Source organism: Bradyrhizobium liaoningense (assembly GCF_018130785.1).
GTDB lineage: Bacteria > Pseudomonadota > Alphaproteobacteria > Rhizobiales > Xanthobacteraceae > Bradyrhizobium > Bradyrhizobium liaoningense_A.
Genome location: NZ_JAFCJT010000006.1, coordinates 170,572 through 227,874, shown reverse-complemented (window position 1 = coordinate 227,874; position 57,303 = coordinate 170,572). Strand labels below are relative to the sequence as shown.

At 64.2% G+C, this 57,303-nt stretch carries 50 protein-coding genes and 1 pseudogene (2 of these 51 cut by a window edge); 29 read left to right on the top strand and 22 right to left on the bottom strand.

Annotation, left to right across the window (positions count from 1 at the left end; all coding sequences use genetic code 11):
• The 5 genes in view from JQ627_RS16965 to JQ627_RS16945 are tightly spaced (at most 36 nt apart) and all read right to left on the bottom strand, a layout consistent with a single transcriptional unit that may run on beyond the window.
• A protein-coding gene (locus tag JQ627_RS16965) for a glyoxylate/hydroxypyruvate reductase A (protein ID WP_212485303.1) crosses the window boundary here: on the bottom strand, positions 1–637 show its 5' portion. It extends 290 nt beyond the left edge of the window; the window shows 637 of its 927 coding nt (coding positions 1–637); it begins with the start codon at positions 635–637; the stop codon falls past the left edge of the window.
• 13 nt (positions 638–650) lie between these two features.
• On the bottom strand, positions 651–1,979 hold the full coding sequence (locus JQ627_RS16960) for an FAD-binding oxidoreductase (RefSeq protein ID WP_212485302.1): 1,329 nt from the start codon (positions 1,977–1,979) through the stop codon (positions 651–653).
• 36 nt (positions 1,980–2,015) lie between these two features.
• Positions 2,016–2,891 carry an ABC transporter permease gene (locus JQ627_RS16955; protein ID WP_212485301.1) on the bottom strand — a complete coding sequence of 292 codons (876 nt, stop codon included), beginning with the start codon at positions 2,889–2,891 and terminating at the stop codon, positions 2,016–2,018.
• 2 nt (positions 2,892–2,893) lie between these two features.
• Positions 2,894–3,844: an ABC transporter permease gene (locus JQ627_RS16950; RefSeq protein ID WP_212485300.1), complete on the bottom strand. Its 951-nt coding sequence runs from the start codon at positions 3,842–3,844 to the stop codon at positions 2,894–2,896.
• Between the two features lie 27 nt (positions 3,845–3,871).
• Positions 3,872–5,560 carry a peptide ABC transporter substrate-binding protein gene (locus JQ627_RS16945; RefSeq protein ID WP_212485299.1) on the bottom strand — a complete coding sequence of 563 codons (1,689 nt, stop codon included), beginning with the start codon at positions 5,558–5,560 and terminating at the stop codon, positions 3,872–3,874.
• A 217-nt stretch (positions 5,561–5,777) separates the two neighbouring features.
• Between JQ627_RS16945 and JQ627_RS16940 the strand changes: the two genes are divergently transcribed.
• Complete coding sequence (locus JQ627_RS16940; protein WP_212485298.1) at positions 5,778–6,410, top strand: cupin domain-containing protein; 633 nt, start codon at positions 5,778–5,780, stop codon at positions 6,408–6,410.
• Between the two features lie 132 nt (positions 6,411–6,542).
• Entirely contained in the window at positions 6,543–8,399 is a 1,857-nt protein-coding gene (locus JQ627_RS16935) for an ATP-binding protein (RefSeq protein ID WP_212485297.1), read from the top strand.
• Between the two features lie 11 nt (positions 8,400–8,410).
• Here JQ627_RS16935 and JQ627_RS16930 read toward each other — a convergent pair whose 3' ends face one another.
• Positions 8,411–9,436, bottom strand: a complete 1,026-nt coding sequence (locus JQ627_RS16930; protein WP_212485296.1) for an AraC family transcriptional regulator — start codon at positions 9,434–9,436, stop codon at positions 8,411–8,413.
• Positions 9,437–9,617: 181 nt separating this feature from the next.
• Here JQ627_RS16930 and JQ627_RS16925 point away from each other — a divergent pair, with 181 nt between their 5' ends.
• The 4 genes from JQ627_RS16925 (at position 9,618) to JQ627_RS16910 (ending at position 13,917) form a co-directional block, all read left to right on the top strand.
• Positions 9,618–10,067, top strand: a complete 450-nt coding sequence (locus JQ627_RS16925) for a cupin domain-containing protein (protein WP_212485295.1) — start codon at positions 9,618–9,620, stop codon at positions 10,065–10,067.
• 104 nt (positions 10,068–10,171) lie between these two features.
• A complete protein-coding gene (locus tag JQ627_RS16920) occupies positions 10,172–11,665 on the top strand; it encodes an NAD(P)/FAD-dependent oxidoreductase (protein WP_212485294.1) in 1,494 nt (497 codons plus the stop codon).
• A gap of 102 nt (positions 11,666–11,767) precedes the next feature.
• Entirely contained in the window at positions 11,768–12,841 is a 1,074-nt protein-coding gene (locus JQ627_RS16915) for a hypothetical protein (RefSeq protein WP_212485293.1), read from the top strand.
• A 92-nt stretch (positions 12,842–12,933) separates the two neighbouring features.
• The gene (locus tag JQ627_RS16910) at positions 12,934–13,917 is read left to right on the top strand and encodes an NAD-dependent epimerase/dehydratase family protein (protein WP_212485292.1); all 984 of its coding nucleotides are present in this window, start codon (positions 12,934–12,936) and stop codon (positions 13,915–13,917) included.
• Between the two features lie 85 nt (positions 13,918–14,002).
• Here the strand turns inward: JQ627_RS16910 and JQ627_RS16905 are convergent.
• Positions 14,003–14,329 (bottom strand): annotated as a pseudogene (locus JQ627_RS16905) (cytochrome-c peroxidase); the annotation flags it as partial.
• Between the two features lie 16 nt (positions 14,330–14,345).
• Positions 14,346–15,137 (bottom strand): ABC transporter substrate-binding protein, encoded by a 792-nt coding sequence (locus JQ627_RS16900; protein ID WP_212485291.1) that lies wholly within the window; start codon positions 15,135–15,137, stop codon positions 14,346–14,348.
• A gap of 242 nt (positions 15,138–15,379) precedes the next feature.
• On the opposite strand from JQ627_RS16900, the gene JQ627_RS16895 reads away from it, so the two are divergent.
• Positions 15,380–16,573, top strand: coding sequence for an efflux RND transporter periplasmic adaptor subunit (locus JQ627_RS16895; protein WP_212485290.1), 1,194 nt, complete (start codon positions 15,380–15,382; stop codon positions 16,571–16,573).
• 13 nt (positions 16,574–16,586) lie between these two features.
• Complete coding sequence (locus JQ627_RS16890) at positions 16,587–19,745, top strand: efflux RND transporter permease subunit (protein ID WP_212485289.1); 3,159 nt, start codon at positions 16,587–16,589, stop codon at positions 19,743–19,745.
• 56 nt (positions 19,746–19,801) lie between these two features.
• On the opposite strand, the gene JQ627_RS16885 is transcribed toward JQ627_RS16890, so the two are convergent.
• Positions 19,802–22,069 (bottom strand): cation:proton antiporter, encoded by a 2,268-nt coding sequence (locus JQ627_RS16885; RefSeq protein WP_212485288.1) that lies wholly within the window; start codon positions 22,067–22,069, stop codon positions 19,802–19,804.
• 378 nt (positions 22,070–22,447) lie between these two features.
• Entirely contained in the window at positions 22,448–23,620 is a 1,173-nt protein-coding gene (locus JQ627_RS16880; protein ID WP_212485287.1) for an MFS transporter, read from the bottom strand.
• Between the two features lie 62 nt (positions 23,621–23,682).
• Between JQ627_RS16880 and JQ627_RS16875 the strand changes: the two genes are divergently transcribed.
• From JQ627_RS16875 to JQ627_RS16865, 3 genes are all read left to right on the top strand, one after another.
• The gene (locus JQ627_RS16875; RefSeq protein ID WP_212485286.1) at positions 23,683–24,483 is read left to right on the top strand and encodes a helix-turn-helix transcriptional regulator; all 801 of its coding nucleotides are present in this window, start codon (positions 23,683–23,685) and stop codon (positions 24,481–24,483) included.
• A gap of 336 nt (positions 24,484–24,819) precedes the next feature.
• Complete coding sequence (locus JQ627_RS16870) at positions 24,820–26,172, top strand: malonyl-CoA decarboxylase (RefSeq protein ID WP_212485285.1); 1,353 nt, start codon at positions 24,820–24,822, stop codon at positions 26,170–26,172.
• Positions 26,173–26,392: 220 nt separating this feature from the next.
• Positions 26,393–27,841 carry an MmgE/PrpD family protein gene (locus tag JQ627_RS16865; protein WP_212485284.1) on the top strand — a complete coding sequence of 483 codons (1,449 nt, stop codon included), beginning with the start codon at positions 26,393–26,395 and terminating at the stop codon, positions 27,839–27,841.
• Positions 27,842–28,189: 348 nt separating this feature from the next.
• Here the strand turns inward: JQ627_RS16865 and JQ627_RS16860 are convergent, their stop codons facing one another.
• The 5 genes from JQ627_RS16860 to JQ627_RS16840 all read right to left on the bottom strand — a co-directional run bounded on the left by JQ627_RS16860 (position 28,190) and on the right by JQ627_RS16840 (position 31,419).
• Positions 28,190–28,477 (bottom strand): GIY-YIG nuclease family protein, encoded by a 288-nt coding sequence (locus JQ627_RS16860; protein WP_212485283.1) that lies wholly within the window; start codon positions 28,475–28,477, stop codon positions 28,190–28,192.
• A gap of 344 nt (positions 28,478–28,821) precedes the next feature.
• Positions 28,822–29,079: a DUF3297 family protein gene (locus JQ627_RS16855; RefSeq protein WP_212485282.1), complete on the bottom strand. Its 258-nt coding sequence runs from the start codon at positions 29,077–29,079 to the stop codon at positions 28,822–28,824.
• Positions 29,076–29,552 carry a glutathione peroxidase gene (locus tag JQ627_RS16850; RefSeq protein WP_212485281.1) on the bottom strand — a complete coding sequence of 159 codons (477 nt, stop codon included), beginning with the start codon at positions 29,550–29,552 and terminating at the stop codon, positions 29,076–29,078. The genes JQ627_RS16855 and JQ627_RS16850 overlap by 4 nt, the downstream gene beginning before the upstream one ends.
• 2 nt (positions 29,553–29,554) lie before the next feature.
• Positions 29,555–30,955, bottom strand: a complete 1,401-nt coding sequence (locus JQ627_RS16845) for an amidase family protein (protein WP_212485280.1) — start codon at positions 30,953–30,955, stop codon at positions 29,555–29,557.
• 206 nt (positions 30,956–31,161) lie between these two features.
• On the bottom strand, positions 31,162–31,419 hold the full coding sequence (locus tag JQ627_RS16840; protein WP_212485279.1) for a DUF6894 family protein: 258 nt from the start codon (positions 31,417–31,419) through the stop codon (positions 31,162–31,164).
• Between the two features lie 247 nt (positions 31,420–31,666).
• On the opposite strand from JQ627_RS16840, the gene pqqA reads away from it, so the two are divergent.
• From pqqA to JQ627_RS16790, 10 genes are all read left to right on the top strand, one after another.
• A complete protein-coding gene (gene pqqA, locus JQ627_RS16835) occupies positions 31,667–31,747 on the top strand; it encodes a pyrroloquinoline quinone precursor peptide PqqA (protein WP_007595659.1) in 81 nt (26 codons plus the stop codon).
• Positions 31,748–31,876: 129 nt separating this feature from the next.
• A complete protein-coding gene (pqqB, locus tag JQ627_RS16830; RefSeq protein WP_212485278.1) occupies positions 31,877–32,806 on the top strand; it encodes a pyrroloquinoline quinone biosynthesis protein PqqB in 930 nt (309 codons plus the stop codon).
• A gap of 20 nt (positions 32,807–32,826) precedes the next feature.
• Complete coding sequence (gene pqqC, locus JQ627_RS16825) at positions 32,827–33,582, top strand: pyrroloquinoline-quinone synthase PqqC (protein WP_249143149.1); 756 nt, start codon at positions 32,827–32,829, stop codon at positions 33,580–33,582.
• Positions 33,583–33,593: 11 nt separating this feature from the next.
• On the top strand, positions 33,594–33,905 hold the full coding sequence (gene pqqD / locus JQ627_RS16820; RefSeq protein WP_014492816.1) for a pyrroloquinoline quinone biosynthesis peptide chaperone PqqD: 312 nt from the start codon (positions 33,594–33,596) through the stop codon (positions 33,903–33,905).
• Positions 33,902–35,101 (top strand): pyrroloquinoline quinone biosynthesis protein PqqE, encoded by a 1,200-nt coding sequence (gene pqqE, locus JQ627_RS16815; RefSeq protein WP_212485276.1) that lies wholly within the window; start codon positions 33,902–33,904, stop codon positions 35,099–35,101. Before pqqD ends, pqqE begins: the two co-directional genes overlap by 4 nt.
• On the top strand, positions 35,091–36,077 hold the full coding sequence (pip, locus tag JQ627_RS16810; RefSeq protein WP_212485275.1) for a prolyl aminopeptidase: 987 nt from the start codon (positions 35,091–35,093) through the stop codon (positions 36,075–36,077). The genes pqqE and pip overlap by 11 nt, the downstream gene beginning before the upstream one ends.
• Before the next feature lie 147 nt (positions 36,078–36,224).
• Entirely contained in the window at positions 36,225–36,902 is a 678-nt protein-coding gene (locus JQ627_RS16805; protein WP_212485274.1) for a DUF4286 family protein, read from the top strand.
• 237 nt (positions 36,903–37,139) lie between these two features.
• Positions 37,140–38,939, top strand: coding sequence for an FAD-dependent oxidoreductase (locus tag JQ627_RS16800; protein ID WP_212485273.1), 1,800 nt, complete (start codon positions 37,140–37,142; stop codon positions 38,937–38,939).
• Positions 38,909–40,756 (top strand): 2-oxoacid:acceptor oxidoreductase subunit alpha, encoded by a 1,848-nt coding sequence (locus JQ627_RS16795; protein WP_212485272.1) that lies wholly within the window; start codon positions 38,909–38,911, stop codon positions 40,754–40,756. Before JQ627_RS16800 ends, JQ627_RS16795 begins: the two co-directional genes overlap by 31 nt.
• A gap of 166 nt (positions 40,757–40,922) precedes the next feature.
• Positions 40,923–41,978, top strand: a complete 1,056-nt coding sequence (locus JQ627_RS16790; RefSeq protein WP_212485271.1) for a 2-oxoacid:ferredoxin oxidoreductase subunit beta — start codon at positions 40,923–40,925, stop codon at positions 41,976–41,978.
• Here the strand turns inward: JQ627_RS16790 and JQ627_RS16785 are convergent, their stop codons facing one another.
• The 3 genes from JQ627_RS16785 to JQ627_RS16775 all read right to left on the bottom strand — a co-directional run bounded on the left by JQ627_RS16785 (position 41,979) and on the right by JQ627_RS16775 (position 44,827).
• Positions 41,979–42,425 (bottom strand): DUF4399 domain-containing protein, encoded by a 447-nt coding sequence (locus JQ627_RS16785; protein ID WP_212485270.1) that lies wholly within the window; start codon positions 42,423–42,425, stop codon positions 41,979–41,981.
• A gap of 17 nt (positions 42,426–42,442) precedes the next feature.
• On the bottom strand, positions 42,443–43,984 hold the full coding sequence (locus JQ627_RS16780; RefSeq protein ID WP_212485269.1) for an SUMF1/EgtB/PvdO family nonheme iron enzyme: 1,542 nt from the start codon (positions 43,982–43,984) through the stop codon (positions 42,443–42,445).
• A 258-nt stretch (positions 43,985–44,242) separates the two neighbouring features.
• Positions 44,243–44,827 (bottom strand): STM3941 family protein, encoded by a 585-nt coding sequence (locus JQ627_RS16775; protein WP_212485268.1) that lies wholly within the window; start codon positions 44,825–44,827, stop codon positions 44,243–44,245.
• A gap of 208 nt (positions 44,828–45,035) precedes the next feature.
• Here JQ627_RS16775 and JQ627_RS16770 point away from each other — a divergent pair, with 208 nt between their 5' ends.
• The 6 genes from JQ627_RS16770 (at position 45,036) to JQ627_RS16745 (ending at position 47,704) form a co-directional block, all read left to right on the top strand.
• Positions 45,036–45,656, top strand: coding sequence for a hypothetical protein (locus JQ627_RS16770; protein ID WP_212485267.1), 621 nt, complete (start codon positions 45,036–45,038; stop codon positions 45,654–45,656).
• Positions 45,657–45,695: 39 nt separating this feature from the next.
• Positions 45,696–46,145 carry a DsrE family protein gene (locus tag JQ627_RS16765; RefSeq protein ID WP_212485266.1) on the top strand — a complete coding sequence of 150 codons (450 nt, stop codon included), beginning with the start codon at positions 45,696–45,698 and terminating at the stop codon, positions 46,143–46,145.
• 99 nt (positions 46,146–46,244) lie between these two features.
• A complete protein-coding gene (locus JQ627_RS16760; protein WP_212485265.1) occupies positions 46,245–46,568 on the top strand; it encodes a helix-turn-helix transcriptional regulator in 324 nt (107 codons plus the stop codon).
• Positions 46,565–46,996 carry an SRPBCC domain-containing protein gene (locus JQ627_RS16755; protein WP_212485264.1) on the top strand — a complete coding sequence of 144 codons (432 nt, stop codon included), beginning with the start codon at positions 46,565–46,567 and terminating at the stop codon, positions 46,994–46,996. The genes JQ627_RS16760 and JQ627_RS16755 overlap by 4 nt, the downstream gene beginning before the upstream one ends.
• A 44-nt stretch (positions 46,997–47,040) precedes the next feature.
• Positions 47,041–47,259 (top strand): hypothetical protein, encoded by a 219-nt coding sequence (locus tag JQ627_RS16750; protein ID WP_071910157.1) that lies wholly within the window; start codon positions 47,041–47,043, stop codon positions 47,257–47,259.
• A gap of 4 nt (positions 47,260–47,263) precedes the next feature.
• Positions 47,264–47,704: a DUF1801 domain-containing protein gene (locus JQ627_RS16745; RefSeq protein WP_212485263.1), complete on the top strand. Its 441-nt coding sequence runs from the start codon at positions 47,264–47,266 to the stop codon at positions 47,702–47,704.
• Positions 47,705–47,825: 121 nt separating this feature from the next.
• On the opposite strand, the gene JQ627_RS16740 is transcribed toward JQ627_RS16745, so the two are convergent.
• The 4 genes from JQ627_RS16740 to JQ627_RS16725 form a co-directional block, all read right to left on the bottom strand.
• A complete protein-coding gene (locus JQ627_RS16740; RefSeq protein WP_212485262.1) occupies positions 47,826–49,361 on the bottom strand; it encodes a SpoVR family protein in 1,536 nt (511 codons plus the stop codon).
• Entirely contained in the window at positions 49,358–50,635 is a 1,278-nt protein-coding gene (locus tag JQ627_RS16735) for a YeaH/YhbH family protein (protein WP_212485383.1), read from the bottom strand. The genes JQ627_RS16740 and JQ627_RS16735 overlap by 4 nt, the downstream gene beginning before the upstream one ends.
• Before the next feature lie 19 nt (positions 50,636–50,654).
• Positions 50,655–52,598, bottom strand: a complete 1,944-nt coding sequence (locus tag JQ627_RS16730) for a PrkA family serine protein kinase (protein WP_212485261.1) — start codon at positions 52,596–52,598, stop codon at positions 50,655–50,657.
• A 299-nt stretch (positions 52,599–52,897) separates the two neighbouring features.
• Positions 52,898–53,530 carry an STM3941 family protein gene (locus JQ627_RS16725; RefSeq protein WP_212485260.1) on the bottom strand — a complete coding sequence of 211 codons (633 nt, stop codon included), beginning with the start codon at positions 53,528–53,530 and terminating at the stop codon, positions 52,898–52,900.
• Positions 53,531–53,860: 330 nt separating this feature from the next.
• On the opposite strand from JQ627_RS16725, the gene JQ627_RS16720 reads away from it, so the two are divergent.
• Together JQ627_RS16720 and gnd are read left to right on the top strand one after the other, a co-directional pair.
• The gene (locus JQ627_RS16720) at positions 53,861–56,710 is read left to right on the top strand and encodes a bifunctional transaldolase/phosoglucose isomerase (protein WP_212485259.1); all 2,850 of its coding nucleotides are present in this window, start codon (positions 53,861–53,863) and stop codon (positions 56,708–56,710) included.
• A 12-nt stretch (positions 56,711–56,722) separates the two neighbouring features.
• On the top strand, positions 56,723–57,303 hold the 5' portion of the coding sequence (gene gnd, locus JQ627_RS16715; protein WP_212485258.1) for a phosphogluconate dehydrogenase (NAD(+)-dependent, decarboxylating). 418 nt of this gene lie beyond the right edge of the window; 581 of the gene's 999 nt are visible here — the first part of the coding sequence; the start codon lies at positions 56,723–56,725; the stop codon falls past the right edge of the window.

The window sequence follows — 57,303 nt, the reverse complement described above, 5'->3', positions numbered from 1 at the left end:
GCAGGCGCGCGAACAAATCGGCGTTGAGAATGCCGCGGGTCTCCTCGGTCAACGGCAGCAGGCAGACGAGAATGTCGGCCTGCGCCAGAAACTCCGGCAAGGCGTCAGCGCCCGCATAGCAGGTAGCGCCCTCGATCTCGCGCGGCGAACGATTCCAGCCGAGCAACGGAAAGCCGAACGCCCTGAGGCGATCGAGCACGGCCTGGCCGAGCTGGCCGAGCCCCATCACGCCGACGCGCCGACGCTTGGCCGGCGTGATCCGGATCTCGCGCCAGACCTGCTCCTTCTGCTGATTGATGAAGTGCAGGAGATCGCGATGCAGGCCAAGCACAGCCATGGTGACGTATTCCACCATGGTTTCGGCGATGCCGGGCTCGAGCATACGGACCAGCGGAATGTGCGCCGGGACCTTGGTGGTATCGAACTGATCGACGCCAGCGCCAACCGAGAAGACCAGCTCAAGATTGGGGAAGGTCGTCGCGATGTCGTCAGGCGGCACCCAGGCCACGAGATAGCGCACGTCCGCGGGGTTACCGATGTCGGGCCAGAGCCGGAACGGCACATCGGGCGCGCGTTCCGCGAAGAAGCGCACCCACTCCGCACCGCGCACCATGTTGGCCTTGTAGAGAACGCTCATGCCGCCACAGCTCTCAGAACGGGCTGACCGGCGCGAGCCGCCGGCCGTCGATCATGCGTTTGTGGCTGTAGGCCACCGGATCGACCAGCGGCGTCGCGCCGGTGACGATGTCGGCGGCGAGCTTGCCTGCGGCAGGCCCGATGCCAAATCCATGACCGGAGAAGCCGGTCGCGAGGAAGAAGCCCGGCAGCGCGTCCACCGGCGAGATCACTGGGATCGTGTCGGGCGTGCAGTCGATCGTGCCGCCCCAGGCTTCCGCGATCTCGATATCCTTCAATTCGGGGTTCGACTTGATCAGCGAAGCGAGCGCCGCATTGACCAGCGACATGTCCGGTTCGGGATCGCGCACGCGCTCGGTCTCGAACGGCGATGGCTTGTCAAAACTCCAGCTCGTGCCGCGCACGATCTGGTCGAAGAACGACTTGCCGAATGACAATTTCAGCCCGTTCTTGCGATGCAGATAGGTCGGCCAGAAGGTGCGCGCGTAGCGAAACAGGTCTGGCGACAGCTCGACCGTGCCCCGGTTGCGCAGTGCGAGTGTAAAGCCGCCGTCGAGGCGGCGGCGGATGCAGTAGAAGTCGGTGCCGAGGGCGCCGGATGTGATCTCCGGTCCCGGCGTGGTTCGGCATGCGGTGGCGTTGACGAGGCCGATCGGCAGCTCGATGCCGTGACGGCGGCAGAACAGCGACGACCACGCTCCGCCCGACAGCAGCACGGACTGGGTGCGAATGGTGCCCTTCTCGGTGACGACGGCGCTGACTCGTCCGCCGGTCGTCTCCAGCCCGCGTGCAGCGCAGCCCTGATGGATGGTGACGCCGTGCTTGCGTGCAGCGGTGCCCAGCGCGGGCACGGCCATCGACGGCTCGGCGCGCCCGTCGCTCGGCGTGTGCAGGCCGCCGACCCATTTCTCGGAATTGCCGGGCAGGCGCTCGGCGACTTCCGCCGGCGTCAGGACGGTCGAGTGGACCTGCATCTCGCGCGCAGTTGCGGCCCATCGCTCCCAACTGGCCAGCTCGTCCTTGCTTTTGGTCAGGAACAGCACGCCGGTGCGGCGGAAGCCGGCATCAACACCTGCGTCGTTCTGCATATCCTCCCACAGCCGCAGCGCTTCGCGGGCCAGCGGGATCTCCTCACGGGCGCGGCCCTGCTGGCGGCACCAGCCCCAATTGCGGCTCGACTGCTCGCCGCCGACATGGCCTTTCTCGACGAGGGCAACCGAGAGGCCCTTCTTCGCGAGATGATAGGCCGCCGAGACGCCGATCACACCGCCGCCGATGACGACGACATCCGCCTGCGCCGGCAGGCGTTCGTCGCTGTTTATACGGGTGAGCGGCGGGGACATGGGACACTCCTGGAGGTCAGTTCGATCGAGATCTTGTCATGGGATGTTCAGGCGCGGATCGAGCGCGTCGCGCAGGCCATCGCCGAGGAAGTTGAAGCTCGTGACTGCCAGCGTGATGGCGACGCCCGGCGCGATCGCAAGCCACGGCGCGCTGGTGAGATAGATCTGCGCGTTGTTGAGCATGTTGCCCCAGCTCGCAGCCGGCGGCTGGATGCCGTAGCCGAGATAGCTGACATAGGATTCGAGCAGGATCGCCTTGGCGACGTTCAGCGTCGCGGCCACCACGATCGGCGCGATCGCGTTGGGCACGAGCTCGCGGAACATGATCCGCAGGTTCGACGAGCCGAAGGCGAGCGCGGCGACCGCGAACTCGCGCTCCCGCAGCGAGCGCACCTGGGCTTCGACGACGCGGGCCACGGCCATCCACGCGGTGGCCGCGATCAGGATGGTGGTGGTGACGAGACCGGGCTCGGTGAGCGCAGCGAGCGCGAGCAGCAGGAAGATGGTCGGAAAACACAGCACGGCATCGACCAGCCGCATCAGCACCGCGCCGACCACGCCGCCATAGAAGCCAGCGAAAGCACCGACGACGACACCGACCGCCATCGCGATCACCATCGCGACGATGCCGATCGAAAGCGAGACGCGCCCGCCCATCATCAGTCGCGCCAGCACGTCGCGGCCGAGCTCGTCGGTGCCGAGGATGTGTGCGCCGGACAGAGGCGGCGCGAACCGCTTCATGATGTCGATATAGGTGTCGTCGAACGGCAGCAGATAAGGACCGAACGCCGAACCGAGGACGAGCACCAGAATGATGACAGCACCGGCGAGCGCAAGCCGGTGCCGGCGAAAGCGCCGCCATGCGGCCTGGCCGGGCGCGAGCTGAACGGTCGAGAGAGTCGCAGCCGTCATCCCTAGCCCACCCGGATGCGCGGATCGACGACGGCATAGAGGATGTCGGCGAGCAGCGAGCCGATCAACACCATCGTCGCCGAGAACATCAGGATGCCCATCACCACGGGATAGTCGCGGTAGCCGATGGAATCCAGGAACAGCCGGCCCATGCCGGGCCAGGTGAACACCGTCTCGGCGACCAGCGCACCGCCGAGCAGCGTCGGAAACTGGAGGCCGGCCACCGTGATCATCGGCAGCAGCGCGTTGCGCAGCGCGTGCACCGTGAGAATGCGCCATTCCGGCATGCCCTTGGCGCGCGCGGTGCGGATGTAATCCTGGCTGATCACCTCGAGCATGGAGGAGCGCATGAAGCGGCCCCACATCGCGGTCTCGACCAGCGCCAGCACCAGCGCCGGTGCGATCAGATGATGCAGCAGGTCGAGGAAGGAGCCGTCGCCGATGGTCTGGCGGTTGCCGGCCGGCAGCCAGCCGAGCTTGACGGAGAATACGTAGATGGCGACGAGGCCGAACCAGAAGGTCGGGATCGACAGCGCGATCATGGCGCCGACGGTGGCGAGCGAGTCGAACAGCGAGTATCGCCGGAGCGCGCCGAGTATGCCGATCCAACCGCCGAGCAGCACTGCGATGATGGTCGCCGTCGTCATCAGCTCCAGCGTCGCGCCGAGATGCGAGGAGATCACCGACAGCACCGCTTCGCCGTCGCGATAGGACTTGCCCCAGTCGCCCTTCAACATGCGGCCGAACCAGTCGAGATACTGGATCGGCAGCGGACGATCGAGGCCGAGCTGCCTGGTGACGCGGTCGAGATCCTCCTGCGTCATCTGCGCGGAGGCCGCGAATTGCGACAGCGGGCCGCCGGGCGCCAGATGCAGCAGGGCGAAGCCGATCGCGGAGACGATCACCAGCAGCATGACCGCCTGCGCCAGACGGTTGACGACGTAACGGGCCATCTCAGGCGATCCAGCGAGCCTGAGGCATCAGGCCCAGTACCATTCGCGGATGTTCCAGCAATTGATCGAGGTGTTGATGTTGGGGCGGAAGCCTTGCAGCCCTTCCTTCACGCCCTCGGCGATAAAACCCTGGAACAGCGGCAGGATGGCGAGGTCGTTGCGGATCAGCTTTTGCAGATCGCCATAGGTCGTCTTGCGCTGGGCGAGATCGAACTGTTTGGCGCCTTCGGCGAGCAGGCGATCGGCCTCGGCGCTGTTGTACTGGTAGGTGTTGTAGCCGCGGCCGCCCTTGGCGGGAATCGCACCGGAGCCGAAGCGCGGCGTGACGTCAGGGTCGCTGCCGAGCATGAAGTTCACGGACACCAGCACCGAATTGAATTTCGACTGCTGCCAGAAATCGCCCCAGATCACGGCGGCGGGCATGTTGTTGACGCGCATCGCCGCGCCGATCGCGCGCCAGTCCTGGATCAGGAGCTGCTGGGTCTGTTCGCGCACCGCATTGCCTGACGTCGTCGAGTTGGTGAATTCGAGCTTGACCCCACCCTTCTCGCGAATGCCGCCGGAGCCGCGCGTCCACCCGGCCGCGTCGAGCAGCGCGTTGGCCTTGGCTGGATCGTATTTGTGCTGCGGCAGGCCCTGCTGGAACGACCACGCCTGTTGCGGCACAAAGCTTTCAGTCTGCGTCGGCAGGCCGTAGTTCAGCGCATCGATGATCGCCTGCTTGTTGATGGCAAGGTAAAGCGCCTCACGCACCGTGCGATCGGCAAAGGGCCCGAATTCCAGGTTGGGCGCGACGTGTTCCACCGAGGACGTCGCCGAGACGAAGATCTTTCGCCCCTTCAGCGTCTTCGCCTCCTGCACGAAGTTCGGCAAGATGCCTTGCAGGCCGGTGTAGTCGACCTGCCCCGTGCGGAACTGGGTGTAGAGCACGGTGAGATCAGGAATGTATTTGAAGACCACGCGTTCGACGTAAGGTCCCTTGCCGTGATAGCCGACGTGGGCATTCAATTGAATGTGGTCGCCGGGCACGCGCTCGCCCCAGCGGAACGGCCCGGTGCCGACAGGCGCATTGTGGAACGGCGAGGCGTTCGGATCCGACAGCTTCTCCAGGATGTGCTTCGGCACGATGAAGGTGAGCGACAGGATCGACATGTAGGGCGAATAGGGAGCCTCCATCCGCCAGTGGATCTCGTCGGGCGCGACGACCTTGATGTCCTTGACGAGGTTGTGGCCAACGCGGTTGCGGACGCGGAAATCGGGATTGTTGATCAGCTCAAGCGAGAACTTGACGTCCTCGGCCGTGAACGGCGTGCCGTCGTGCCATTTCACGTCGCTGCGCAGCTTGATCTTCCAGGTCAGGCCATCGGCCGACAGGCCGCCATTCTCGACGGTCGGGACTTCGCGCGCGAGATCAGGGACGAACTTGCCGTCGGGTTCGATGAACCACAGCGGCGAGAACACCTGCCACCAGATGCCCTGGTCGACCTCGATCCCCGGCATCAACGGATGGAAGACGGTCGGCTCCTGCGACAGCGCCGCGATCACCTGCCCGCGCGGCTTGTCCGGCGGATTGGTCGGGCGTTCCGTTTGCGCGAACGCGTTGCCTGCAAGGGTCCATCCCGCCGCGGCGCCCGCGCCGAGCTGGAAGAATTGTCGGCGATTCGGAATGCCAACATGCAGTCCGCCCACGCCGAACTTGCCGGTGTCATCTGCCATGACCAGTCTCCGTTCCCGCACGCGGCACCTCTCCCGCGCCCCGAGACCCCGGCAAAGGGACAGGAGTGGGCTTTAGTGCTTCTAAATTTTTCAGTCAAAATTTCATCATGACTAAATACAGCTGTCAATCACATTGCTAGGATGCGCGACCTTTTCACTCCGACTGAAGCTCAGGTCCGATGCGGTCCGGGGCTGAGATGATGCATGGGAGAGCGACATGGATGGTCGCAGCGAGACGAACGGTCCGAAGGACGCCCCGGCGATCGAGGCCGACGATGCGGTCGACCAGCGGCTCGGCGAAACCGTGCGGCTGCTGCGTCAGCGCGCCGGCCTCTCGATCCAGGACGTCGCCAACAAGACCGGGCTCTCCAACGGCATGATCAGCCAGCTCGAACGCGCGCGCGCCATGCCGTCGATCCGCACGCTCCGCCTGCTCAGCATCGCGCTCGACGTTCCCATCTCCTACTTCTTCGAGACCAGCGATCCCGCCGACGTGCAGCGCTACATCGTGCGCAAGAACAGCCGGCGCCTGCTGCGGCTCACTGCCAGCGGCGTCGTCAAGGAAGCGCTGACGCCGGCAGACAATGGCCAGCTCGAACTCTATGAGCTGACGCTCAACCCCGGCGCCTCGTCCGGCACCGACTTCTTGCAGCACACCGGCGAGAAGGCCGGTTACATCCTGTCCGGCAGCCTGCGGCTGTGGCTCGACCACCAGGCTCATCTGCTCGAGGCCGGCGACAGTTTCCGTTTTCCAAGCGTCGTGCCGCACATGTTCGACAACCCGACCCAGCAGGCTGCGCGTGTGATCTGGGTCACGACGCTGCGCCAGACCGATTCGCCGGCAGGTTGAAGAGAGGAAAGCTATCACACATCCGGAAATTGCCCCTCGACGCGGGCGCACGGAGTCTGTAGCTCACGTGGAGCCGGAGCAAGCTACAGAACGGACACGAGGCTCCGCGATTGACGTCGTTGGTGTGAGACCATGAAACTCAGGCCGCTTCTGACACTCGCGATGGCCGCGCAGGTCATCGTGACCGCCGCGGCCCTCCTCGCCTCCTATGCCGTGACCGGAACCGGGTTCGGCTTTGCTCAGATCGTCGCTTTGCTGGCAAGCGGCCTCGTTGTGGTACTGCTCGCGCGTCTGTGCACGCGCGCGATCGAAACGATGCAGGAAAAACGCGCCGCCGCGCAACTGGCCGAGCAGGCGCAAGCCAGCGCACAGATGACCCAGGCCATCATCAAGACCGCGCTCGACGCCTTCGTTCAGACCGATGCGAACGGCATCGTCCTGGAGTGGAGTGTTCAGGCCGAAGCCCTGACCGGATGGACGCGCAAGGAGGCGCTCGGCGCCGACGTCGTCAACCTCCTCATCGCCGAGCCGCTCCGCGACGGTTTCAGGCAACGCATGATGCGGCTTTTGCCCGAGCTGTCGAATACGCCGATCGGGATCCGGTTCGAGGCGACCCTGCTGCACCGGAACGGTGACCAGATCCTGATCGAAGCGTCGAGCACCACGCTCCAGCTCGGCGGACGCACCGTCATCAACAACTTCGTCAAGGACGTTACCCAGAAGCGCGCCGCCGAGGAGCAGCTGATCCAGGCGCAGAAGATGGAAGCGGTCGGCCAGCTCACCGGCGGCATCGCACACGAATTCAACAACATGCTCACCGTGATCACGGGCACGATCGAGATCCTCGCCGACGCCGTGAAGGACAACCCGCCGCTTGCGACCATCACCAAGCTGATCAGCGAAGCGGCTGATCGCGGCGCCGCGCTGACGTCGAGCCTGTTGTCCTTTGCCCGCAAGCAGGCGCTCCAGCCGGCCGAGATCGACGTCAACGAACTGCTCGAAGAGGTCGCAAAGCTGCTGCTGGCGACCTTCGACAAGAAGATCGAGATCGCAACCAGGCTCGACCGCAACGTCTGGCTGGCTTTCGCCGACCGCGGCCAGCTGAGCTCGGCGCTGCTCAATCTCGCGATCAACGCCCGCGACGCGATGCTGGACGGCGGCAAGCTCGCGCTGACGACGCGCAACGTGGTGTTCGGCGTGCGCGAGGCCGTGGCCGTGGGCGCCGGCTATGCCGGCGACTATGTCGAGATCGAGATCGCCGACACCGGCGCGGGTATTCCGCAAGCCATTCTCGAACGCATCTTCGATCCGTTCTTCTCGACCAAGGAGGTCGGCAAGGGCACCGGGCTCGGTCTCAGCATGGTGTTCGGTTTCGTCAAGCAGTCCGGCGGCGGCATCAAGGTCACTTCCGAAGAAGGCCGCGGCACGATTTTCACGATCTACCTGCCGAAGGCCGAGACCAGTACGCTTCGGCCGACGGGTTACGACGAACGCAAGATCGTGGGCGGGACGGAAACCATCCTTTGCGTCGAGGACGATCGCGACGTCCGCCAATATGTCACGGTCCAGCTCGAAAGCCTCGGCTACAAGGTCATCCCCGCCGTCAACGCGGCCGACGCGCTCGCCATCGTGGCCCAGGGCACGCCGTTCGATCTGCTGTTCACCGATATCGTGATGGCCGGCGCCTTGAATGGACGCGAGCTCGCCGACGAGATGGTGGCCGCGCGGCCTTCGTTACGGGTGCTGTTCACGTCGGGCTATGCCTACGACGCCCCGCATGGGCCGGGACACGCCACCATGGGCGCGCCGCTTCTGGCAAAACCCTACCGCAAGGCCGAGCTGGCGCGGATGCTGCGCCGCTCTCTCGACACCGCGGTCGATGCCGCGGGCGATCCGATCCCGACGCCCTATTCGGTGCAGGCGGATGTCGAGGGCTTTTTGCGCAGGCAGGGGTCTGAAGACAACGGCACGACGCGGTCGAGAGAATAGATGTCTTCCGCCTAGCTCAACCGTCGCCGCAGCGTTGCCGACGGCGTCTCGCCGAACTTTTCACGGTAGGCACCAGCCATGCGGCCGAGATGGGTGAAGCCGAGATCGAAGGCGATCTCGGTGATGGAGACATCCGGCGAAGCCTGCGCGAGCCGGGCGTGCAGACCAGCGAGGCGCATGTCGAGCAGCATCTCCGAGATCGATACACCGAAGTGGCGGCGGAAGCCGAGCTGGAGCGCGCGGACGCCGATCCCGGACGCGCAGGCGAGCTGCGCGAGGTCGAGCGGCTCACCGGCATTTTCCGCAAGATGGTCCCGCGCGGCGCGGAGCGCACGCGGCAGACGCTCGGCTTGCCCCGAGAACCTCCTGATGGCTTCCGACAGGTCATGCCGCTGGCCGTTGAGGAGATGATCGAGCAGCACCTCGCGCCAATCGGCCATCGCGACCGATGAAAGCCTGCCGGACGGCCCGAGACGCTCGGCGAGCAGCATCAGCTCGGCAAGGCTGGTCCGCAACGACTGCCCCGCCGGTGCGTCCAGGTCGATCGCGGCATCGAACTCGACTTTGCCGGCCGCCCTGCCCGACAGCGACGCAGCGCGTTGCTCGACCATGCGACGGTCGAGCAGCAGGATCGCTTGCGCACAGTCGCTCCACATCATCCGGGTCGGGATGGTCGGCGACAGCAGCGACGCCGTCCGGCCCGGCGCGGCGTCGATTTCGCTGACTCCGGCACGAATGCGGGCAGTGCCGGTGAGCGGGACCTGCACCAGGAAGAAGCGCTCGAGGCAGCCGGGATCGATACTCACCGACCCGCCATAGGCGACATAATTGATGGAAAAGCCGTCGAACGCCGCGCAATTGTGCCGGGCGGAGAAGCCGGGCCCGCGCGGCCGTACCGGCTTGAGATCGTGCGGGCAGAAGATACGTCCGATCTGCTCGGCCGCCTCGTCGACGTCATCCGTGGTGACGCGGGCGAAGTCCGCAAGCCGCTCGGCCTGGGACGCCCTTGCGTTCATTTCCTGCACGGCTGCGGACATCGTCGACCACGCTTCGCGTCACGGAATTGCTTTAAGCCTATAATAGCTCCCCCAACCCGAAAAGGGCGACGCCTGCAAAATCGTGCTGCAGGGCAACAGCGAGGTCCGGATTCGTTTAGCGGATAGACAGGCGGCGGGTTGCTGGCGGAAGCTCTGTCGCCGGATTCATGAGGAGGCGAGCATGACTGCACTCGAAAAGGGCATTACCGCAAACGGCACGGGCTATGGCGGCAAGACCTGGAACATCCTGGGTCAGGTCTATTTTCCCAAGGCCGTCACCGACTCCACCTTCGCGTTCGAGACCAACAGCGATCCCGGCCAGTTCGTGCCGGTGCACATCCATCCGACCCAGGACGAGTTCATCCTGGTGCAGGAAGGCACGCTCGACCTCAAGCTCGACGGCCAATGGGTCAAGGCCCATGCCGGGGATCTCGTGCGCATGCCGCGCGGCATCCCGCATGGCTATTTCAACAAGTCCGACAAGCCGTGCCGCGCGCTGTTCTGGGTCTCGCCGATGCAGAAGCTGGAGGCGCTGTTCGACCAGCTCCACAATCTGACCGACCCGGCTGAGGTCGTGCGCATCTCGGCGCTGCACGAGGTCGACTTTCTGCCGCCCGAGGCCAACGAGTAGGCAGCCGCCTCCTCGTCTCCACCACCTGCTTGCAGGCCCGACGGCCGCGCCCTGCGGCCGAACGAGGCCGCTTGCACGCGAAACACATTCATTGCGAGCAACCCATGGTCAGCCCCAAGCATGTCTGCGTGATCGGCGCCGGCGTCTCCGGCCTCGCCGCCGCAAAGGCGTTTTCCAGCCGCGGCCACCGCGTCACCATTGTCGAACGCAGCGCCGATCTCGGCGGCGTCTGGGAGCCAGCGCGCTCCTATCCGGACGTGCAAACCCAGAGCCCGAAAGATCTCTACCGCTACACCGATCGCGCGATGCCGGAAGCTTACCCGGAATGGCCGACCGGGCCGCAGGTCCATGCCTATCTCTGCGACTATGCGAAAAGCTTCGGCCTCGACCACATGCTGCGCCTCAACACCGCCGTCGCCGGCATGGAGCGCCGTGCCAATGGCAAACCGGGCTGGACGCTCGCGCTATCCGACAAGGACGGCGCGGCGACGAACGAGGATTTCGATTTCGTCGCGATCTGCACCGGGCAGTTCAACGAGCCGCGCGAGCTGCATTGCCGCGGCGAAGACGGCTTTCTCGCGCAGGGCGGGCAGATCCTGCACTCGTCGAGATACAGCGATCCGACGCTCGCGAAAGGGCGGCGCGTCGTCGTGCTCGGCGGGTCGAAGTCCGCGACCGACATCGCGGTGAACGCGGTGAAGTCGGGCGCGCGCGAGGTCACCATCGTGATGCGCGAGCCGGTCTGGCGCATCCCCTATTTCATCGGCGGGCTGGTGAACTTCAAGCGCATCCTCTACATCCGCGCGCAGGAGGAGATGTTTCCAGGCTGGGGCGCGAGCTCTATGGCGCGGCTCGCGCTCCGCATCGCCGCGCCGCTGATCTGGGCGAACTGGCGCGGACTGGAGAGCCTGTTGAAGGCGCAGCTCAAGCTGAACCAGTGCAAGATGGTGCCGAAGGAGCGGATCGAGGACGGCGTCAACTGCTCAGTGCCGATCGCAACGCCGGATTTCTACCCGATGGTCGCCGACGGCCGCATCAAGGCGGTGTTCGGCAGCTTCGATCACTATGAAGGCGAGAGCATCGTGATGAGCGGCGGCGAGCGCGTCGCGGCAGACGTCGCCGTGCTCGCGATCGGCTACAAGCTCGGCGTGCCCTTCCTGCCGGACGCCTACCAGGCCAGGCTGGTCGATGCGGACGGACAGTACCGGCTCTATCGCCTGATCGCCAACCCCGACCTGCCCGACCTCGGCTTCGTCGGCTTCAACTCGTCGTTCTGCACCGTGCTTTGCGCCGACCTCGCCGCCAACTGGCTGGTGCGCTACGCCGACGGCCAGCTCGCGAACCAGCCGACGGCGCAAGCGATGCGCAACAACATCGAGATGATGCTGCACTTCAGGCGCGTCGAGCGGCCGGCTGCCGGCGTCTATGGCGGCCTCTGCGTCGCGCCCTATCACTACCGCCATTTCGACGAGCTCATGGCCGATATCGGCGCCAAGAACCAGAAGCGCGGCGGACTCGCCGGACATTTCCAGCCGCCGGATGCGGATGCCTATGCGAAATTCCTGGCGACGGCGCCGGAGTACCGGGCCACAACGTAAGGTCGGAGAACCCGGATCGAGCGTGATTTGCAACTCGCCAGTCCGCGCGTTTGATGTTTACGATCCCGTGACCGACGAATCTCCGGCACATGGGAACCCGCCATGGGACGACGATGTTACGCCGCCATAGCCCTGGCGGTGCTTGGGCTGATCCTCACGACGTTCACGGTCAGCCAGGCACAAACGCTCAACGCAAAGCAATCGGAGGCGCTCGCCACCTACGATCGCGCGCTCGGCGATTTCAAATCCATCCTTGCCGAGCGGCGCCGACAGATCGAGGCGAAGGAGCCGCTGCCGAACCTGCCGGGACAGGCGCTCTATCTGGCACGTGTCGCCGTCATCAGTGCTTACAAGGATCTCACCGACGCCGTGCCGTCGCGGATCGGCCGGCCCAACAAGTTCGAGATACCTCCGGCCTATTTCGACGCCGACATCGAGCCGCTGGTCGACGAATACGGAAAGTTGTTCGACATCATGGAGGCGCCGCCGGCCAATGCGCAGAACTCGGCGACGCCGTTCAAGGACGTCGTCGATCTCGCCGCAGCGATCGCGCGCGCCAAGGGGCTAGCACCGGCTCACGCCGAAGCCGCGGGCCGGATCAGCCTCGGGCTGTTCTTCGCCGAGACCAATGGCAAGCAGAATGTCCGCAACGGGCGCTCGAACACCTACATGGGCAGCTTCCAGACCGGCCCGTCCGAGGACCGCAACGGCCGCAGGAAGTGGGAGGCCATCAAATCCGAGATCGCGGCGGCAGATCCCGAACTGAGCGCGCGCGACGACAGGGAAGAAGCGCGGGCCCGCGGCACCGATCACCGCTTCAACCACTGGACCAACGTGCGCGACGGCCTGATGAACGCGCATGCGGAGGTCTTCCGGGAGATTCCGGGAATCGTGAAGACGCTTCCCGATCCGATCGACCAGATGAAGCTGTTCGAGCTGATCCAGATCGTGCCGACCCCGACGCGGTCCGCGCTCAAGTCAGGCGATGTCCTGAACTACAGGGTGTCCAGTCCAACGATCATGAAGCACCTGCGCAACAACAGCATCTTCGCGTTCGGACAGGCCGACCGGGCGCGGACCTCGGCCAGCTTCCGCGAGATCCTCGCTGCGATGTGGCTGTTCAACCGCAAGTTCGAACGGGCCATGGCGAAATATGCGGAGATCAGGCCGCGCTGAGGAAGCGGCTTGCAACTGCAACTGGACGTCGTAGGCTCCCTCCCACTCCCTCGTCATCGGGAAGGACGCGCCACGATGTCATCGGCCATCTCATGCGCCTGCTAATCCTCGGCGGCAGCCAGTTTCTCGGGCGCGCGATCGCCACCCATGCCTGCGCGGCCGGGCACGACGTGACCTGCGCGGCCCGCGGCCTCGCGGGACCGATCGCAGCGGGCGCCCGCTTCGTGTTGATCGACCGCGACAGCGTCGACGGGCTTGCGCCGCTTGCGGGCGGGACGTTCGATGCCGTGGTCGATGTCTCGCGTCATGCCGGTCAGGTCCGCCGCGCGGTGGCGGCGCTGAAGCGACCGGGCGTGCACTGGAGCTTCATCTCGACCGTCAGCGTCTATGCGGACAATCGCACGCCCGGGCAGCGCGCCAATACGGCATCGCTCCGCGAGCCCGTCACGGCGGATATCGAGCACAGCACCGACGCCATCTATGGCGCCGCCAAGGTCGCCTGCGAACAGGCGGTCGGCGGCGACGCCTTCATCTGTCGGGCCGGCCTGATCGTCGGTCCGGAGGATCCGACAGGACGCTTTGCCTACTGGCCGGCGCGGCTGGTGCGCGGCGGCGAGGTGCTGGCACCGGGATCGCCCGATGACGCCGTTCAGTTCATCGACGTGCGCGATCTCGCGCAATGGATCGTGCATGCGGCAGAGATTGGCCTTAAGGGCATCTATGACGGGATCGGACCGGTTCGCACGCGCGGCGAAGTTCTGGCCGAGTGCGCGTCCGCGCTGAACCCGTCCTGCAAATTCACCTGGATCGATCGCACCTTCCTTGAAGCGCACGACGTCCGGCGCTGGGCCGGCCCACGGTCGCTGCCGATGTGGCTGCCCCTGCCCGACTTCGCCGGCTTCATGACGCGCGACACCTCGCCGGCGCGCGAGGCCGGGCTGACCTCGCGACCGCCAGCGGTCACCGCGCGCGATACGCGCGCCTGGCTCCGCGCCAGCAACGGACCTGTCGTCGGACTGACAGAGGATGAGGAGAAGGCCGTGCTCGCCGCGTGGCATGCAGGCAAGGCGAGCTAAAGCATGATCCGGAGGTTTTCCGGAAAGATCATGCGCAAACAACAACCTAAAGCGCGATGACGATTCATCTAAATCTCATCGCGCTTTAGTTCTCCACCTTGTAGCCGTCGGTCAGCGTTTTCAGGAACGCGATGATATCGGCCTCGTCCTGCTCGGTCATCGCCGGCTTGTCACCGGGGTGGCGATCGAAGGGCGGATCGGTGACATCCACATTGGCGTGATATTTTGGCGGCAGGTCGTCGTACTTCAGCACCGTGCCGTCAGCGGCGCGCGGAAACACTTTTTCCGGATTGGTATCGCGGAAGTTATAAAAGTCCATCACCTGCTGGAGGGCGCTGAAGACGCCATTGTGGAAGAAGGCGTGACGCGTCGCCGCGTTGCGCAGCGTCGGTGTCAGGAACATGCCGCAATATCAAGACCCCACAGCGCTATTCCGTCCGGATCGGCGAATCCTTCAGGCCATTGTTGTCATAGGCCTTGCGCAGCGCGCCGTTCGTCGTCGCTTCCGTCATGAACTCGGTGACGAAGGCCAATGCCCGGCTGTTGCCGAGCGGAACGGCGACAGCGGTGACGGTCTTCTTGAAGGTCTCGTCAAGCACCCTTGTACCCGGAATCTTCTGCGCCATCTTGTTGAGCTGGTCGCGTGACAGCGCGAAGGCATCGATCTCGCCGCTTTTCAGAAGCGCGAATATTTCATCGTATGTCTGATAGCCCGTGACCTTCGCATTCTTCAAATGGGCAATGGCGCCGCGCATGGTGGTGGTGGCGTTGACGGCCGCGACCTTGATGCCCACCTGGTCGAGCGTGGCAAAGTTGGTGACGTTCGAGCCGGGCTTGACGATGTAGGTGGCGTCGGCGACCTCGTAGATCGGGCCGAACATCATCTTCGTCTCGCGCTCGGGATCCTTCGGCAGCCAGGTGACGTCCCAGGTTCCCTTCGACGCCGCGTCGGTGATCTGCCCGGAATTCTGGTGCACGACATATTCGACGGGGACGCCGAGCTGCGCGGCCATCTCCTTGCCGAGATCGACCGGCACGCCGGCATAACCGGTTTCCGTCTTGGTCGACCAGAACGCGCCGCCCGCCGGGCTGATCGCGATCGCGACCCGCAGCTTGCCGGTCGGCGCGATCTCGTCCTTCAGACCATCGGCTAGCGCGGGCATGGCGACTGCCGCTGCGAAAACGAGGCCGGCAAGGGCCGACCGGAGGGACGTGGGCATGTCATGTTCTCCTCACCTTTTCTTCTTCTCTGCTTCCCGACCGCTTCGTTTCCGTCACTCGGCCTTTGACACAATTCTGGTCGATCGTGCACCCGATGAAAAGCGTTTGCCATGGCAAATCTGTCAAAGGCCACAGCGCCGTTTGCAGTGCAAGGCCGGTGACTGCCATGGCTATGGTGTTCCACGGCAGGACATTTGTTGCTAGCCTGCCGCACCAACAGACAGCAATCGGGGGCCACCGAATGACCTCAGCGAATCCCGCATCTCCCGCACGGCGCAATGGAGCGTGGAGACATATCGGGCGGGCGCTGGCCGCCGCGGCGGCCGTTGCCGTGCTCACCGGTTGCGAGGACAAGAACACGTTCGTGGCACCGCCGCCGGCCAAGGTGGACGTCGCCACGCCGGTGCAGCGGGCCGTGACGCGCTACGTCGAAGCCACCGGCACCACCGCGCCGGTCAAGAGCGTCGATCTGGTGGCGCGCGTGCAGGGCTTCCTGCAATCGATCGACTATCAGGACGGCAGCTTCGTCAAGCAGGGCACCCAGCTTTTCTTAATCGAGCCGGAGACCTACAAGCTCAAGCTCGAGCAGGCGCAGGCGGCCGAGGTCGGCGCGCAGGCCACGCTCAAGCAGGCCGAAGCCGATTTCAAGCGCCAGGTCGAGCTGGTGCAGCGCCAGGCGGTCTCGCAGTCCACGCTCGACACCTCGACGTCGAACCGCGACAACGCCCAGGCCAGTCTCCAGCAGGCCCAGGTCAATACCAGGCTTGCCGAGGTCAATTACGGCTACACCAAGGTGAGCGCGCCGTTCGACGGCATTGTCAGCGCGCACCTGGTCTCGGTCGGCGAGCTCGTCGGCGTCTCCTCCCCGACCCAGCTCGCAACCATCGTCGCGCTCGACCCGATCTGGGTGAACTTCACGGTCAATGAGCAGGACGTCCTGCGCATCCGCGCCGAAGCGATCCGCCGCGGGCTGACCGTGGCCGACCTCAGACAGTTGCCGGTCCATGTGGGCCTCCAGACCGAGACCGGCTATCCGCATGAAGGCCACCTCGACTACATCTCGCCGACCCTCAATACATCGACGGGCACGCTCGCGGTGCGCGGCGTCTTGCCCAATGACAAGCGGGCGCTGCTGCCCGGCTATTTCGTCCGGGTCCGGGTGCCCTTCGACCAGGACAAGAGCGCCCTCCTCGTGCCCGACACCGCGCTCGGCAGCGACCAGGGCGGCCGCTATCTCCTGGTGGTCAATAGCGACAACATTGTCGAGCAGCGCAAGGTGCAGATCGGCCAGGTCGACAACGGCCTACGCGTGATCGAGAGCGGCCTGAAGCCTGATGACCGCGTGGTCATCGCAGGGCTGCTGCGGGTGATTCCAGGCCAGAAGATCGACCCGCAAGTGACGAAGATCGAACAGCCGCAGGCGTCTGCCAAGTGAGGGGTCGCCAGCCATGATCTCAAAATTCTTCATCGAGCGGCCGGTCCTCTCGAACGTCATCGCGCTCCTGATGATCCTGATCGGCGGCGTCGCGCTGTTCAACCTCGCGATCGCGCAATATCCCGACGTGGTGCCGCCGACGGTGCAAGTCACCACGCGCTATCCCGGCGCCAGCGCCAAGACCGTGATCGACACGGTTGCCTTGCCGATAGAACAGCAGGTCAACGGCGTCGAGGACATGCTCTACATGCAGTCCTACAGCGGCTCCGACGGCACTTACACGCTGACCGTGACCTTCAAGATCGGCACCGACCTCAACTTCGCGCAGGTGCTGGTGCAGAACCGCGTCTCCAGCGCGCTGTCGCAATTGCCGAGCTCGGTGCAGAACCAGGGCGTCACCGTGCAGAAGCGGTCGACCTCGATCCTGCTGTTCGTGACGCTGACCTCGCCCGACGCGAGATTTGACAGCCTGTATTTGAGCAACTACGCCACCATCAACATCCGCGACGAGCTCTCGCGCCTGCCCGGCGTCGGCAACGTCACCGTGTTCGGCGCCGGCCAGTATTCGATGCGGGTGTGGCTCGATCCGAACAAGCTGCAAGTCCGTGACCTGGTGCCGCAGGACGTCATCAACGCAATCCAGCAGCAGAGCCAGCAGGTCTCCGCCGGCCAGGTCGGCGCGCCGCCGACCCCGCCGGGACAGGCGTTCCAGTACACGCTCAACGTCAATGGAAGGCTCGACGACACCACCCAGTTCGAGAACATCATCGTCAAGACCGGCACCAGCGGCGACGTCACGCGCGTGCGCGACGTCGGCTGGGTTGAACTCGGGGCGCAGACCTACAGCCAGATCTTCTCGCTCAACAAGCAGCCCGCCACCGGCATCGGCGTGTTCCAGTCGCCCGGCGCCAACGCGCTCCAGGTCGAGCAGGCCGTCGAGAAGAAGATGACGGAGCTCGCCAAGCGATTTCCCGAAGGGATCAAGTACGATACGCCGTTCGACACCACCAAATTCGTCGAGGCTTCGGTACACGAGGTCTACATGACGCTGATCGAGGCCGGCCTTCTGGTGCTGGTCGTGATCCTGGTGTTCCTGCAGGACTGGCGCGCGATGCTGGTGCCGGCGACGACCGTGCCCGTCACCATCATCGGCGCGTTCGCCGCGATGGCGGCGCTCGGCTTCACCATCAACATGTCGACGCTGTTCGCGATCGTGCTCGCGATCGGCATCGTCGTCGACGATGCCATCGTCGTGGTGGAAGGCGCGGCTCACAACATCGAGCAGGGCATGAACGGCCACGACGCCGCGATCAGGGCGATGGACCAGCTGTTCGCGCCGATCGTCGGCATCACCCTGGTGCTGATCTCGGTGTTCCTGCCCGCCTCGTTCCTCGCGGGCCTCACGGGACGCATCTATTCGCAATTCGCGCTGGTGATCGCGGCGACCGCGCTTTTGTCCGCGATCAACGCGGCGACGCTGAAGCCGACGCAATGCGCGCTCTGGCTGCGGCCGACGGTGCCGCCGGAGCAGCGCAATTTCTTCTACCGCGGCTTCAACGCGGTCTATAACCGGGTCGAGCGCGGCTACACGCGGTTGATCACCTTCCTGGTCGGGCACGCGACGGCCTCGGTCGCGTTCGCGCTCGTGCTGATCGGAATCGGCGGCTACGGCCTGTCGCGGGTGCCGACCGGCTTCCTGCCGATCGAGGACCAGGGTTATCTGATCGCCGCCGTGCAACTGCCCGACGGCGCCGCGCTGGAGCGGACCCAGACAGTGCTCGACAGAGCGAGCGAGCTGATCAAGGACACGCCTGGAGTCCAGCAGGTCATCACCATCGCCGGCATCTCCGCGCTCGACAACAGCGCCAGCCTTGCCAATGCCGGCGTCGCCTACATCATCCTGAAGGACTGGGGGGCGCGCAAAGGACCCGGCGAGGACCTGCGCTCATTGGTCTACGGGCTCAACGACAAGCTCGCAACCATCATGGAGGCGCGCACGATCGTGCTGCCGCCGCCGCCGATCCAGGGCATCGGCAACGCCGCCGGCTTCTCGATGCAGGTCGAGCTGCGCGACGGCAACAGCGATTTCGCAAAGCTCCAGGCGATCACCGGGGCGATGGTCTCCAACGGCCAGAGCCAGAGCGCGCTGCAGCGCGTGCAGTCCTCGTTCCGCTCGTCGGTGCCGCAATTCAACGTCGAGATCGACCGCATCAAGACCCAGACGCTGCACGTCACCACCGATCAGGTGTTCGCGGCGCTCTCGACCTATCTCGGCTCGTCCTACGTCAACCAGTTCAACAAGTTCGGCCGCGTGTTCCAGGTCTACACCCAGGCCGATCCGTCGTTCCGTGTCACCGAGCGCGACATCGCCAACATGCAGGTGCGCAACTCGAACGGCGACATGATCCCGATCGGCACCGTCGCCACGATCACGCCGGCCACGGGGCCATCGCTGATCAGCCTCTACAACCTCTATCCCTCCTCGACCATCATCGGCCTGCCGGCGCAGGGTTACTCGTCCGGTCAGTCGCTGCAGCTGATGGAGGAGATCGCGGACAAGACGCTGCCACCGGGCACGGGCTATGAATGGACCGCGATGTCCTATCAGGAGAAGGCGGTCTCGAACCAGATCTACTGGGTGTTCGGCCTTGCCATGCTGCTGGTCTATCTCGTGCTCGCCGGCCAGTATGAGAGCTGGTACGCGCCGATCTCGGTGATCCTCGCGGTGCCGCTGTCGCTGATCGGACCCATGCTGGTCCTCAACGGCCTCAAGATCGACAACAACCTCTATTGCCAGATCGGCCTGATCCTGCTGATCGCGCTGTCGGCCAAGAACGCCATCCTGATCGTCGAGGTCGGGCTCGAGCTGCACAACCGCGACGGCAAGCCGGTGCTGGAATCCGCGATCGAGGCGGCGCGCGCCCGCTTCCGCCCGATCCTGATGACGTCGTTCGCCTTCATCCTCGGCGTGGTGCCCCTGGTGCTCGCGACCGGCGCCGGCGCCAGCGCGCGCAAGTCGATCGGCATCACCGTGTTCTCGGGCATGCTGGCCTCGACCTGCCTTGCGGTGCTGTTCGTGCCGGCCTTCTTCGTGGTGGTGCAGCGGTTTGAGAACTGGCGTGCGTCGAAGAAGGCGCCGAAGGCACAACCGGTGACGGAGATGAAACCTTAGGAGCCGAACATCCATGATCGTCATTGCGAGCGCAATGACGGAGTGCATACCGTCCTCTACGTCTTGTCCGCTGGCACCTGCCGCGCCTCGCCGCTCGACACCAGCAGCACCGAGACCTTCGACTGCCGCAGCACGGCATCGGCGACGCCGCCGAAGGAGAAATGGTCGCCCTGGATGCGATCGACGCCCATGACCACGAGATCGATATCGGTGGTGTCGATCTCGCGCAGGATCGCCGCTTCCGGCGCCCGGTTCACGCGCAGTGTTGTCGTGATGTCGAGGTCGTAGCGGGCGGCCAGGTCGCTGGCATCCTTGAGGATGCCCGTCTCCTGGCTCAGGCCGCGCGACGCGCCGCGCTGCGCGCCCCTGTCGCGCGTCGTCGCGACATAGATTACCCGGAGCGAGCCTGATCCGGCCTGCGCCAGCGCCACAGCGACTTCGGCGCCGCGCTTGGAGACGCCGCTGCCGGAGACCGGAACGAGGATGTTGAGCGCGTCGGGCATCGGCTGCTTCAGATGCTTGCCCTTGGCCGCGACGATCGCGAGCGGCCCCTCAAATTCAGCGACGATGTCCTCGATCCTGCGATCGAAACGGTCCTTGGTCGCGACAACCTTGTCGACGCCGACGACGAGCAGGTCAAAGCCCTTCCGCGCTTCCTCGGCGATCGTCTGACCGAGCTCCGCGCGCCTCGCCCGGGTGACGACGTCGACGCTGCCGGCATCGCCCTCGCCGTGGGCGGACACGGTTTCGGCGGCCTTCTTCACGACGGCTTCGTGGCTCGCCTCCCCGTCGCGGGCCTTCTCCCGCTCGCCGGCGCGCTTGCCGATGTGCAGCACGGTGATCGGCAAGCCGCGCATGCCGGCGATCAGGCCGGCGACATGCGCGGCGAAGGTCGCGTTGACGCTCTCGTCCACGGCCAGCAGGGGACGTTCGAGATTGGCGACGAAGCCGCGCTTCTCGAATTGTTCCCGCTCCAGCCGCTCCTTCTCCTCCTTGTTCATCGGCAGCTTCGCCAGCGCCGCGCGCAGCATCGGCGGCATCGCCATCGTGGTCACGATCGCCATGGTCACGATCATCGTGAACAGGTTCTGGCTGAGCACGCCGATGGAGAGGCCGATGGTCGCGATGATCACCTCGGTCGAGCCGCGCGCGTTCATCCCGCTCGCGAGCGCAAGCGACTCCCGCGTGTTCAGGCCGCCCAGGGTGCCGCCGACAAAAGCCCCGCCGAACTTGCCGACGCTGGCGATCACGACCAGCAGGCCGGTGAGCATCAGGAGATTGGGATCGCGAAGCACCGAGAGATCGGCGCTGAGGCCGGCAAGGCCGAAGAACACCGGCATGAAGACGCTCGAGATCAGGCCGCGCAGGCGCTCGTCGATCTGCCGCGTCAGGATCGGGGATTCGCCGACCAGGATGCCGGCGACGAAAGCGCCGAGCACGGTGTGGACGCCGATCAGATGCGTGATCAGCGCCATGACGCACATCAGCAGCAGAATGACGGTGATGACCGCCGCCGCGCTGACGAGATTGTCGTTGGCCCAGCGGATGAGTTGAAACACCAGCCGGCGGCCGATGGTGAAGCTGATGGCGAGGAAGGCGAGCGTGCCGAGCACGGCTTTCGCCACCGAGGCGATGTCCAGCGTACCATGCGAGGCCAGGCTGAAGATGACCGCGATGATGATCCAGCCGATGGTATCGTCGATGACGGCGGTGGCGACGATGATCTGGCCGACATTGCGGCGCATGAAATTCATCTCGCGCACGACCACGGCGACGATCTTCACCGAGGAGATCGACAGTGCCGTGCCCATGAACAGCGAGGCCACGAGGCGTTGTTGCGGATTCGGCAGGAGTGCATCAGGCAGGAACTCGCCAAGCGCAAAGCCGCAGGCGAAAGGCACGAGGATGCCGGCGATCGAGATCGCGATTGCGGCCTTGCCGACCTTCCTGACCAGCTTGAGATCGGTCTCCATCCCGGTCAGGAGCAACAGCAGCAGGATGCCAAACTGGGCGATGCCGTCGATCATCGCCTTCTGCTCGGGTGTTTTCGGAAAGATCGCGTGCTGCGCCTCCGGCCAGATCCAGCCGAACAGCGACGGTCCCAGCAGGATGCCGGCGAGCAGCTCACCGATCACCGAGGGCTGGCCGATCCGCTGCATGATCTCGCCGAGGCCACGGCCGACGGCGATCAGCAGCACGATCTGCGCCACCAGAAGAAATTCCGAGGGACCGGCCGATTTGCCGGCCTCAGCGCAGGCCGCAATGGTGGTGAGGACAAGCGCCGCGGGGACAAGGCCGACCGGTCGGAGCAGGCTCCACTGCATGCAGGTGTCTTTTCCCCTTCATTCACCCCGACAGGGGCAACAGGAATAGAACCCGCGGGAGACGGAGCGGGTTCCCGACTCTCGCGGCGGGTTAAGGGGACGAAAACAAAAAGTGCGAAAACAACCCCATGCACAGTAGAACGGGCTTGAGGACGTTGGGTTTTTTTACCGTGCTGATGTTTGACACGTCGGGCAAAACACCGGCAGAATGGCATCATGGGCGGGCGCTAGGCGAAGCGCCTGCTCATCCCCAATCATTGCCAGTCTCCGTCATCGCGAGCGCAGCGATGCAATCCAGAGTCCCTCCGCGGAGACGGCCTGGATTGCTTCGCTACGCTCGCAATGACGGTGCGGCACAAGGCGCCCGCCTCACTCCCCTCAGGCCGCCTGTGGCGTCCTGATCTCGCGCGGCAGGATGATGGCGGCCGCGATCGCCAGCAGGCAGAGCGCGGCGAAGGCGTGCAGCATGGTGACGAAGCCGCCCTGCTCGTAGAGCCAGGCGACCAGGCCGACGGAGGCGCCCGCGGCGGTGAAGCCGATGAAATAGCGCACCGCATAGGCGCGCGAGCGCCATTCCTCGCTGGTGTATTTGCCGACCATGGCATCATTCACCGTGACCTGCCCGAACGCACCCATGACGATGCCGATCGAGACCAGGATCAGCGGCAGATTGTTCAGGCTCGCGGCGAGATAGAGGAACGGCGCCAGCATGAAGGACAGCGGCAGTGCCACCGTCTTCAGCGAATAGCGGTCGAGCAGCCGGCCGATCGTGTACTGGGTCATCGCGCCGAACACGTAGACGCAGGCGGCGATGACGCCGAGCAGCGCCGGGCTCTTCGTCAGGTCGGCAAGCCGTTCCGCGAACAGCTTTGGCAGCGCGACGGTCACGGCATTGAAGGTCGTCGAGATCGCGATCACGACGATCAGCAGCGACAGGATCACGCGCCACATGTCTTTCTTCGCCACGCGCGCCTGCGCCGCCGCCTGCTTCGAGCCCTTGCGATCCTCGTGCACGACCATCATCGCAAAGGCGATGCCGATCATGATGGTGACGACGCCGGGCACGATGAAGGCAGAACGCCAGCCGAGATACTGGCCGATCACGCCGGTGACCAGCGCAGACGAAGCAACGCCGAGATTGCCCCAGACGCCGTTGATCCCCATCTCGCGGCCGAGCCGGTCGGCATAGGACACAATCATCGCGGTGCCGACGGGGTGATAGATCGAGGCAAAAATGCCGATCGCGAACAGCGCCGCGCCGAGCTGTGCCGGGGTCTGCACGAAGCCGACCGAGATCATGGAAGCACCGATGCCGACGAAGAAGATCAGCATCATGTGGCGGCGGCTCCAGCGATCCCCCAACCAGCCGGTGAGCAGCGAGCCTGCGCCGAAGGCGACGAAGCCCGGCGTCGCGTAAGGCAGAAGTTCCGAATAGGCCATGCCGAGCGCCGGCCCCATGATGATCACGGCGGCGGCGAAAATCAGCATCGAATAATGGTCGATGAAATGGCCTGCGTTGACGAAACTGATCACCCGGCTGGGGCTGTTCATTTCCCGAATCCTCTCCTGCTCCGAAATGAGTTATATGTCAAGGGCATGACGGGATGCTGCCAATGACTGTCGTCGAAACGCCAATCCTCCGGGAGGTCCGGGGCAATCACCGCTCGACGGCGGGCGTGCACCTGGTCGCCCGCGACTATCCCAAGGGCATGCGGATCGACCCGCACATGCACCGCGAGGCGCAGCTGATCTATGCGGCCAAAGGCACGATGCAGGTGACGACGCCCGGGGGACGCTGGCTGGTGCCGCCGGACCGCGCGGTCTGGGTCCCGGCCGGGCTCGAGCATGCCATCGATCTGCTCGCCGACATCGAGATGCGCACGCTGTATTTCGACCTGTCCTGGCTCAAGCGCGAGCAGCGCCATGAAGGCCTGACCAAGGAATTCGTGGTGCGGGTGTCGCCGCTGCTGAACCAGGCGATCCTCGCGCTGTTCGATGGCCGCAATACCGAGGAACGCACCGAGCTGCTGGTTCGCCTCGTGATGCTGGAATTGCACCAGGCCGAGGATTCCGCGACCTTCGTGCCGCTGCCGCATGAACCGCGCTGCCGGCGCGCCGCCATGATCGTGCTCGACGATCCCACCGGCCTGCACGACATCGACACGCTGGCGCGCGAGGTCGGAACCTCCGCCCGCACGCTGTCGCGGCTGTTCTCGACACAGACGCAATTGAGCTTCAAGAGCTGGTGCCAGCGCGCAAGGGTTGCGGCAGCGATCCAGCGGCTATCGACGGACGCCAATGTGTCGGTGAAGCAGCTCGCCACCCAGCTCGGCTATGCCAGCGTGCCGGCGTTCTCGGCAGCGTTCCGCCAGGTGACCGGGCGGACGCCGACAGAGTTTGCGGGGAAGGGCTGAGGCAGCCGCCAAGCCGTAAGGCCGTAGGGTGGGCAAAGCGAAGCGTGCCCACCAATTCTTTCGCAGCTGTCGGGACATGGTGGGCACGGCGCAAGTGCGCCTTTGCCCACCCTACGGCAGCGAGTGAGCCGAGAGGCCGCAGCGTACTGGATGCCCCGGTCAAGCCGGGGCATGACAGCGGTTGTGGAGCGCAACGGCCTTCGCGGGACATGACAGCTTCCTTGATGGCGCATGGCACCACGAAAGATACAAAATTCTCCTGCTTGATTGTGATCGGCTTCCGCCTAAATCCCGTGTAAGCTTCCGCAGCGCACAAACCGGAATCGAAAAGACCAGATGGCCAACGCCTTCTTCTCCGACCTGCTCGCCACCATCTCCGAGCGCGGCCGCACGCTGCTGCGCCGCGGGGATTCCGACGACACCAAGCACGATGCCGACGGGCTGATCGAGCTCTGCGGTGCGCTGCTGTCGGGTCGTGGCGAAGCTTCGGGCACTGCCATGGCGCGTGAGGTGCTCGATATCTACCAGGAGTTGGATGCGGCAGGACGCCGCGCTTTCTTCGATGCCCTGGTGCGCGATTTCGGCCCCGATCGGGAACGCCTGTCCAAGGCGATCGAAAAATGGCGCGCCATGCCCAGCGACGAAGACGCGAGCTCCCTGCACTTCGCCTCCGAGCCGCGCCGGCAGGAGCTGATCCGCCGTCTCAACCGCGCGCCTGGCGGCACCGGCGATCTCGTCAACATGCGCGCGGACCTGCTCGGCATGATGAACGGTCACACCGATCTCGCCGCGCTCGATCGCGACGTCTCTCACCTTCTCTCGTCGTGGTTCAACAGGGGGTTTCTCGTGCTGCGCCGGATTGACTGGTCGACCCCGGCCAACATCCTCGAAAAGATCATCCGTTACGAAGCCGTGCACGAGATCAGCGACTGGGACGATCTGCGCCGCCGCATCGATCCGGTCGACCGGCGCTGCTACGCCTTCTTCCATCCCGCCATGGTCGACGAGCCGCTGATCTTCGTCGAGGTGGCGCTGACCGAGACGATCCCCGGCGCGATCGCGCCGCTGCTAGCGGTCGACCGCCAGCATCTGCCGATCGAACGCGCGCGCACCGCGGTGTTCTATTCGATCTCCAACACCCAGCGCGGGCTTGGCGGCATCTCCTTCGGCAGCTTCCTGATCAAGCAGGTGGTGGAAGAGCTGCGCCGCGAAACCCCGAAGCTCGACACCTTCGTGACGCTGTCGCCGGTGCCGGGCTTCATGCAATGGGTGAAGCAGGACAGGGACCTGCCGCTCTCGGACGAGGACCGCGAGATAATGAAGCGCCTCGACGATCCCAAATGGTTCGAGAACCCCGAGACGGTCACGCTGCTACGCGCCGTGATCGAGCCGCTCGCGGCCTATTACTTCCTGAAGGCGCGCACGCCGAAGGGCAAGCTGATCGATTCGGTCGCCCGCTTCCATCTCGGCAACGGTGCGCGGCTCGAGCGCATCAACTGGCTCGGCGATCTCTCGCCGAAGGGCGTGCGCGAGTCCGCCGGCGTGATGGTCAACTACCTCTACCGCCTCGACGACATCGAGAAGAACCACGAAGCCTACGCCAATGACGGCGAGGTCGTGGCGTCCAGCGCGGTGAAGAAGTTGCTGAAGGGCGAAGGACGCAGGCTGCTGGATATGCGGTTGTCGTAGGGGCAGCCCTGCTCGCGCCCCGTCGTCATTGCGAGGAGCTCTTGCGACGAAGCAATCCAGACTGTCTCCGCGGAGAGAGACTGGATTGCTTCGCTGCGCTCGCAATGACGGAGATGTGGTGGCACCCCGGGCGCTTCTGGCGCCAGCGTCGGCTACTGGACACGCGGCTGTCCTAAGCGCTATCCGTTTCATCGAACTCCTGCACCAAAGACGGGACACCATGAAACGACGCGACTTTCTCAGACTGACCGCAGCGGCGGCAACCAGCCTCTCGCTTTCGCCTGCACGCAGTTTCGCGGAAGGCTCCGGTTCGGGGCCGGAGATGACGGCGCTCTGCGACTACATGAGTGCCGCGAAAACCCGCGCGCTGCCGCCTGACGTCGTCGAACACGCCAAGCACCACATTCTCGACACGCTGGCCTCAATGATCTCAGGGTCGGAGCTGCCGCCCGGCCAGGCCGCGCAGCGCTATATCCGCGCCAATGCCGCGCAGGGAACGTCGACCGTCGCCGGCACGACATCGACCGCATCGCCAGTCGAGGCCGCACTCGCCAACGGCGTGATGGCGCATGCCGACGAGACCGACGATTCGCACAGCCCGTCGCGCTCGCATCCCGGCTCTTCGGTCGTTCCGGCCGCGCTTGCGCTCGGCGAAAACCTCGGCATCGATGGCGCGCACTTCCTGCGGGCGGTGACGCTGGGCTACGACGTCGGCACGCGCGTGGTGATGGCGATGGGCGGGGCCGATTTCAGCTATGAGAGCGTGCTGAGCACGCACAGCATTGCCGGCACGTTCTGCGCCTCGGCTGCTGCAGCTTGTGTCGCCGGCTTTGACGCGCGCCGGATGCGCTGGGTGCTCGACTATGCCGCGCAGCAATCATCCGGCTTCATCGTTTGGCGGCGCGACGTCGACCACATCGAGAAGGGTTTTGTGTTTGCCGGCATGCCGGCCCGCAACGGCGTCACCGCGGCGCTGCTGGTGCGTTCGGACTGGAACGGCGTCGACGACGTGTTCTCAGGCCCGGACAATTATTTCCTCGCCTATGCGCCGAAGGCTGTGACCGCAAAGCTCGTGGACAAGCTCGGCGAGCGCTACGAGGTCGCAGGCACTGACATCAAGAAATGGACCGTGGGCTCGCCGATCCAGGGACCGCTCGATGCGGTCTATGCGATCCGCGGCAAGCGGGCGTTCGAGGCCGAGCAGGTCAAGCGCGTGACGGTGCGCCTTGCCCCGTCGGTCGCCGAGGTCGTGGACAACCGCGACATCCCCGATATCTGCCTCCAGCACATGGTCGCCGTGATGCTGCTCGACAAGACCGCATCCTTCCACGCCGCCCACGACAAGCCGCGCATGCAGGACGCCGCGGTGTTGAAGCAACGCGCCAAGGTGAATCTGGTACGCGACGAGGAACTGGCAAAGCTGCTGCCGGTGCGCGTCGCCATTGTCGAGATCGAGCTCACCGACGGCACCCGCCTCTCCGAACGCGTCACCGCCGTCCGCGGCACGCCGCGTAATCCGATGACGCGGGAAGAGGTGGTCGAGAAGGCGCGCGATCTGATTGCACCGGTGGTGGGAGGCCAGAAGGCGGAGCAGCTGATCAAGTCGGTGTATGGGATCGAGGCCGTGACGGATATCCGCACGCTGCGGCCGCTGTTGCAACGCGGGTGATGGCGACGCGCCCGGACATGGGGCTGTCGTAAGAAGCGGCAAGCTTTCGCCACGTCGCGTCATTGCGAGCGCAGCGAAGCAATCCAGAGTCGTTCTGCGGCGGCAGTCTGGATTGCTTCGCTGCGCTCGCAATGACGAAGTGTGTTGCAGCACCTGAACCAGTCGGAGCTTGCCATCCCCGGGCCACAGCGCTGTTGTTAGGCGCCGCCATCTCTACCGTCATTGCGAGGAGCACTTGCGACGAAGCAATCCAGACTACCTCCGTGGGTGGACTCTGGATTGCTTCGCTGCGCTCGCAATGACGGAGCATGTGGCGGCCGCCTGCGCAAGATTGCTAACGTCTTGCGGTCAGATCAACGTCTCGTATAAATCTGTCCAGTCTGGATTGGCGCTCTCGATCAGCGCGAGTTTCTTCGCCCGGCTCCCAGCCTTGATCTGCTTCTCGCGTGTGATGGCGTCGGTCATCGTCGCGCGCAATTCGTACCAGACGAGGAGCTTGCAGGCGTATTTCGACGAGAAGCCCTTTACCAGCCCCTCACGATGCTCGAATGCGCGGCGCGGCGGATTCGAGGTGACGCCTGTGTAGATGGTCCCGTTGCGGCGATTGGCGAACATGTACACGCAAGGCTGTTTCATGATTGCGCTCAGTTGAGGAGAGCCTCCACGATAACACAACCAAAAGATGATTGCGAGGCTTTCGCAACATCGTCATTGCTAGGAGCGCTTGCGACGAAGCAATCCAGACTACCTCCGCGGAAAAATCTGGATTGCTTCGCTACGCTCGCAATGACGGAGTGTGTTGCAGCACCTGAGCCAATCAGAGCCCGCCGTCCCCGGGCCACAGCGCTGTTGTGAGACGCCGCCATCTCCACCGTCATTGCGAGGAGCTCTTGCGACGAAGCAATCCAGACTGCCTCCGCGGATAGACTCTGGAATGCTTCGCCGCGCTCGCAATGACGCGTGGCGAGAGCGCTTCGCGCCTACTTCTTGTCCCTGAAATACGGCTCGACCGGGCCATGTACCTTGATCGTCAGCGGGTTGCCGTAGCGGTCCTTGGCGTTGCCGGCGGCAACGCGGACCCAGCCTTCGCTGATACAGTACTCCTCGACATTGGTCTTCTCGACGCCCTTGAAGCGGATGCCGACGTCGCGCGCCAGGATGTCCGCATTGTAATAGGGGCTGTTCGGATCGACCGAGAGGCGGTCCGGAAATTCGTCGCTCATGATTGTCTCGCTCATAACAGGGTCTCGATTTGCTGCCGCAATCCTTCCGGCCGCGCGGTCGGCGCGTAGCGCGCGATCACCTTGCCGGCACGGTCCACCAGGAATTTGGTGAAATTCCATTTGATGGAAGCGCCCAAGAGTCCGGATTGCTGGCGTTTCAGGTACTCATACAGAGGGTGCGCGTGGGCGCCGTTGACGTCGATCTTCTCGAACAGGGGGAAAGTGACGTCGTAGTTGGTCGAGCAGAACGCCTGGATCTCGCTCGCCTGCCCCGGCTCCTGCGCGCCGAACTGGTTGCAGGGAAAGCCGAGCACGGAAAAGCCGCGCGGCGAGAGATCGCGATAGAGGTCCTCCAGCCCGCGATATTGTGGCGTGAAGCCGCATTTGCTCGCAGTGTTGACGATCAGCAGCACCTGCCCTTCGAAACGGCGCAGGGCGACCTCCTCGCCGAGAAGCGAGTTGGCCTTGAAGTCGTAGATCGCAGACATCGCTAACCCACGGGATCGATCGGCGACGGCGGCACGCCGCCCGCCTCGATCGCTTCGCCGGCGCGCAGACATAGATCCTCGCGGTAGCGGCCGGACACGATGTGCACGCCGACAGGCGCCTTGCCGACGAGACCCGTGGAGACCACGAGGCCCGGCAATCCCATGAAGGGGATGGCGATCTGCGGCAGCTGCGCTTCCCAGACCCGCTTAAAGGACTCGTCGTCCTTGCGGTCGAGATGATCGGGGAACGGCAGCTCGCCGGAGACCGGCGTCAGCAGCACGGCGTACCTCTCGAAGAACATCATCCAGTCGCGCGTCAGCGTGGCGCGGCGGGTCAGTGCCTTGGCGTAGTTGGCCTGATCCATTGGCGTGACTCTGCCGCGATTGCCGCGGAGGCACGCCAGCGCGCCGGGATCGCCTTCACGCTCGGCCATCTCGAGCTGCGCCTCATAGCCGTCGCCGAGCCACAGCTTGATCTGCCACTCGACGGCTTCACGCATCGGTGGCGTGTCCTCGATCATTTCGACGGTCCAGCCGGCACGCTCGAGCCGCTTGCCGGCATCGCTCACCGCGGCCTTCACTTCAGGCGTGGTGGCAAGACCGTTCGGGTTGAGGCAGAGCGCGGCGCGCTTCGGCCGCGCGGGGCCTTCCAGCGGCGCCGGCACGAACCAGGGGTCGCGGATGTCGCGGGCCGACATCGCTTCGAGCGAGATCCTGAGGTCGTTGACGGTGCGCGCCAGCGGACCCGACACTGCCATGATCTGCGGCCCGATCGGACGCTCCGGCAGTGCCGGGTTGAAGGCGGGGATGCGGCCCAAAGTCGGGCGCAGGCCGTGCACGCCGCAGGCATAAGCGGGGTAGCGGACCGAGCCGGCGATGTCGGTGCCATGGGCGATGTGGCCGATGCCGGCCGCGACCGCCGAGCCGGCGCCGCCGGACGAGCCGCCCGGCGTCAGCGAGGCGTCGCGGGGGTTCTTGGTGTCGCCATGGACGAGGTTGGTGGTGAACCAGCGATAGGAGAAGGCCGGACAATTGGTGCGGCCAAGGAGAATGGCGCCGGATTTGCGGAAATTGGCGACCACCGGATTGTCCTCGCGCGCGATCAGGTCGCGCTGGAGCTTCAGGCCGTTGGTAGTGGCAAAGCCTTCCTGGTCGACATTGGCCTTGATGGTGACGGGCACGCCGGCGAGCACACCGGGATCCTCTCCCCTGGCGATGGCGGCATCGACGGCGTCAGCCTGCTTGAGCACGTCCTCCGGCCGGTGGTCGATCACCGCGTTGAGCTGGGGATTGACGGCGTCCAGGCGGGCCAAACCGGCCTTGGCTGCCTCCCTGGCGGAGACCTTTTTGGATTTGACGAGGGTCGCGAGGTCGGCGGCCGACAGGCGCCAGAGATCTTGCATGGCTTGCTCCGTTTAACCGGCGTCTTTTAGCGCCGGGAACGCAGCAAAGCCATGCGGATTTCGCGGGGAGCGAACGCCCCGGATTGCCGCATTTGCCGTCATTGCGAGGAGCGGCGCGACGAAGCAATCCAGACTGCCTCCGCGGAGGGATTCTGGATTGCTTCGCTTCGCTCGAAATGACGGTGGAGGGAGCTTGGCCTAGGGCCTCAATGCCTCGTCGCGGACTGGTCCGGCATGTCCAAAAGGGCCTCGCTGAAGGGAAACTCCAGCACGATCTCCCCCTCGACGTCGGTCACTTCGATCACCGCCTCGAGCAGCGCCGGCTGGGCGCCCTCCGACCTCACCACCTCCAGGATCATCTGGCGGGCGACCTCCCAGGCGCGATCGGGGTTACGCAGGTCCTCTCCGTCGGGATCCACGATCAGTTCGTCGCCGATGCGGGTGTTGAAGAAGTATCTGGGCATCACGAAGGTCCAATTGGGTCGCCTGTACCGGATTGAAAGCTGCACTGCACTCACAACTGCTTTATCAGGACAGGGTTCGCGACCGAATGCGCCATGCGCAAGGCAGCATCACCGGAAGTGATGTTCCCCCATCATTTTTCGCGGCGCAACATGACTTTCTCGGGAAGATTTCACTAGCGAACTTTTCCGCTCGCATTAATTTAACCGTTGGGCGGATACGTCCGAATTCGTGACATGGAGAGCCAAAATGGCCTGGAAAGCCCCGAAGATCGTCGAAGTGCCGTGTGGCATGGAAATCAATATGTATGTCAGCGCCACCCGCAAGTAGGCGGTTGGTGGTTTGCGTTCTGCGCAGGTGGATCTTTCGGTCACGATCGGTTTCCGGAAGATATTAAGTTTGTCGGCATCTGTGTCGGCCTGAGATCCACCTCGCGACGTTCCCTCCAGGAGACGTAGTATGCTTCGCGTCGTCGTCCTGGGCGCCGGGGCCGGCGGCGGAGTCCCGCAATGGAATTGCGGGTGTGAGGGCTGCCGGGCGGCCCGTGAAAACGGCCAGGAGCTTCAGCGAACCCAGGCCTCGGTCGCCTTCAGCGGCGACGGCGAGCATTGGTTCCTGATCAACGCGTCCCCCGATCTTCGTCAGCAGTTGAACGCCACGCCGCAACTGCATCCCAGGGCCGGCGCGTTGCGCCATACGCCAATCGCCGGCGTGATCCTGACCAACAGCGAAGTGGATGCGGTCGCGGGCCTGCTGTCGATGCGCGAGGGCTCGCCCTTCACGCTCTACGCCCATGAGAAGGTGCTGGCGATTCTCAGCGCCAACAGCATCTTCAACGTGCTGAACGAGAAGAACGTGCGGCGCCAGCCGGTCGGCATCAGCGAGCCCTTTGAGCCGCGATTGCCTGATGGCGCGCGCTCGGGGCTGGAAGTGCTGCCCTTCGCCGTGCCCGGAAAGTCGGCCTGGTATCTGGAAGGCAAGGCGCATCCCGGCGGCGAAGTTGGCGACGGCGATACGCTGGGCCTGAAGGTCACCGACAAGACCACCGGCAAATGCTTCTATTTCATCGCCGCCTGCGCCGAGGTCACCGACGCGCTCAAGGCCGAGATCGATGGCGCAGCGCTGGTGTTCTTCGACGGCACGGTCTGGCAGGACGACGAGATGATCCGGGCCGGGCTCGGCCACAAGACCGGCAAGAGCATGGGCCATGTCGCGATGTCCGGTCACGATGGCGCGATCGCGCGCCTAGCCGACCTCACTCTCGACAGGAAGATGTTTCTGCATATCAATAACTCGAATCCGGCGCTGCTGCCCGATACGCCGGAGCGTAAAGCGCTCGAGGCGGCGGGCTGGCAGATACCCGCCGACGGAATGGAGATCGTGCTGTGAATGCCGCGTCACTGACTGGAATGACCGCGCTCTCGATCGGCAAGGACATCAGGCTCAACTCGGCCGAGGAGCTGGAGGCGACGCTGCGCCATATCGGCGCGACGCGCTATCACAGCCTGCATCCGTTCCATAAGCTGCTGCACGGCGGCAAGCTGAACAAGGGCCAGGTGCAGGCCTGGGCGCTGAACCGCTACTATTACCAGAGCACGATCCCGATCAAGGACGCCGTAGTGATCTCGCGCTTCCGCGACCGCGCCACGCGGCTGGAATGGCGCCACCGCATCGAGGACCATGACGGCGATGTCGGCTCCGAGGGCGGCATCGAGCGCTGGCTGAAGCTGACCGAAGGCCTCGGGCTCGACACGGCTTACGTGGAATCGACCGAAGGCATCTTGCCGGCGACGCGCTTCGCGGTGGAAGCCTATGTCCATTACTGCCGCGAGAAGAGCCCGCTGGAAGCGATCGCCTCCTCGCTCACCGAGCTGTTCGCGCCGAACCTGCATGAAGAACGCATCTCCGGCATGCTGGAGCATTACGACTTCGTCAATCCTGACATCATGAGCTATTTCAAGCGGCGGCTGGCGCAGGCGCCGCGCGACGCAGGTTTCGCGCTCGACTATGTCAAGGCGCATGCCACGACGCCGGAGCAGCGCGCGCAGGTGTGCAACGCGCTGATCTTCAAGACCAACGTGCTGTGGGTGCAGCTCGATGCGCTCCAGCACGCCTATGTCGAAGGCCACATTCCGCCGGGCGCCTTCGTGCCCAAAGCGAGTTAAGGGACAGAGCAATGGCCGGGCCGCGCAACATCAGCGTCAGCGAGGCAAGCCGCCCGGTGCTGCCGCGGCATGCCAAGCTGAAATATGACGAGACGCGAAAGGTCTGGGTGATCCTGGCACCGGAACGGGTGCTGGCGCCCGACGAGATCGCGGTCGAGGTCTTGCAGCTCTGCAACGGCGAGCGCAATGTCGGCGACGTCGCCGACCAGCTGGCCGCGAAATACGCCGCGCCGCGCGAGGCGATCCTGGCCGACGTCATCGTCATGCTCCAGGATCTCGCCGACAAGGGCTTCCTCACCGAGGCCCGGGAGAAGACGTCATGAGCGATGTGCTCGGCAATCCCGGCATCCCGACCAACGCCAGCGACAGCCTCGCGGTGCTGGAGAAGAGCCGCTCGACGGCGGAGACGTTTGGCATTCCGCTCGCCGTGCTGCTCGAGATCACGCACCGCTGCCCGCTGCAATGCCCCTATTGCTCCAACCCGGTCGAGCTCGACCGCTCGGGCAAGGAGCTGACCACCGAGGAATGGAAGAAGGTGCTGAGCGAGCTCGCCGAGATCGGCGTGCTCCAGGTGCATTTCTCCGGCGGCGAGCCGACCGCGCGCAAGGACCTCGTCGAGCTGGTCAAGCATGCCAGCGACGTCGGCCTCTACACCAATTTGATCACCTCGGCCGTGCTGCTGACGCGCGAGCGGCTCAGCGCGCTCGCGGACGCCGGGCTTTGCCACGTGCAGATCAGTTTCCAGGGCGTCGAGGAAGGCCTCGCCGATCGCGTCGCCGGCTATAAAAACGGCCACCGCAAGAAGCTCGAAGTGGCGAAATGGACGCGCGAGCTCGACCTGCCGCTCACCGTGAACGCAGTCATGCACCGGCAGAACCTGCACCAGCTCCCCGACATCATCCAGATGTCGATCGATCTCGACGCCGACCGGCTCGAGGTCGCCAATGTGCAATATTACGGCTGGGCGCTGAAGAACCGCGCCGCGCTGATGCCGACGGTCGCGCAGCTCGACGAGTGCACCCGCATCGTCGAGGAGGCGCGCGAGCGGCTCAAGGGCACACTCGCCATCGACTATGTCGTTCCCGATTACTATGCGCTGCGGCCGAAGAAGTGCATGGGCGGCTGGGGCCGGCAGTTCTTCAACATCTCGCCCGCCGGCAAGGTGTTGCCGTGCCATGCCGCCGAGAGCATCACCGGGCTCGATTTCGAGTCGGTGCGCTCCAACCATTCGATCGCCTGGATCTGGCAGAACTCGGACGCCTTCAACCGCTATCGCGGCACCGGCTGGATGAAGGAGCCGTGCAAGAGTTGCGAGTTCCGCGAGATCGATTTCGGCGGCTGCCGCTGCCAGGCCTTCGCGCTGACGGGTGACGCCGCCAACACCGATCCGGCCTGCGCGCTGTCGCCGCTGCACGAGACCATCTTCAAGCAGGCCGAGCGCGAGGCCGAGGGCGAGACCAGCCGCTTCCTCTATCGCAATTTCGCCGGCGGCACTCTGGAATCCGGGAATGACGCCTGACGCCGACGCGGCCGCATCCGCCAAACGTGCCGATCCCTTTGCGCCGCTGACCTCCGAAATGCTCGATGTCGGCGACGGCCACGAGCTCTATGTCGAGAGCGTCGGCCGCGCTGACGGCATTCCCGCAATCTATCTGCATGGCGGTCCCGGCAGCGGTTGCCAGCCGGATCATCGCAGGCTCTTTGATCCTGACCGTTTCCATGCCGTGCTGTTCGACCAGCGCGGCTGCGGCCGCAGCCGTCCCAAGGGATCGCGCGAGCACAACACGACGCAGCATCTCATCGCGGACATGGAGAAGATCCGCGAGAAATTCGGCTTCGACCGCTGGATGGTGGTCGGCGGCTCCTGGGGCGCGACGCTGGCATTGGCTTATGCGCAGACGCATCCCGAGCGCGTCTCCGGCATTGCGCTGCGCGCCACCTTTCTCGGCACGCGGGCCGAAGTCGAGACCGGCTTCACGGTGCGCCTCTCGCAATTCTATCCCGCGCTCCACGAGGATTTTTTGAGCGTGCTGCCGCCCGAGCAGCGCGCGCATCCGGTGGACGCCTATTGGCGCCGCATCCTCGATGCCGATCCCGCCATCCATGGACCCGCCGCGCGCGCCTGGCACGACACCGAGCGCGCTCTGTCCGAGCACAAGGCGGCAAAGACGCGGCTGGACCTGGCGTCACTGAATGTCTGGCGCACCCTGCCGGCGACGCCGTTCATGGAGGCGCATTATTTCGTCAACAATTCCTTCATGAGCGAAGACCAGCTGTTGCGCGATGCCGGCCGTCTGTCCGGAATTCCCGGCATCATCGTGCAGGGCCGCTACGATCTGTTGTGCCCTCCTGAGACATCCGAGCGGCTTGCGAAAGTTTGGCCGGGTTCCGAGATTCGCATCGTGGAAGAGGCCGGACATTCGCTCTATGATGCCGGCGTGCGGGACGCGGTCATGAAGTCGATCGCCGATCTCGCTTCGAAGATTCCGCGCTAGAGCTCTATCCCCTCATCCCGAGGAGCGCGCCCTTTGCGCGCGTCTCGAAGGATGAGGGCCGAGATGTAGCAGCGGAAGCCTTCATGGTTCGAGACGGCGCTTGCGCGCCTCCGCACCATGAGGGGATGGCATGGGAAGGACAGAACAATGCCGCTCGCCGGAAAAGGCATGCTGCTGACGTCGATGAATATCGATGCGGCCATCGAGCCCGATTTCAACCGCTGGTACGATCGCGAGCATCTGGAAGAGCGCGTCGCGATCGAGGGATTCCTGGAGGCGCGGCGCTATGTCGCGCATGCCGCCAATCCCAAATATCTCTCGCTGTATTCGACCGAGACGCTGGACGTGCTCGACAGTCCCGCCTACCGGGCGCGGCTCGCCGACCAGACCGACTGGTCGCGGCGGACCATGGCGCATTTCAAGAACATGCTGCGCGTCGTCGCGCGCATCACCATCAGCAACGGCACCGGTCGCGGCGCAGCGCTCGGTGTGGTGCGGCTGCGGCCGAGCCCCGACAATGCCGGGACGTGGCGTGATGCACTGCACGAAAAGCTGGCGCCAGAGAAGCGCGAGGGCATCATCTCGATGCATCTGCTCGAAAGCGAACCGGAATTGTCGGGCGCAACGGCGGACATTCCAGCGGAGCGCAACGAAGGCGCGTGCGACTGGTTCGTGCTGATCGATGGCACGCATGTCGGCGCGGTCTCGGCTGTCATTGCCGAGCGCTTCACCGGCCCTGCTGCGGCGCCCTTCCCGCTGCCGGTCTCCGTCGGCACTTATGCCCTGATGTGGGACCTCGCGAAGAGCGACATCGCGCAGAGCTGAAACGGCTATCCGCAACGCAACATATTGCACCGCACGCAGCTTGCGTGCGGCCGTTAATGCCGAGCGCGCGCAGCACCTATGAAAGCAGGTGATCGCGTAAATTTGCCGTTGTACTTCGGAACGGTTCTAATAAGCTAACCCAATGACGTCATTCATAAACCAGATCGACGCGCGTTAGCGTTCGCCAAGCTCAAGAAAAGGCCGCCGGGTCTTTGAGCCTGTGCGGACAGGGTAGGAATGAAACCGACCGACATCGCGGCCCCCGACTACTTTCACAAAGTGGTCGATTGCCAGTGGGCCTGTCCTGCGCACACCCCGGTTCCCGAATACATCCGACTGATCGCACAAGGCCGCTATAGCGACGCCTACATGATCAATTGGAAATCGAACGTGTTTCCCGGAATTCTGGGACGCACCTGCGATCGTCCATGCGAGCCGGCATGCCGGCGTGGGCGCGTGGAGGAAACTCCCGTTGCGATCTGCCGCCTCAAGCGCGTCGCGGCCGACTTCAAGGACGACATCAAGCAGCGACTGCCGCGGCCCTCGGCAAAGAACGGCAAACGCGTTGCGTTCGTCGGCGGTGGCCCCGCCTCGCTGACGGTGGCGCGCGATCTCGCCCCGCTCGGCTATCACTGCACCGTGTTCGACGGCGATCCGGAAGCCGGCGGCATGATGCGCACGCAAATCCCGAAATTCCGCCTGCCCAATTCGGTCATCGACGAGGAGACCGGCTACATCCTCAATCTCGGCGTCGAGTTCAAAGGCGGTCACCGCATCGAGAGCATGAAGGCGCTGCTCGCGGAGAAATACGACGCGATCTTCGTCGGCTCCGGCGCGCCGCGCGGACGCGAGCTCGACGTTCCCGGCCGGAAGGAAGCGGCTGGCAATGTCCATATCGGCATCGAGTGGCTGGCCAACGTGTCGTTCGGCCATGTCGACAAGATCGGCAAGCGCGTCATCGTGCTCGGCGGCGGCAACACCGCGATGGATTGCTGCCGCACCGCGCGCCGCCTCGGCGGCGAGAAAGTCACGGTGGTCGTGCGTTCCGGCTTCGAGGAGATGAAGGCCTCGCCCTGGGAGAAGGAAGACGCGATCCACGAGGATATTCCGATCCTCAACTACATGGTGCCGGTGGCATTCAAGCATGTCGCCGGCAAGCTCATCGGCGTCACCTTCCAGCACGTCAAAGCCGAATACGACGCCAAAGGCCGCCGCAATCTGGTGCCTTCGGGCGACCCCGATCAGACCATTCCCTGCGACGACGTGCTGGTCGCAGTCGGCCAGGAGAACGCCTTCCCCTGGATCGAGCAGGATTGCGGCATCGAGTTCGACAAATGGCACATGCCCAAGGTCGATCCGAAGACCTTCGTCTCGACCAATCCAAAGGTGTTCTTCGGCGGCGACGCCGCGTTCGGACCGAAGAACATCATCTGGGCGGTCGCGCACGGCCATGACGCGGCGCTGTCGATTCACAAGATGCTTTCGGGCGAGGACATCACCGAGCGGCCGCTGCCGGAGGTGCAAATCTCCTCGCAGAAGATGGGCATCCACGAATGGAGCTATGACAACGACATCTCCAACGACAAGCGCTTCAAGGTTCCGCATCGCGACAAGGTGATTGCGCTGAAGGACATCCGTACCGAGGTCGAGCTCGGCTACGACATCAAGCTGGCGCTGGGCGAAGCCGAGCGCTGCCTGAATTGCGACGTCCAGACCGTGTTTTCGACCTCGCTCTGCATCGAGTGCGATGCCTGCGCCGACATCTGCCCGATGGACTGCATCACCTTCACCGATAACGGCGAGGAAGACGATCTGCGCCATCGCCTCAAGGCGCCCTCGCCGCATCCGGACCAGGACCTCTACGTGTCCAGCGACCTCAAGACCGGGCGGGTGATGGTGAAGGACGAGGATGTCTGCCTGCATTGCGGGCTGTGCGCCGAGCGTTGTCCTACCGGTGCCTGGGACATGCAGAAATATTTCATCGAGATGACTCACGCAGGTTCGACATGTCCGACAAAAAGCCGCTCAGCAGCGTAAACGACTTCGTCGTCCGCTTCGCCAACGTCAACGGCTCGGGCTCGGCCAGCGCCAACGAGATGTTCGCTCGCGCAATCCTGCGCCACGGCGTTCCGGTGAGCCCCCGCAACATCTTCCCCTCCAACATCCAGGGCCTGCCGACCTGGTACGAGGTGCGGGTGACCGAAGACGGCCATCTCGGCGCCCGCGGCGGCGTCGACATGATGGTGGCGATGAATCCGCAGACCTGGGACAAGGACGTCGCCGGCATCGAGCCCGGCGGCTATCTGTTCTACGATTCCACCAAGCCGATGCCGTCGACAAAATTCCGCGACGACATCACCGTGATCGGCGTGCCGCTCACCGCCATCACCAACTCGACCTACACCGATCCGCGCCAGCGGCAGCTGTTCAAGAACATCATTTATCTCGGCGCACTCTCGGCGCTGCTTGACATGGACCCGAAGCTGATCGAGCAGCTGATTGGCGAGCAGTACAAGGGCAAGGAGAAGCTGCTTTCCTCCAACGTCCATGCGCTGCATCTCGGCCGCGACTGGGCGCTGCAGAATCTGAAATGTCCGATCGGGCTGCGGGTGAAGAAATCCGACAAGGTCGGCGACCGCATCTTCATCGAGGGCAACAGCGCCGCCGCGCTCGGTGCGGTCTATGGCGGCGCTACCGTGTGCGCGTGGTATCCGATCACGCCGTCCTCGTCGGTGGCCGAAGCTTTCACCGCCCACTGCAAGAAGTACCGGCACGATCCCGAAACCGGCAAGGCGAAATACGCGATCGTCCAGGGCGAGGATGAACTTGCCTCGATCGGCATCGTGATCGGCGCGTCGTGGAACGGCGCCCGCGCTTTCACCGCAACGTCCGGCCCCGGCATCTCCCTGATGACCGAGTTCATCGGCCTTTCCTATTTTGCCGAGATTCCGGCCGTGATCATGAACATCCAGCGCGCCGGTCCCTCGACCGGCATGCCGACCCGCACCCAGCAATGCGACATCATCGCCTGCGCCTATGCTTCGCACGGCGACACCAAGCACGTGCTGCTGTTCCCGGAAGATCCGGCTGAGGCCTTCGAGTTCGCGTCAGCAGCATTCGATCTTGCCGAGCGGCTGCAGACCACGATCTTCCTGATGCTCGACCTCGACATCGGGATGAACCACCGTCTCTGCCGCCCGCTGAAGTGGGACGACGCCAAACAGTATGACCGCGGCAAGGTGATGACCGCGGAGATGCTGGAGGAAGGTCGCGACTTCGGCCGCTATCTCGACGTCGACGGGGACGGCATTCCCTACCGCACCTATCCCGGCACGCATCCGACCAAGGGCTCCTATTTCACCCGCGGCACCTCGCGCGACCGCTATGCGCGTTACTCCGAGGAAGGCTCGGTCTATGCCGACAACATGCAGCGGCTGGTGCGCAAGTTCGAGACCGCGCAGGACCTGGTCCCGCGCCCGCTCCAGGCCAACGCGGAACGGCCGACCAAATACGGCGTGATCTATTTCGGCTCGACCTCGCCCGCGATGGACGAGGCGATCGGCCTGCTGGAAGCACGCGGACATCAGCTCGACCGCCTGCGCATCCGCGCCTTCCCGTTCCACTCGAGCGTGGCGAGCTTCCTCGCCGAGCACGACTTCGTCTACGTGGTCGAACAGAACCGCGACGCCCAGCTCCGTCAGCTCATCGTCAATGAGAACGGCATCGACCCGGTGCGCCTCGTGCCGATCGTGCATTATGACGGCAGCCCGATCACCGCCCGTTTCATCGCAAAAGCCATTGGCGACCACCAGGATCACCTCAAGGTGACCCCGCTCCGCAAGGCCGTGTCATGAACAACATCTTGCTCTCTCCTCCGTCATGCCCGGGCAGAGCCGTCCTAAGGACGGCGTCGCTTCCGCTCGCCTATGCCCGGGCATCCACGCCTTTCTTCCTTGCCGCCAAGACGTGGATGGCCGGGACAAGCCCGGCCATGACGGGCCTGAATTAGCAGGTGATCCGATGACCTATATTGCAAAGCCGAAATTCCATCATCCGGGCCTGAAGAAGAACGAGCTCGGCTACACGCACCGCGACTACGAGGGCAAGATCTCGACGCTGTGCGCCGGCTGCGGTCACGATTCCATCACGGCCTCGATCATCGAGGCGTGCTACGAGCTCTCGATCGAGCCGCACAGGGTTGCGAAGATATCCGGCATCGGCTGCTCCTCGAAGACGCCGGACTACTTCCTCGGCAATTCGCACGGCTTCAACTCCGTGCACGGCCGCATGCCGTCGGTCTTGACCGGCGCCAACCTCGCCAACCGCGATCTGATCTATCTCGGCGTCTCCGGCGACGGCGACTCCGCCTCGATCGGCTTCGGCCAGTTCGCGCATTCGATCCGGCGCGGCGTCAACATGACCTATATCGTCGAGAACAACGGCGTCTACGGCCTGACCAAGGGCCAGTTCTCGGCAACCGCCGACCGCGGCTCGAAGTCCAAGAAGGGCGTCACCAACACCGACAACGCGATCGACCTCGTCGCGATCGCGCTGCAACTCGGAGCCACCTTCGTCGCGCGCTCGTTCTCGGGCGACAAGACCCAGCTCGTGCCGCTGATCGCCGCCGCGATCCGCCACAAGGGCGCGTCCTTCATCGACGTCATCAGCCCCTGCATCGCCTTCAACAACCACGCCGGTTCGACCAAGAGCTTCGATTATGTGCGCGAGCACAATGACGCCGTGAACCGGCTCGACGTGCTGGTCGGGCGCGATCCCATCGCCGTCGATTACGCGCCGGGAACGGTGCAGATGGTCGAGCAGCACGACGGCAGCAAGATCGCGCTACGCAAGATCGACGCGGATTACGACCCGCACGACCGCCTCGGCGCCCAGACCTTCCTCCAGAAGCACGCCGCCAAGGGACAGATCGTCACCGGTCTGCTCTACGTCGATCCTGATGCGGAAGACCTGCACGAGCATCTCGACACGGTCGAGACGCCACTCAACGCGCTGGAGGCGGACACGCTGTGCCCGGGCTCGGCGGTGCTGGACAAGATCAACGCCAGCCTGCGGTGATCATCTACCGCGCTCGGCCGGCTGCCTGACACGTATGGTGATCTTCTCCGATATGACGGGCGGCTCGAACGGATAGTGCTTCGCGTCGCCCAGCACCAGTTGCAGCGTGTGCGTTCCGGGTGGAAGTTCGAGCTGGGTTTCGGTCTGCCCCGCCCCAAAGTGCAGGTGCGACTTGTCCTGCGGGATTGGCTCCTTGGAATCGATGGGATCGTTGACGTCGACCAACAAATGATGATGGCCGGCGTTCTGGTAGTCGTCGCCGGCGTGCGTCACGCCCATATTGCGCAAGCCGAACCGAACCCAGAACCCGCCGCGAACCTTCTGCCCGTCACGTGGCGTGATGAAATAAAGCTTGGCGTCCTTGGGAGCGGTCTTGCCCTGCGGATAGGCGACGCCTGGGAGCAATGCAAGCGCCGCCGCCAGGGCAGCGCCACGAATGATCTGCATCGAAATGACTCCACCACTTAAGGACTTAGAGCAACGCGGAATCCATGCGTCGGATAACGGACATTGGTATCGTAGCCATCGCGGTTGGACGGCCTCACATATCTCGAATCGTTCTTCCATGAACCCGAGCGCAGGACATGCGACGAGCAGTCCGCGCCGGTCCATGCCGAGCCGTCACCGGGTGCGCCCTGATAGGTCCTGCGCCAGCAGTCCTCGACCCACTGATCGACACCGCCACCCATGTCGTGGAGGCCGAACGGATTCGGCTTGAAGCTGCCGACCTTCGCCGGCTGCTCCGCAGCGAGGTCACCGCAATCCTTGCATCCGGCCATGCCTGGCTGGAGCTTGTCGCCCCACCAATATTTCGTCTGCGTACCGCCGCGCGCGGCGTATTCCCATTCGGCTTCGCTCGGAAGCCGGTAAGGCTTCTTCGTCGCCTGCGCGAGCCAGGCCGCATATTGCTTCGCGTCGGTCCAGCTCACATTGGTGATCGGCGCATCGTCCTTGCCGTTGGCGGTGAAACCGCACGCCTTTGCAGCCGCGCATTCGTTCCATTCCTTCACGGTCACCGGATATTTCCCGACCGAGAACGGCTTGACCGTGACCTGATGGACGGGACGTTCGGTCGGGTCGTCATTGCTTCCCATCGCGAAGCTGCCGCCGCGGATGGCGATCATCTCGGGCTCGCGGAGCGGCGTGGCCGACGGGCTGGGTGCTTGACTCGGTGCCGGAGCGGGCGATGGCGATGATGCCGCCAATGAAGGAGACGGCTGCGGCGCCTGTGTCGCTGCGTCTCGCGGTGGAGGTTGCGGGCTCGGTGATGCCACCGGAGCAACAGTCGGCGCGGCGGCCTGCTCGTTCACCCTGCCCGACGGTTGCGCCAGCAGATACCACAGCACGCCGGAAGCGATCACGAGGAGCGTGACGCCCAGAAGGAAGATCAGGATATTCTCGCGCCGTCCTCGCGTCCTCGCGACAGCATCCGCGTCCGGCAGAACGCGATAGACCCGGACCGGATCGGTGATGTTCTTGACCTTGCGGTCCCCGAGCGACTCATAGCCGCACACCACCTTGTGCTTGATCTGCTCGTAGATCGCGCCCGAGATATAGACCTGACCGGGCTCGGCGATACCCTCGATACGCGTGGCGATGTTGACGCCGTCGCCGTAGATATCGTCCGGCTCTACGATGACGTCGCCCAGATTGACGCCGATCCGGTATTCGATCCGGGAGTCCTTCGGAAGCGTAGCGTTGCGCCCGACGAGATTCTGCTGGATGACGATGCTGCAGCGAACGGCCTCGACGGGGCTGTCGAAGATCGCGATGAAGCCATCGCCCGTCGTCTTCACCAGCGCTCCATGGTGTTCGACGATGCTGGGCTGGATGAGATCCCGCTCGATCCGCTTGACGCGGACATGCGTGCCTTCCTCGTCGGCCTGCATCAAGCGGCTGTAGGACGCGATATCACCGACGATGATTGCCGCGAGACGACGAGGCATCGAGCCGTGTGGAGGCGGCTCGTCATGATTTCCGGATCTGAAGTTACGAATTTCGCCCATAGCCGGGCTCCACAAACTTGCAAAGACGGATCAGCTTACGACTTCGAAATGCAGTTGTCTGTGAAGGCTATCACATTGATGAACCGCGACAAATGTCGCCGGAATCAGCACCGAGTTCCCTGGGCCGCGAGGATTGAACCTTCATGGTCCGACGGCGACTAAGGCTGATCCAAGGCAACCTGGCAATCGGGCCTGTGCCTACTTCGTCCGACACTGCGATGTGCAGCATCTTACCCGATGCCAGGGATTCCCCGCTGCTTAGCTGACAGCCTCGGGCTCCGGTTCAGGCTCCGGTATGGAGTGGCCCGAATGGGCAGGTCGTCCGGCCCCCCAATATTGCTTGCAGGTCTCGAGCAATGTCTCGACGTCCATGGTCAGGCCGCCTGCATTGACGATCACGCCGTCAGCGCCAAGCGCCTTGTTCATCCGCGACACGGCGCGCGTCAGAAATCCTCCGGAGAAACGCCCGGCAACAAGAGGGTCGAGTTTGAGCACCACGAACTTCTGCGTGCGACGCTCCCACATCAGTATCTTCCGCACGGAACTCCAGGCGATGGTCTCGTCGGCGAGCCTCGTGTCGCGAATGCCGACACGGCTGATGAAGACGACCGGCGACCTGGCGGAGATCAACCTCGAGAGCATCCTGCAGGTGCCAAGGCCGAAAAACACCGCGCCGACATAGCAGGCTGCGACCTGGAACGTGGTGATGTTCTTGCCTTGCTGCCACATGAATGCGAGCGCAGCACAGAGCAGCGTCAGCAACAGACCGACGCCGAAAAAGATCAGCAGCCGTCCCCGGGAATAACCGATCGTAATGTTGGGCAAGTTCTGACCTATGGACATTTTCGACCGCCACCAGCCATTTGCGACAACTTGTGGTTTATGAACGCCTCTCCTTCTAAAATACTAGGACTGGAACCTTGCGCGAGGCTGCCCGCAGGATTGCGAGGCATTCGCGCTTGAACGCGTCGCGTTCGGCTTGCGACCAACCGCCAGCTGGGCCCCCTGCCGTCTCGACGCGGGCCTCAACACCTCTCGCGCGGGTGCGATCATGAAGCTTGCCGTTATCCTTCCGCTTGTTCTTGCCGCGCTCGTCGGCGCCGCCCGCGCCGAGGAAGGCGACGATATCCGCGAGGCGAGCAAGGCCGAGGCCGAAACCTTCAATGCGCGGATGTATGCGGGCCCGCCCGGCAGCAAGGCCTATGCCTGCTTCGTCCGCCGCTACGATGCCGAACATCTGGCCCGGCACCCGAAGCAGAAGGTCGCCTCGATGAAGCTGCTGGTCTCGGCGGAATACGACAACGAGGACAAGCAGCTCCACAATTCCTTCCGGCTCGGCTTCAGATATCGCCATCGCTCCGGCGATTTCAGGTCCGGCGGGTCCTGTAGCCAAGTGGTGTTCACCAAAGATGGCAACGAAATCCGCCTCGGCTGCGGCATCGATTGCGAAGGCGGCAGCATCGGCGTGGCGCTCGCGAAAGACGACAAGTCGGCCATCGTGCGGCTCGAAAGGATCAGGGTCTGGCAGAACGACAAGCCGGATAGCGAAGCCGAGGAGTCGCTGATGGCTGGTGTCGACGACGGGATTTTCCGCCTCGACCGCACCGACAACAGCGAATGCGCCCCGCTGGCGACGGACCGCAAGGAACTCGCCGCGCTGCGTCACAAGTGATATGCGTCGGCGGAAATCAGGCCAGTCGAGGGAGATCGCATGAACCGCCGGAACATCTTGTGGAGCGTCGCTTCGGCCGTGGGCGCGGCGCTTGGCGTCTCCAGCGCGAAGGCCGCGACGGAAGCCAGCGCCGGCAACAAGCTCAAGGTCGTCTATCACCTCAGCGACGCCGAGAAGGTCAATTTCGTGCTCGGCAACATCCAGAACCACATTGACGGCGTCGGCGGCCCCGATCATGTGGCCATCGCGCTGGTGATCCACGGGCCGGCACTGAAGGCGTTTCACCGGGCGCAGGCCAACCCCGACGTCAGCAAACGCGTCGGCGATTTCTCCAAGGACGGTGTCGAGCTCGCGGCGTGCGCCAACACGATGAAGGCACAGAACGTCACCCTGACGGATTTGCTGCCGGGTTTCGTCAGCGCGGAGAAAGGCGGCGTGGTCCGTTTGGCCGAGCTCCAGTCGCAGGGCTATCTCTACCTGCGGCCTTAGAGCTGCGCGCAGCGAGCGCCACATTCCCCCATCGCACTTGACTTACCCATAACTCTACGGTTATGAGTTTATCCATAACTTTTGGGTTATGGATCTCATATGTCCGCCGCGCACGATCTTCTGTTCAGGACGCTCGCCGATCCCACCCGGCGGGCGATCTTCGAGCGGCTGTGCCGGGAGGGCGAGCAGACGGTCGGGGCACTGACCGCGACATCAGGCGTTTCCCAGCCGGCGGTCTCGAAACATCTCGGCGCGCTGAAGCTCGCAGGGCTGGTGCGCGACCGCCATGAAGGGCGCCAGACCCATTACCGCGCGCAGCCCGGCGCGCTGAATCCGCTGATCGACTGGACCGGCCAGATGGCCGGCTTCTGGCAGAACCGGCTCGATGCTCTCGACGATCTCCTGAAGAGGATGGACCAATGACCGAAGCTGCCGCCGAGATGCGCTCCGTGGTGATCGAGCGCGAATTTGCCTTTCCGACCGAGCGGATCTGGCGCGCGCTGACGCAGCCGCATCTGATCGAGGAATGGCTGATGAAGAACGACTTCAAGCCGGTCGTCGGTCATCGCTTCAATCTCCGCGGCGAATGGGGCGGCGTGCTGGATTGCGAGGTCCTCACCATCGAGCCGCAACGCGCGCTCGCCTATACCTGGAATTTCTCGCATGAGGACGCCGCGTTCGATCTGAAGAGCGTGGTGACCTTCACGCTGACACCGACGAATGCGGGCACGCATTTGCGCGTCGAGCAGGCGGGCTTCAGCCCGACGCAGAAGCAGGCCTATGGCGGCGCGCATGCCGGCTGGAAGCAGTTTTTCGCCAAGCTGGACGAGGTGCTGGCGCGGGCTGACTAGGTCCCTCGCCGGCCTTCATTCGATCATCTCAAGAGGAGGTTTCATTGACCGGGAATATGTGGGTTCGACAAATCCATCGCTGGCTGTCCATCGCTTTCACGCTCGCCGTGATCGCGAACATTGTTGCCCTGACGCTACAAATCCAGGCCACGTGGATCGGGCTGCTGGCATTCGTCCCGCTGATTCCGTTGCTCGCGACCGGGCTCTACATGTTCGCGCTGCCCTATGTCAGCCGTCGCAGCGGCGCGCGGCAAGAGGCGTGATCGTATGAAGAAGGCTGTGACCGCGAAGACAAACAGCGCGACCAGGACGGACAGCGCTTCGCCATCCAGGATGATCGACGGCAGGATCAAGGAGCTCGGCGACTGGCGCGGCGAGATGCTGGGGCGAGTCCGCGGCCTGATCAAGGAGGCCGATCCTGATGTCGTCGAGGAATGGAAATGGCGCGGCGTTCCCGTGTGGGAGCACGACGGCATCATCTGCACCGGCGAGACCTACAAGGCCGTCGTGAAGCTGACTTTTGCCAAGGGTGCGGCGCTGGACGACCCGTCCGGCCTGTTCAATTCGAGCCTCGAGGGAAACGTACGGCGCGCGATCGACATTCGCGAAGGCGAAAAGATCAACGAGAAGGCGTTGAAGACGCTCGTTCGCGCGGCGGTGGAGCTGAATGCGTCCAAGAAGAAGCCCACAAAGAAGCGATCGGCTTAAGGTGCGGAGAGATACGCCTCACCCAATGAGCTTGTGTTTACCGGCGTCGCTGCGCTCTCCCACAAGGGGCGAGGGCACATCAACGCGCATCTCGCAGTATTGCTTCGCTTGCCAGCCTGCCTCAAGCCGCTGCCGTTATCGGACGCGGGCTTACGACATATTCGCGCAAGACCTTGTCGTTGGCATCGACCTCGATCAGTGAGACGTCGTAGGTCCAGAGATCGGCGAGGTGCTGGAGCACGCGCTTGGCGTCGGTCTCGTTGAGCTGCGAGCCCTTGATGACGTGGTGATGCAGGATCAGCCGGCGGTCGCCGGAGAGATCGACGTCGACCACTTCGATGTTGGCATCGATGAAGCCGACATCATGCTGCCGCGCCAGCTCGCGCCGCACCCGGCGGAAGCCGCGATCGTCGTGAATGGCATCGACCCGGATGCCGGCGCGCTCCTCGGGATCGTCGTGCAGGTGGAACATGCGGAAGTGCCGCATCAGCTTCGGGCTCAGGAACTGCGCAATGAAGCTTTCATCGCGGTAGTTGGCCCAGACGTCGCGCAACACGCCCATCACGTCGTTCTTGCCGGCAATGTCGGGGAACCACTCGCGGTCCTCGTCTTCCGGCCTGGTGACGATGCGCTCGATGTCCTGCATCACGGCAAAGCCGAGCGCATAGGGATTGAACCCGGAGAAGCGCGGATCGTCGAACTCGGGCTGGAATACCACGTTGGTGTGCGATTGCAGGAATTCGAGGAAGTTGCCGTCGGTGATGCGGCCCTGCTGATGCAGCTTTGTCATGATGCGATAGTGGACGTAGGTCGCCGTCCCCTCGTTCATCACCTTGGTCTGGCTCTGCGGATAGAAATATTGCGCGATGTGGCGGACGATGCGCAAAAGCTCGCGCTGCCAGGGCGCCAGCCGCGGCGCGCTCTTCTCAAGGAAATAGAGCAGGTTTTCCTGCGGCAGGCCAAGCAGCTTGCGGCGGCGCTCGATGCTGAGCGCGGAGCGGGTCTTCGACGCCCCCTTCGGCACGGTGCGCCAGAGGTCGTTGAAGACCTCCTCCTCGTGCTGACGGCGGCGCCCTGCCCGCTTCTCCTCGGCGCGCAAATCCAGCTTCTTCTTGCCGGGATAGCGGTCGATGCCGTGCGACATCAGCGCATGCGCGGCATCCAAGGTGCGCTCGACCTCGACGCGGCCGTAGCGCTCCTCGCAGCTCATCACGTAGTTCTTGGCAAAGTCGAGATAGTCCAGAATGCCGTCGGCGTCGGTCCACTGCTTGAACAGATAGTTGTTCTTGAAGAAGTGGTTGTGGCCGAAGGCGGCGTGGGCGATCACCAGCGTCTGCATCGTCGCCGTGTTCTCCTCCATCAGATAGGAGATGCAGGGCGAGGAGTTGATCACGATCTCATAGGCAAGCCCCATCAGGCCCTTGCGGTAGGACGCCTCGTGGAACGCAAAGTGCTTGCCGAACGACCAGTGCTTGTAGAACAGCGGCATGCCGACCGACGAGTACGCATCCAGCATCTGCTCGGCGGTGATGACCTCGATCTGGTTCGGGTAGACGTCGAGCCCGAGATCCTTCGTCGCCACCTCCTCGCAGGCATCCGTGATGCGCTGCAAGGTGTGGAAATCCCAATCGGCGCCTTCGAACAAGCGTTCCGTCATGGAGCGGCTTTCTCCTGGGAAGTTTCGCGGCGCTGGAACAGATCGTGGAACACGGGGAAGATCTCGCTGCGCTCGCTGACCTTGCGCATCGAGAGCGGTGCGCCGCTGTTGCGCAGCCGGTCGTAGAGGGTCCAGAGCGAGGAGTCGGAGAGATCGAAGGCGCTGCCGCCGGCCTCCCCGACCTCGAGATAGGCAAAGAACTGGCAGACCGGCAGGATCTTGTCGGTCAGCAGCATGCCCGTGAGCTCGCCGTCGGAATAGGAATTGTCGCCGTCGGAGGCTTGCGCGGCGTAGATGTTCCAGTCCGACGGGTTGAAGCGCTCGCGCACGATCTCATGCATCGCGTGGAGCGCGCTGGAGACCAGCGTGCCGCCCGAGGCCGGACCGTAGAAGAAGGTCTGCTCGTCCACCTCCTCGGCGCGGTCGGTGTGGCGGATGAAGACGATCTCGACATGCTTGTAGCGGCGCTTCAGGAACACGTAGAGCAGCATGTAGAAACGCTTGGCCAGATCCTTCATGTGCTCGGACATCGAGCCGGACACGTCCATCAGGCAGAACATCACCGCCTGCGCGACGGGCTTGGGCACGGTCTCGAAGCGGCGATAGCGGATGTCCAGGGGATCGATGAAGGGAATCCGCTTGGTCTTCGCCTTCAGCTTTTCGAGCTGGGCGAGCAGCACCACACGCTCGTCCTCGTCGGTGCATGCGGCGATCGCGGCTTCCAGCTCTTCGATCTCGTCCTTGCGGGGACGCTTGAGCGCGATGCGACGCGCAAGCGCGAGCTTCACCGTCCGGCTGACCGAGATGTTGGCGGGCGAGCCGGCCGTGGTGTAGCCGGCGCGCTGGATGCCCTCGCTCTCGGTCTGCGCGATCTTGCGCTTGGCAAGATCCGGCAGCTCGAGGTCATCGAGGAACAGATCCACGAACTCGTCGCGGCTCAGGACGAAGCGGAAGGCGTCCTCGCTGTCGCCTTCGCCAGGACCGGAATCCTTGGCGCTGCCCTGGCCAGACCGCTGGAGGTAGTCGCCCTCGATGAACTTCTTGTTCCCGGGCAATACCATGTCGCGCGTTCCGCCTTCACGGCGGAAACGCGGCTCGTGCATGCCGTCGAGCGGTATCGTGACCTCGCCACCCTCCAGGACGTCCTTGATGTCGCGTTCCTGCGAGGTCTTCTTGACGGCGCCCTGCACCAGGGATTTGGCCCGACGCAAGAACCGCTGCCGGTTCTCAAGACTCTTGCCGCCTGGATTCAGGCGCCTGTCAATAATGTGAATGGGCACTTTTCCATCCGCCTCAACCGGCCTGCTTCACACGCATGTACCATTCGACGAGCCGGCGAACCTGACGCTCGGTGTAGCCTCGCTCCACCATGCGTGCGACGAACTCGCCGTGCTTCTTCTCCGTCTCGCCGTCCTTCTTCGACCCGAAGGAGATGACCGGAAGCAGGTCCTCGACCTGGGAGAATATCCGCTTTTCGATCACGTCGCGAATCTTCTCGTAGGACGTCCAGGTCGGATTTTTGCCACCGTTCTGGGCCCGCGACCGTAACGAGAATTTGACGACCTCGTTGCGGAAGTCCTTGGGGTTGGCGATGCCCGCCGGCTTCTCGATTTTCGTCAGTTCCTGGTTCAAAAGCTCGCGATCGAGCAGCTGGCCGGTGTCCGGATCCTTGAAGTCCTGATCCTCGATCCAGGCATCGGCGTAGTCGACGTAGCGGTCGAACAGATTCTGGCCGTAATCCGAGTAGGATTCGAGATAGGCCTTCTGGATCTCGTTGCCGATGAACTCGGCGTAGCGCGGCGCCAGCTCCGCCTTGATGAATTCGAGATAGCGCTTCTCGACTTCCTCCGGGAGCTGCTCGCGGCGGATCGACTGCTCCAGCGCGTACATCAGATGCACGGCGTCGGCGGCGACTTCCTGCGGATCGTGGTTGAAGGTCGCAGCCAGGATCTTGAAGGCAAAGCGCGTGGAGACGCCGTCCATGCCCTCGTCGACGCCGGCGGCATCGCGATATTCCTGGACGCTCCGTGCCTTCGGATCGGATTCCTTCAGGCTCTCGCCGTCATAGACCCGCATCTTGCCGAACAGCGTGGAGTTCTCGTGCTTGCGCAGGCGCGACATCACCGAGAACCGCGCCAGCGTCTCCAGCGTCGAGGGCGCGCACGGCGCGGCCGCCAGCTCCGAGCCCTGGATCAGCTTTTCGTAGATTTTCTGCTCTTCGGTGACCCGGAGGCAGTACGGCACCTTGATCACGCAGATGCGGTCGATGAAGGCCTCGTTGTTCTTGTTGGCCTTGAAGCTCGACCACTCGGCCTCGTTCGAGTGGGCGAGGATCACGCCGGTGAAGGGGATCGCGCCGATATTCTCGGTGCCGATGTAATTGCCCTCCTGCGTTGCGGTGAGCAGCGGGTGCAGCATCTTGATCGGCGCCTTGAACATCTCGACGAATTCAAGGATGCCCTGGTTGGCGCGGTTGAGGCCGCCGGAATAGCTGTAGGCGTCGGGATCGTTCTGCGCGTAGGTCTCGAGCTTGCGGATATCGACCTTGCCGACCAGCGACGAGATGTCCTGGTTGTTCTCGTCACCAGGCTCGGTCTTGGAGACCGCGATCTGGCGCAGCCGCGACGGCTGGATCTTTGCGACACGAAACTGAGAAATGTCGCCGCCGAAGGCTTCCAGCCGCTTGTAGCACCACGGGCTCATCAGGCCGGTGAGGCGCCGGCGCGGAATGCCGTACTTCTCTTCCAGCATCGGTCCGAGATGATCGGGATCGAACAGGCTGAGCGGGCTTTCGAACACGGGCGAGAGTTCATCGCCGGCTTTCAGCACGTAGATCGGCTGCACTTCCATCAGCGACTTGAGCCGCTCGGCGAGCGAGGATTTGCCACCGCCGACCGGGCCGAGCAGATAGAGGATCTGCTTGCGCTCTTCGAGACCTTGAGCCGCGTGACGGAAGAAGCCGACGATGCGCTCGATGGTTTCTTCCATGCCGTAGAAGCCGGCGAAGGCCGGATAGGTGCGGATCGTTCGGTTCAAAAAAATACGGCCAAGGCGGGTATCCTTGGCCGTGTCAATCGTCTGAGGATCACCGATCGCCGCTAGCAGCCGTTCAGCCGCGTTCGCGTATTTCATGGGATCGCTTCGACACGATTCCAGATATTCCGCCATCGACATGTCGTGTTGGCTTCTCGCCTCGAACGACTTAGCGAAAGCGTTGAATAGAGAATCGTTATACATGATCCCTCTCCGCGTGAGTTCCGCTACAAGCTGAAACGAAAGCAGTTACCGGACCGTTCCTCAGGCCGTTTCGAATCAGCGTGAGCACATGACGATCATTGGACACCCGGGTGCTAACGCGACGCAACGCACAACGTAGGCACTCGCTGAGTTACGAACAGGCACATGCCTGTAATTTGTGCGAATCTGTAGCTATCTTCGCTCATTTCCAGAAAATGTCACTTGGTCGCAACATCCGGGCATTACCGGGGATGAGCCCATCCGGCACTGCAACATGGAGCGATCCGCGAGCGGCAATCTTATGACGCTTCTACGGCGAAGCCTTGCGCGCGGTGTTCATCTTCCTGCTGCAATGCGGTGCGCGCAGCATGACAATCGCGGCAAGCGCGCAGCAGTGTATCAAAATCGGTCGCCAACCCCTCCGAGCGGATGACAATCCGTTCATTCTGCCGTTCATCCTGCGCGCGGCGCGCCAAGGTGCTGACGGTGCAGAGCTGCCGCTGCAAGGCCGGCGTCAGCGTCAGCACGATCACCTTGTGCCCGCGGCCTTCCTCGGCCGAAATCTCCGCAATCGAGTCCCACAGCAGAAATTCATTGCCGATGCGGAGGTCGCGGATGCCATAGGGGGTGACGATCACCACCGGACCCCGGTCGGCGGGCAGCAGCCAGATCAGCCGGCTGGTCACCAGGCCGAACAACACGACGCCGGCATAGCCGACGGTCGTATCGTAGTCGCCGAGACCGTCCCACCAGTCGAAGGCAAGGCTCGCACTGAACAGGGTCATTGCGAAGCCCGCCGCGACCAGCAGCCGCAGCTGGGTCGTACATGGACTGATTTCGAGATCGTGGGACGCGTCGATGCATACGGCCGGCGCGACCGATTGCGGACTGTCGGCGACAGCGAGCCTGAGGCGGTCATGATGTGCGTGCATGCTTTTCCCCCAGCATGGCCATTCGCGGCCCAGCCACGATGTATCAGGCGGACCGTAGTCCGCTGGTGACACTCCGGGCAGCCATGAGCTGACGAGACGAAGCGGCTGACGTTACGCAACGAGACCTTGGCCAACGCCTCCGGCCCACGACCTTTTTACGCAACACGGCTACTTCCGCCTGGATCGCCATGATCGCGACGGAGTTACACTAGAGGGTATGACGCCTATCCCCTTGATTGGTTCCCTCTTGGGAGCATGTAAGCTAGAGGATAGCGCGTCAGGACTGGCGCGGAAACCCCTCGCCCGCAGGCTTGGAGATAAATAAGCATCATGAATCCCGTCAAAGAGCTGGAAAAGCACGGACAAGCCGTCTGGCTGGACTTCCTGGCCCGTGGCTTCATCGCCAAGGGCGACCTGAAGCGGCTGATCGACACCGACGGCGTCAAGGGCGTCACCTCCAATCCGTCGATCTTCGAGAAGGCGATCGGCAGCTCGGACGAGTATGACGCACCGATCGGCAAGGCGCTGAAGCGCGGCGACCGGACCGTGGCCGACCTGTTCGAGGCCGTCGCGATCGAGGACATCCAGAACGCCGCGGACGTGCTCCGCCCGGTTTATGACCGCCTGAAGGGCGGCGACGGCTATGTCAGCCTCGAAGTCTCGCCCTATCTGGCGATGGACACCGCCGGTACGGTCGCCGAGGCGCGGCGGCTCTGGAAGGATGTCAATCGCAAGAACCTGATGGTGAAGGTGCCCGCGACGCCGGAGGGCCTTCCGGCGATCGAGCAGTTGATCGGCGACGGCATCAGCATCAACATCACGCTGTTGTTCGCCAGGGACGTCTACCTCCAGGTCGCCGAGGCCTATCTCGCCGGTCTGGAAAGATATGTCGCCGACGGCGGCGACCCGTCGCACGTGGCGAGCGTCGCGAGCTTCTTCGTCAGCCGCATCGACTCGGTCGTCGACAAGCAACTCGACGAGAAGATCGCCCGCGCCAACGATCCCAGCGAGAAGGAGCGGCTCGCCGCGCTGAAGGGCAAGGTCGCGATCGCCAACGCCAAGGTCGCCTACCAGGATTACAAGCGCCTGTTCTCCGGCCCGCGCTGGGACAAGCTCGTCGCCAAGGGCGCCAAGCCGCAGCGCATGCTGTGGGCCTCCACCGGCACCAAGAACAAGGACTACAGCGACGTCCTCTATGTCGAGGAGCTGATCGGCCCCGACACCATCAATACCGTGCCGCCGGCGACACTCGACGCGTTCCGCGACCACGGCAAGCCGCGCGACAGCCTCGAAGAGAATGTCGACGACGCCAGGCGCGTGCTGGACGAGCTGGAGCGCTCCGGCGTCTCGCTCGATGCGATCACCAAGGAGCTCGTCAAGGACGGCGTCAAGCAGTTCGCCGATGCCGCGGACAAGCTCTATGGCGCCGTCGCGCACAAGCGGGCAACCGTGCTCGGGCCCGCGATCGACCGCCAGCTTCTCTCGCTCGGCGACGGTCTCGGCAAGGCGGTGGCCAAGAGCACCGAGGAATGGCGCGCGGCGGCAAAGATCCGCAGGCTGTGGCAGCGCGACAAATCGGTCTGGACCGGCGCCGACGAGGACAAATGGCTCGGCTGGCTCGACAGCGCGGCGAAGGCCGACGTTGCCGACTACGAGGATTACGCCAACCGCGTGAAGGGGCAAGAATTCTCCGATGCCGTCGTGCTCGGCATGGGCGGATCGAGCCTCGGCCCCGAGGTGCTGGCCGAGACCTTTGCGCGGAAGTCCGGCTTCCCGAAGCTGCACGTGCTGGATTCCACCGATCCGGCGCAGGTCCGGGCGATGGAGGCCAGGATCGACATCGCCAACACCGTGTTCATCGTGTCCAGCAAATCCGGCGGCACCACCGAGCCGAACGCGATGAAGGATTATTTCCATGAGCGCGTCGCGCAGGCAGTCGGCCCGAACGTGAAGACCGGCCATCGCTTCATCGCGGTGACCGATCCCGGCTCGTCGCTGGAGAAGGCAGCGAAGAGCCTCAACTACGCCCGCATCTTCCATGGCGAACCCTCGATCGGCGGCCGTTATTCGGTGCTCTCGCCGTTCGGCCTGGTGCCGGCGGCAACCGCGGGCATCGACGTCAAGACCTTCGTCAAGCAAGCGCTCGCGATGGCCCGCTCCTGCGGACCGGACGTGCCGCCAAGCGAGAACCCGGGCGTGCAGCTCGGCCTTGCGATGGGCCTCGCCGGCCTCGAAGGCCGCGACAAGGTGACGATCCTGCCGTCGAAGAAGATCGCCGATTTCGGCGCCTGGGCCGAACAGCTCATCGCGGAATCGACCGGCAAGGAAGGCAAGGGCCTGATCCCGATCGCCGGCGAGCCGCTGGGCGAGCCGGCAGTCTACGGCAACGACCGCTTCTTCATCGACATCCGCACCGAGGGCGAGGCGGATGCTGCCCATGACTCCAAGCTTGCCGCGGTCGAAGCGGCTGGCCATCCCGTCGTGCGCATCGTCATGAAGTCGATCGACCATCTCGGCCAGGAGTTCTTCCGCTTCGAGATGGCGACGGCGGTGGCAGGCAGCATCCTCGGCATCAACCCGTTCGACCAGCCGGACGTGGAAGCGGCCAAGATCAAGACCCGCGAGCTCACCGCGTCGTTCGAGAAGACCGGCGCGCTGCCGGCCGAGGAGCCGGTCGTCAGCACGGATGAAGCCGATCTCTACACCGACGAGGCCAACGCCACCGCGCTCCGTGCTGCCGGAGCGAATGGCGACCTGACCTCCTGGCTGAAGGCGCATCTCTCCCGCTCCAACCACGGCGACTATGTCGCCCTGCTCGGCTACATCGCGCGCGACAAGGCCACGATCGACGCACTCCAGACGATGCGTCTCGAAGTGCGCGAGAAGCGTCACGTGGCAACCTGCGCCGAGTTCGGACCGCGCTTCCTGCATTCGACCGGGCAGGCCTACAAGGGCGGACCCGACAGCGGCGTGTTTCTCCAGATCACGGCCGACGACGCCAAGGACTTGTCGGTGCCGGGCCAGAAGGCGAGCTTCGGCGTCATCAAGGCGGCGCAGGCGCGCGGCGACTTCGACGTGCTCACCGAGCGCGGCCGGCGTGCGCTCCGCGTGCACTTGAAGGGGCCGCTCAAGAAAGGTCTCGCGGCGCTCAATGCTGCGCTTAACGACGCACTGAATTAAGGGAAGCTCTCAATGCAACTCGGCATGATCGGCCTCGGCCGGATGGGCGGCAACATCGTTCGCCGCCTGATGCGCCACGGTCATTCGACCGTGGTCTACGACAAGGACGCCAAGGCCGTCGCCGGTCTCGCCGCGGACGGCGCCGTGGGCTCCGCGACGCTGGAAGAGTTCATCGCCAAACTGGAGCGGCCGCGCACCGCCTGGGTGATGCTGCCGGCCGGCCACATCACCGAGACGACGATCGACACGATCGCCGGCGTGATGCAGGAAGGCGACGTCATCATCGACGGCGGCAACACGTTCTGGCAGGACGACGTCCGCCGCGGCAAGGCCCTGAAGCAGCGCGGCATCCATTATGTCGACGTCGGCACATCAGGCGGCGTCTGGGGGCTCGACCGCGGCTATTGCATGATGATCGGCGGCGAGAAGCAGGTGGTCGACCGGCTCGATCCGATCTTCGCCGCGCTCGCGCCCGGCGCCGGCGACATTCCGCGCACGGAGGGACGTGAGGGGCGCGATCCCCGCATCGAGCAGGGCTACATCCATGCAGGTCCCGTGGGCGCCGGCCATTTCGTCAAGATGATCCACAACGG

Coding starts and splice junctions, on each gene's coding strand:
- JQ627_RS16960 (WP_212485302.1), bottom strand. CDS start 1,979: ATGTCCCCGCCGCTCACCCGTATAAACAGCGACGAACGCCTGCCGGCG.
- JQ627_RS16955 (WP_212485301.1), bottom strand. CDS start 2,891: ATGACGGCTGCGACTCTCTCGACCGTTCAGCTCGCGCCCGGCCAGGCC.
- JQ627_RS16950 (WP_212485300.1), bottom strand. CDS start 3,844: ATGGCCCGTTACGTCGTCAACCGTCTGGCGCAGGCGGTCATGCTGCTG.
- JQ627_RS16945 (WP_212485299.1), bottom strand. CDS start 5,560: ATGGCAGATGACACCGGCAAGTTCGGCGTGGGCGGACTGCATGTTGGC.
- JQ627_RS16940 (WP_212485298.1), top strand. CDS start 5,778: ATGGATGGTCGCAGCGAGACGAACGGTCCGAAGGACGCCCCGGCGATC.
- JQ627_RS16935 (WP_212485297.1), top strand. CDS start 6,543: ATGAAACTCAGGCCGCTTCTGACACTCGCGATGGCCGCGCAGGTCATC.
- JQ627_RS16930 (WP_212485296.1), bottom strand. CDS start 9,436: ATGTCCGCAGCCGTGCAGGAAATGAACGCAAGGGCGTCCCAGGCCGAG.
- JQ627_RS16925 (WP_212485295.1), top strand. CDS start 9,618: ATGACTGCACTCGAAAAGGGCATTACCGCAAACGGCACGGGCTATGGC.
- JQ627_RS16920 (WP_212485294.1), top strand. CDS start 10,172: ATGGTCAGCCCCAAGCATGTCTGCGTGATCGGCGCCGGCGTCTCCGGC.
- JQ627_RS16915 (WP_212485293.1), top strand. CDS start 11,768: ATGGGACGACGATGTTACGCCGCCATAGCCCTGGCGGTGCTTGGGCTG.
- JQ627_RS16910 (WP_212485292.1), top strand. CDS start 12,934: ATGCGCCTGCTAATCCTCGGCGGCAGCCAGTTTCTCGGGCGCGCGATC.
- JQ627_RS16900 (WP_212485291.1), bottom strand. CDS start 15,137: ATGCCCACGTCCCTCCGGTCGGCCCTTGCCGGCCTCGTTTTCGCAGCG.
- JQ627_RS16895 (WP_212485290.1), top strand. CDS start 15,380: ATGACCTCAGCGAATCCCGCATCTCCCGCACGGCGCAATGGAGCGTGG.
- JQ627_RS16890 (WP_212485289.1), top strand. CDS start 16,587: ATGATCTCAAAATTCTTCATCGAGCGGCCGGTCCTCTCGAACGTCATC.
- JQ627_RS16885 (WP_212485288.1), bottom strand. CDS start 22,069: ATGCAGTGGAGCCTGCTCCGACCGGTCGGCCTTGTCCCCGCGGCGCTT.
- JQ627_RS16880 (WP_212485287.1), bottom strand. CDS start 23,620: ATGAACAGCCCCAGCCGGGTGATCAGTTTCGTCAACGCAGGCCATTTC.
- JQ627_RS16875 (WP_212485286.1), top strand. CDS start 23,683: ATGACTGTCGTCGAAACGCCAATCCTCCGGGAGGTCCGGGGCAATCAC.
- JQ627_RS16870 (WP_212485285.1), top strand. CDS start 24,820: ATGGCCAACGCCTTCTTCTCCGACCTGCTCGCCACCATCTCCGAGCGC.
- JQ627_RS16865 (WP_212485284.1), top strand. CDS start 26,393: ATGAAACGACGCGACTTTCTCAGACTGACCGCAGCGGCGGCAACCAGC.
- JQ627_RS16860 (WP_212485283.1), bottom strand. CDS start 28,477: ATGAAACAGCCTTGCGTGTACATGTTCGCCAATCGCCGCAACGGGACC.
- JQ627_RS16855 (WP_212485282.1), bottom strand. CDS start 29,079: ATGAGCGAGACAATCATGAGCGACGAATTTCCGGACCGCCTCTCGGTC.
- JQ627_RS16850 (WP_212485281.1), bottom strand. CDS start 29,552: ATGTCTGCGATCTACGACTTCAAGGCCAACTCGCTTCTCGGCGAGGAG.
- JQ627_RS16845 (WP_212485280.1), bottom strand. CDS start 30,955: ATGCAAGATCTCTGGCGCCTGTCGGCCGCCGACCTCGCGACCCTCGTC.
- JQ627_RS16840 (WP_212485279.1), bottom strand. CDS start 31,419: ATGCCCAGATACTTCTTCAACACCCGCATCGGCGACGAACTGATCGTG.
- pqqA (WP_007595659.1), top strand. CDS start 31,667: ATGGCCTGGAAAGCCCCGAAGATCGTCGAAGTGCCGTGTGGCATGGAA.
- pqqB (WP_212485278.1), top strand. CDS start 31,877: ATGCTTCGCGTCGTCGTCCTGGGCGCCGGGGCCGGCGGCGGAGTCCCG.
- pqqC (WP_249143149.1), top strand. CDS start 32,827: ATGACCGCGCTCTCGATCGGCAAGGACATCAGGCTCAACTCGGCCGAG.
- pqqD (WP_014492816.1), top strand. CDS start 33,594: ATGGCCGGGCCGCGCAACATCAGCGTCAGCGAGGCAAGCCGCCCGGTG.
- pqqE (WP_212485276.1), top strand. CDS start 33,902: ATGAGCGATGTGCTCGGCAATCCCGGCATCCCGACCAACGCCAGCGAC.
- pip (WP_212485275.1), top strand. CDS start 35,091: ATGACGCCTGACGCCGACGCGGCCGCATCCGCCAAACGTGCCGATCCC.
- JQ627_RS16805 (WP_212485274.1), top strand. CDS start 36,225: ATGCCGCTCGCCGGAAAAGGCATGCTGCTGACGTCGATGAATATCGAT.
- JQ627_RS16800 (WP_212485273.1), top strand. CDS start 37,140: ATGAAACCGACCGACATCGCGGCCCCCGACTACTTTCACAAAGTGGTC.
- JQ627_RS16795 (WP_212485272.1), top strand. CDS start 38,909: ATGTCCGACAAAAAGCCGCTCAGCAGCGTAAACGACTTCGTCGTCCGC.
- JQ627_RS16790 (WP_212485271.1), top strand. CDS start 40,923: ATGACCTATATTGCAAAGCCGAAATTCCATCATCCGGGCCTGAAGAAG.
- JQ627_RS16785 (WP_212485270.1), bottom strand. CDS start 42,425: ATGCAGATCATTCGTGGCGCTGCCCTGGCGGCGGCGCTTGCATTGCTC.
- JQ627_RS16780 (WP_212485269.1), bottom strand. CDS start 43,984: ATGGGCGAAATTCGTAACTTCAGATCCGGAAATCATGACGAGCCGCCT.
- JQ627_RS16775 (WP_212485268.1), bottom strand. CDS start 44,827: ATGTCCATAGGTCAGAACTTGCCCAACATTACGATCGGTTATTCCCGG.
- JQ627_RS16770 (WP_212485267.1), top strand. CDS start 45,036: ATGAAGCTTGCCGTTATCCTTCCGCTTGTTCTTGCCGCGCTCGTCGGC.
- JQ627_RS16765 (WP_212485266.1), top strand. CDS start 45,696: ATGAACCGCCGGAACATCTTGTGGAGCGTCGCTTCGGCCGTGGGCGCG.
- JQ627_RS16760 (WP_212485265.1), top strand. CDS start 46,245: ATGTCCGCCGCGCACGATCTTCTGTTCAGGACGCTCGCCGATCCCACC.
- JQ627_RS16755 (WP_212485264.1), top strand. CDS start 46,565: ATGACCGAAGCTGCCGCCGAGATGCGCTCCGTGGTGATCGAGCGCGAA.
- JQ627_RS16745 (WP_212485263.1), top strand. CDS start 47,264: ATGAAGAAGGCTGTGACCGCGAAGACAAACAGCGCGACCAGGACGGAC.
- JQ627_RS16740 (WP_212485262.1), bottom strand. CDS start 49,361: ATGACGGAACGCTTGTTCGAAGGCGCCGATTGGGATTTCCACACCTTG.
- JQ627_RS16730 (WP_212485261.1), bottom strand. CDS start 52,598: ATGTATAACGATTCTCTATTCAACGCTTTCGCTAAGTCGTTCGAGGCG.
- JQ627_RS16725 (WP_212485260.1), bottom strand. CDS start 53,530: ATGCACGCACATCATGACCGCCTCAGGCTCGCTGTCGCCGACAGTCCG.
- JQ627_RS16720 (WP_212485259.1), top strand. CDS start 53,861: ATGAATCCCGTCAAAGAGCTGGAAAAGCACGGACAAGCCGTCTGGCTG.